This window comes from Thioclava sp. F36-7, from assembly GCF_002020075.1.
GTDB lineage: Bacteria > Pseudomonadota > Alphaproteobacteria > Rhodobacterales > Rhodobacteraceae > Thioclava > Thioclava sediminum.
Map to the genome: position 1 here is coordinate 555,908 of NZ_MPZR01000002.1, position 55,976 is coordinate 611,883.

Annotated in this window: 57 protein-coding genes and 1 tRNA gene (1 of these 58 cut by a window edge); 34 read left to right on the forward strand and 24 right to left on the reverse strand. The window is 65.0% G+C overall.

What is annotated here, in order from left to right; genetic code table 11:
• Positions 1–89: 89 nt before the first annotated feature.
• From BMI89_RS05510 to BMI89_RS05520, 3 genes are all read left to right on the forward strand, one after another.
• Positions 90–572, forward strand: a complete 483-nt coding sequence (locus tag BMI89_RS05510) for a winged helix DNA-binding protein (protein WP_093477043.1) — start codon at positions 90–92, stop codon at positions 570–572.
• A gap of 103 nt (positions 573–675) precedes the next feature.
• Entirely contained in the window at positions 676–1,848 is a 1,173-nt protein-coding gene (locus tag BMI89_RS05515) for a serine hydrolase (protein WP_143593825.1), read from the forward strand.
• Between the two features lie 16 nt (positions 1,849–1,864).
• Complete coding sequence (locus tag BMI89_RS05520) at positions 1,865–2,254, forward strand: DUF2237 domain-containing protein (RefSeq protein ID WP_078547997.1); 390 nt, start codon at positions 1,865–1,867, stop codon at positions 2,252–2,254.
• Between the two features lie 3 nt (positions 2,255–2,257).
• Here the strand turns inward: BMI89_RS05520 and epmA are convergent, their stop codons facing one another.
• Complete coding sequence (epmA, locus tag BMI89_RS05525) at positions 2,258–3,298, reverse strand: EF-P lysine aminoacylase EpmA (protein WP_078570125.1); 1,041 nt, start codon at positions 3,296–3,298, stop codon at positions 2,258–2,260.
• A gap of 99 nt (positions 3,299–3,397) precedes the next feature.
• Between epmA and efp the strand changes: the two genes are divergently transcribed.
• Entirely contained in the window at positions 3,398–3,967 is a 570-nt protein-coding gene (gene efp, locus BMI89_RS05530) for an elongation factor P (protein ID WP_078520244.1), read from the forward strand.
• Positions 3,968–4,034: 67 nt separating this feature from the next.
• Here the strand turns inward: efp and BMI89_RS05535 are convergent, their stop codons facing one another.
• Entirely contained in the window at positions 4,035–4,925 is an 891-nt protein-coding gene (locus BMI89_RS05535; protein ID WP_078570126.1) for a DMT family transporter, read from the reverse strand.
• Positions 4,922–5,746, reverse strand: a complete 825-nt coding sequence (locus BMI89_RS05540; RefSeq protein ID WP_078541831.1) for an alpha/beta hydrolase — start codon at positions 5,744–5,746, stop codon at positions 4,922–4,924. The genes BMI89_RS05535 and BMI89_RS05540 overlap by 4 nt, the downstream gene beginning before the upstream one ends.
• 63 nt (positions 5,747–5,809) lie before the next feature.
• On the opposite strand from BMI89_RS05540, the gene BMI89_RS05545 reads away from it, so the two are divergent.
• Entirely contained in the window at positions 5,810–6,400 is a 591-nt protein-coding gene (locus BMI89_RS05545) for a hypothetical protein (protein WP_078570127.1), read from the forward strand.
• A 7-nt stretch (positions 6,401–6,407) separates the two neighbouring features.
• Here the strand turns inward: BMI89_RS05545 and BMI89_RS05550 are convergent, their stop codons facing one another.
• The 5 genes from BMI89_RS05550 to fabA all read right to left on the reverse strand — a co-directional run bounded on the left by BMI89_RS05550 (position 6,408) and on the right by fabA (position 10,756).
• The gene (locus BMI89_RS05550) at positions 6,408–7,079 is read right to left on the reverse strand and encodes a haloacid dehalogenase type II (RefSeq protein WP_078570128.1); all 672 of its coding nucleotides are present in this window, start codon (positions 7,077–7,079) and stop codon (positions 6,408–6,410) included.
• Positions 7,080–7,130: 51 nt separating this feature from the next.
• Entirely contained in the window at positions 7,131–7,910 is a 780-nt protein-coding gene (locus BMI89_RS05555; RefSeq protein ID WP_078570129.1) for a pyrroline-5-carboxylate reductase dimerization domain-containing protein, read from the reverse strand.
• Positions 7,911–8,166: 256 nt separating this feature from the next.
• Complete coding sequence (locus tag BMI89_RS05560; RefSeq protein WP_075776916.1) at positions 8,167–8,955, reverse strand: SDR family oxidoreductase; 789 nt, start codon at positions 8,953–8,955, stop codon at positions 8,167–8,169.
• Between the two features lie 30 nt (positions 8,956–8,985).
• Positions 8,986–10,215 (reverse strand): beta-ketoacyl-ACP synthase I, encoded by a 1,230-nt coding sequence (gene fabB / locus BMI89_RS05565; RefSeq protein WP_078570130.1) that lies wholly within the window; start codon positions 10,213–10,215, stop codon positions 8,986–8,988.
• A gap of 31 nt (positions 10,216–10,246) precedes the next feature.
• A complete protein-coding gene (fabA, locus tag BMI89_RS05570; RefSeq protein WP_078520236.1) occupies positions 10,247–10,756 on the reverse strand; it encodes a bifunctional 3-hydroxydecanoyl-ACP dehydratase/trans-2-decenoyl-ACP isomerase in 510 nt (169 codons plus the stop codon).
• Between the two features lie 151 nt (positions 10,757–10,907).
• Here fabA and irrA point away from each other — a divergent pair, with 151 nt between their 5' ends.
• On the forward strand, positions 10,908–11,333 hold the full coding sequence (gene irrA / locus BMI89_RS05575; protein WP_078520235.1) for an iron response transcriptional regulator IrrA: 426 nt from the start codon (positions 10,908–10,910) through the stop codon (positions 11,331–11,333).
• Positions 11,334–11,454: 121 nt separating this feature from the next.
• Here the strand turns inward: irrA and BMI89_RS05580 are convergent, their stop codons facing one another.
• From BMI89_RS05580 to BMI89_RS05610, 7 genes are all read right to left on the reverse strand, one after another.
• The gene (locus BMI89_RS05580) at positions 11,455–12,402 is read right to left on the reverse strand and encodes an AEC family transporter (protein ID WP_078570131.1); all 948 of its coding nucleotides are present in this window, start codon (positions 12,400–12,402) and stop codon (positions 11,455–11,457) included.
• Positions 12,402–13,205, reverse strand: coding sequence for an MBL fold metallo-hydrolase (locus BMI89_RS05585; protein ID WP_078541825.1), 804 nt, complete (start codon positions 13,203–13,205; stop codon positions 12,402–12,404). The genes BMI89_RS05580 and BMI89_RS05585 overlap by 1 nt, the downstream gene beginning before the upstream one ends.
• Complete coding sequence (locus BMI89_RS05590) at positions 13,202–14,020, reverse strand: TatD family hydrolase (protein WP_078570132.1); 819 nt, start codon at positions 14,018–14,020, stop codon at positions 13,202–13,204. The genes BMI89_RS05585 and BMI89_RS05590 overlap by 4 nt, the downstream gene beginning before the upstream one ends.
• Positions 14,021–14,042: 22 nt before the next feature.
• A complete protein-coding gene (locus BMI89_RS05595) occupies positions 14,043–15,167 on the reverse strand; it encodes a DNA polymerase III subunit delta' (RefSeq protein WP_078570133.1) in 1,125 nt (374 codons plus the stop codon).
• A 227-nt stretch (positions 15,168–15,394) separates the two neighbouring features.
• A complete protein-coding gene (tmk, locus tag BMI89_RS05600) occupies positions 15,395–16,009 on the reverse strand; it encodes a dTMP kinase (protein ID WP_078570134.1) in 615 nt (204 codons plus the stop codon).
• A gap of 6 nt (positions 16,010–16,015) precedes the next feature.
• Positions 16,016–17,191 (reverse strand): D-alanyl-D-alanine carboxypeptidase family protein, encoded by a 1,176-nt coding sequence (locus BMI89_RS05605; RefSeq protein ID WP_078520229.1) that lies wholly within the window; start codon positions 17,189–17,191, stop codon positions 16,016–16,018.
• Between the two features lie 15 nt (positions 17,192–17,206).
• Complete coding sequence (locus BMI89_RS05610) at positions 17,207–18,172, reverse strand: SPOR domain-containing protein (protein WP_078570179.1); 966 nt, start codon at positions 18,170–18,172, stop codon at positions 17,207–17,209.
• Positions 18,173–18,354: 182 nt separating this feature from the next.
• Between BMI89_RS05610 and BMI89_RS05615 the strand changes: the two genes are divergently transcribed.
• From BMI89_RS05615 to BMI89_RS05665, 11 genes are all read left to right on the forward strand, one after another.
• Positions 18,355–18,444 (forward strand) — tRNA-Ser (locus tag BMI89_RS05615).
• Between the two features lie 372 nt (positions 18,445–18,816).
• Positions 18,817–19,977, forward strand: a complete 1,161-nt coding sequence (locus BMI89_RS05620; RefSeq protein ID WP_078570135.1) for a transporter substrate-binding domain-containing protein — start codon at positions 18,817–18,819, stop codon at positions 19,975–19,977.
• Positions 19,974–20,630: an ANTAR domain-containing protein gene (locus tag BMI89_RS05625; protein ID WP_078570136.1), complete on the forward strand. Its 657-nt coding sequence runs from the start codon at positions 19,974–19,976 to the stop codon at positions 20,628–20,630. The genes BMI89_RS05620 and BMI89_RS05625 overlap by 4 nt, the downstream gene beginning before the upstream one ends.
• A gap of 41 nt (positions 20,631–20,671) precedes the next feature.
• Positions 20,672–21,907, forward strand: coding sequence for an urea ABC transporter substrate-binding protein (locus BMI89_RS05630; protein ID WP_078520575.1), 1,236 nt, complete (start codon positions 20,672–20,674; stop codon positions 21,905–21,907).
• A gap of 105 nt (positions 21,908–22,012) precedes the next feature.
• Positions 22,013–22,885: a branched-chain amino acid ABC transporter permease gene (locus tag BMI89_RS05635; RefSeq protein WP_078520226.1), complete on the forward strand. Its 873-nt coding sequence runs from the start codon at positions 22,013–22,015 to the stop codon at positions 22,883–22,885.
• Position 22,886: 1 nt separating this feature from the next.
• Entirely contained in the window at positions 22,887–23,957 is a 1,071-nt protein-coding gene (locus tag BMI89_RS05640) for an ABC transporter permease (RefSeq protein WP_078570137.1), read from the forward strand.
• Positions 23,957–24,673 (forward strand): ABC transporter ATP-binding protein, encoded by a 717-nt coding sequence (locus tag BMI89_RS05645; RefSeq protein ID WP_078520224.1) that lies wholly within the window; start codon positions 23,957–23,959, stop codon positions 24,671–24,673. The genes BMI89_RS05640 and BMI89_RS05645 overlap by 1 nt, the downstream gene beginning before the upstream one ends.
• The gene (locus BMI89_RS05650) at positions 24,666–25,379 is read left to right on the forward strand and encodes an ABC transporter ATP-binding protein (protein ID WP_078570138.1); all 714 of its coding nucleotides are present in this window, start codon (positions 24,666–24,668) and stop codon (positions 25,377–25,379) included. The genes BMI89_RS05645 and BMI89_RS05650 overlap by 8 nt, the downstream gene beginning before the upstream one ends.
• Before the next feature lie 46 nt (positions 25,380–25,425).
• Positions 25,426–26,424 (forward strand): acetamidase/formamidase family protein, encoded by a 999-nt coding sequence (locus BMI89_RS05655; RefSeq protein WP_078570139.1) that lies wholly within the window; start codon positions 25,426–25,428, stop codon positions 26,422–26,424.
• 229 nt (positions 26,425–26,653) lie between these two features.
• Positions 26,654–28,192 (forward strand): amidase, encoded by a 1,539-nt coding sequence (locus BMI89_RS05660; protein WP_078570140.1) that lies wholly within the window; start codon positions 26,654–26,656, stop codon positions 28,190–28,192.
• A gap of 229 nt (positions 28,193–28,421) precedes the next feature.
• Entirely contained in the window at positions 28,422–28,727 is a 306-nt protein-coding gene (locus tag BMI89_RS05665; protein WP_078520220.1) for a DUF4342 domain-containing protein, read from the forward strand.
• Between the two features lie 75 nt (positions 28,728–28,802).
• Here BMI89_RS05665 and BMI89_RS05670 read toward each other — a convergent pair whose 3' ends face one another.
• The 5 genes from BMI89_RS05670 to BMI89_RS05690 form a co-directional block, all read right to left on the reverse strand.
• Positions 28,803–29,879, reverse strand: a complete 1,077-nt coding sequence (locus BMI89_RS05670; RefSeq protein WP_210402139.1) for an alcohol dehydrogenase family protein — start codon at positions 29,877–29,879, stop codon at positions 28,803–28,805.
• A gap of 107 nt (positions 29,880–29,986) precedes the next feature.
• Positions 29,987–32,281 (reverse strand): arginine/lysine/ornithine decarboxylase, encoded by a 2,295-nt coding sequence (locus tag BMI89_RS05675; protein WP_078520219.1) that lies wholly within the window; start codon positions 32,279–32,281, stop codon positions 29,987–29,989.
• A gap of 130 nt (positions 32,282–32,411) precedes the next feature.
• On the reverse strand, positions 32,412–33,143 hold the full coding sequence (locus tag BMI89_RS05680; protein WP_078570141.1) for an anti-sigma factor: 732 nt from the start codon (positions 33,141–33,143) through the stop codon (positions 32,412–32,414).
• The gene (locus tag BMI89_RS05685; protein ID WP_078520217.1) at positions 33,140–33,694 is read right to left on the reverse strand and encodes a sigma-70 family RNA polymerase sigma factor; all 555 of its coding nucleotides are present in this window, start codon (positions 33,692–33,694) and stop codon (positions 33,140–33,142) included. The genes BMI89_RS05680 and BMI89_RS05685 overlap by 4 nt, the downstream gene beginning before the upstream one ends.
• Positions 33,695–33,837: 143 nt before the next feature.
• On the reverse strand, positions 33,838–34,725 hold the full coding sequence (locus BMI89_RS05690) for a LysR family transcriptional regulator (protein ID WP_078570142.1): 888 nt from the start codon (positions 34,723–34,725) through the stop codon (positions 33,838–33,840).
• Between the two features lie 102 nt (positions 34,726–34,827).
• Here BMI89_RS05690 and BMI89_RS05695 point away from each other — a divergent pair, with 102 nt between their 5' ends.
• The 7 genes from BMI89_RS05695 (at position 34,828) to minE (ending at position 40,785) form a co-directional block, all read left to right on the forward strand.
• Entirely contained in the window at positions 34,828–35,325 is a 498-nt protein-coding gene (locus BMI89_RS05695; protein ID WP_078570143.1) for a lactoylglutathione lyase family protein, read from the forward strand.
• 179 nt (positions 35,326–35,504) lie between these two features.
• Positions 35,505–36,284 carry a DUF4394 domain-containing protein gene (locus BMI89_RS05700; RefSeq protein ID WP_143593826.1) on the forward strand — a complete coding sequence of 260 codons (780 nt, stop codon included), beginning with the start codon at positions 35,505–35,507 and terminating at the stop codon, positions 36,282–36,284.
• 220 nt (positions 36,285–36,504) lie between these two features.
• Positions 36,505–37,821: a hypothetical protein gene (locus BMI89_RS05705; RefSeq protein ID WP_078570145.1), complete on the forward strand. Its 1,317-nt coding sequence runs from the start codon at positions 36,505–36,507 to the stop codon at positions 37,819–37,821.
• A gap of 3 nt (positions 37,822–37,824) precedes the next feature.
• Positions 37,825–38,634 (forward strand): hypothetical protein, encoded by an 810-nt coding sequence (locus tag BMI89_RS05710; protein ID WP_078570146.1) that lies wholly within the window; start codon positions 37,825–37,827, stop codon positions 38,632–38,634.
• Positions 38,635–38,864: 230 nt separating this feature from the next.
• Positions 38,865–39,629 (forward strand): septum site-determining protein MinC, encoded by a 765-nt coding sequence (minC, locus tag BMI89_RS05715; protein ID WP_078570147.1) that lies wholly within the window; start codon positions 38,865–38,867, stop codon positions 39,627–39,629.
• Complete coding sequence (gene minD, locus BMI89_RS05720) at positions 39,626–40,468, forward strand: septum site-determining protein MinD (RefSeq protein WP_078520208.1); 843 nt, start codon at positions 39,626–39,628, stop codon at positions 40,466–40,468. The genes minC and minD overlap by 4 nt, the downstream gene beginning before the upstream one ends.
• Positions 40,465–40,785, forward strand: coding sequence for a cell division topological specificity factor MinE (gene minE, locus BMI89_RS05725; protein ID WP_210402140.1), 321 nt, complete (start codon positions 40,465–40,467; stop codon positions 40,783–40,785). The genes minD and minE overlap by 4 nt, the downstream gene beginning before the upstream one ends.
• A 6-nt stretch (positions 40,786–40,791) precedes the next feature.
• On the opposite strand, the gene BMI89_RS05730 is transcribed toward minE, so the two are convergent.
• From BMI89_RS05730 to BMI89_RS05740, 4 genes are all read right to left on the reverse strand, one after another.
• Positions 40,792–41,703, reverse strand: a complete 912-nt coding sequence (locus tag BMI89_RS05730; RefSeq protein ID WP_078570148.1) for a DMT family transporter — start codon at positions 41,701–41,703, stop codon at positions 40,792–40,794.
• Between the two features lie 134 nt (positions 41,704–41,837).
• Positions 41,838–42,002: a hypothetical protein gene (locus BMI89_RS20830; RefSeq protein ID WP_168173966.1), complete on the reverse strand. Its 165-nt coding sequence runs from the start codon at positions 42,000–42,002 to the stop codon at positions 41,838–41,840.
• Positions 41,999–43,129: a YeeE/YedE family protein gene (locus BMI89_RS05735; RefSeq protein WP_143593827.1), complete on the reverse strand. Its 1,131-nt coding sequence runs from the start codon at positions 43,127–43,129 to the stop codon at positions 41,999–42,001. Before BMI89_RS05735 ends, BMI89_RS20830 begins: the two co-directional genes overlap by 4 nt.
• 2 nt (positions 43,130–43,131) lie before the next feature.
• Complete coding sequence (locus tag BMI89_RS05740) at positions 43,132–44,073, reverse strand: rhodanese-like domain-containing protein (protein WP_078570149.1); 942 nt, start codon at positions 44,071–44,073, stop codon at positions 43,132–43,134.
• Positions 44,074–44,378: 305 nt separating this feature from the next.
• On the opposite strand from BMI89_RS05740, the gene BMI89_RS05745 reads away from it, so the two are divergent.
• The 10 genes from BMI89_RS05745 to BMI89_RS05790 form a co-directional block, all read left to right on the forward strand.
• A complete protein-coding gene (locus BMI89_RS05745; protein ID WP_210402141.1) occupies positions 44,379–46,052 on the forward strand; it encodes an FGGY-family carbohydrate kinase in 1,674 nt (557 codons plus the stop codon).
• A gap of 134 nt (positions 46,053–46,186) precedes the next feature.
• On the forward strand, positions 46,187–46,921 hold the full coding sequence (locus tag BMI89_RS05750; RefSeq protein ID WP_078570151.1) for a DeoR/GlpR family DNA-binding transcription regulator: 735 nt from the start codon (positions 46,187–46,189) through the stop codon (positions 46,919–46,921).
• Positions 46,922–47,053: 132 nt separating this feature from the next.
• Positions 47,054–48,109 (forward strand): autoinducer 2 ABC transporter substrate-binding protein, encoded by a 1,056-nt coding sequence (locus tag BMI89_RS05755; RefSeq protein ID WP_078570152.1) that lies wholly within the window; start codon positions 47,054–47,056, stop codon positions 48,107–48,109.
• Between the two features lie 76 nt (positions 48,110–48,185).
• Positions 48,186–49,700 (forward strand): sugar ABC transporter ATP-binding protein, encoded by a 1,515-nt coding sequence (locus BMI89_RS05760; protein ID WP_078570153.1) that lies wholly within the window; start codon positions 48,186–48,188, stop codon positions 49,698–49,700.
• Positions 49,697–50,674 carry an ABC transporter permease gene (locus tag BMI89_RS05765; protein WP_078570154.1) on the forward strand — a complete coding sequence of 326 codons (978 nt, stop codon included), beginning with the start codon at positions 49,697–49,699 and terminating at the stop codon, positions 50,672–50,674. The genes BMI89_RS05760 and BMI89_RS05765 overlap by 4 nt, the downstream gene beginning before the upstream one ends.
• Before the next feature lie 16 nt (positions 50,675–50,690).
• Positions 50,691–51,713 carry an ABC transporter permease gene (locus tag BMI89_RS05770; protein ID WP_078570183.1) on the forward strand — a complete coding sequence of 341 codons (1,023 nt, stop codon included), beginning with the start codon at positions 50,691–50,693 and terminating at the stop codon, positions 51,711–51,713.
• A 1-nt stretch (position 51,714) separates the two neighbouring features.
• Complete coding sequence (locus BMI89_RS05775; protein WP_078570155.1) at positions 51,715–52,809, forward strand: DUF4432 family protein; 1,095 nt, start codon at positions 51,715–51,717, stop codon at positions 52,807–52,809.
• On the forward strand, positions 52,802–53,734 hold the full coding sequence (rbsK, locus tag BMI89_RS05780) for a ribokinase (protein WP_078570156.1): 933 nt from the start codon (positions 52,802–52,804) through the stop codon (positions 53,732–53,734). Before BMI89_RS05775 ends, rbsK begins: the two co-directional genes overlap by 8 nt.
• A 182-nt stretch (positions 53,735–53,916) precedes the next feature.
• Positions 53,917–54,846, forward strand: a complete 930-nt coding sequence (gene deoC / locus BMI89_RS05785; protein WP_093477036.1) for a deoxyribose-phosphate aldolase — start codon at positions 53,917–53,919, stop codon at positions 54,844–54,846.
• Positions 54,847–54,858: 12 nt separating this feature from the next.
• A protein-coding gene (locus tag BMI89_RS05790; protein WP_210402142.1) for an aldehyde dehydrogenase family protein crosses the window boundary here: on the forward strand, positions 54,859–55,976 show its 5' portion. 1,243 nt of this gene lie beyond the right edge of the window; only the first 1,118 of its 2,361 coding nucleotides appear in the window; it begins with the start codon at positions 54,859–54,861; its stop codon lies off the right edge, out of view.

A 55,976-nucleotide genomic window follows, 5' to 3' on the forward strand; every position in this document is an offset into this window, starting at 1 on the left:
GTATCTTTGCCATTTCCCGCCACTGTCCTGCGTCAGGGGCAGCGAAACTGGCGGAGAATGCTATGACCGTGCAGAAATCTGCAAGCGACATGACGCCCGTCCCGGCGACGCCGGGGCTGATGGCGGGATACTTGGACAGCCTCTCGCTGCTGGAGCGGCTGCATCGCTTGCTGCTCGACGTCATCAAGGACGAGTTCGAGCGGCTGGGCATCCTCGAGATCAACCCGGTGCAGGCGCTTTTGCTGTTCAACGTGGGCGAGAACGAGGTGACCGCAGGGGAGCTGAAGACCCGCGGCTATTATCAGGGCTCGAACGTCTCCTACAATCTCAAGAAGCTGGTGGAGGCGGGCTACATGCACCATCAGCGCTGCGAGATAGATCGCCGCTCGGTGCGGGTGCGGCTGACCGCGAAGGGGCGCGAGCTGCGCGAGAACGTGGCGACCCTGTTCGAGCGGCACGCCTGCGGGATGGAGACGCGCGGCGTCATCACCTTCGACGCGATGGAGGAGATGAACCACACGCTGCGCCGGATGGAGCGCTACTGGACCGACCAGATCCGCTATATCTACTGACCCTTGCGCAGGTCGCGTTTGCGCGATGACGCCCGGTTCTCCTTGCCGCAGCGGCGTGGGGCGTGCTTCCTTGCCGTGACGATATGCGGCGAGGGGACGCGCGATGAAACAGCTTGGACAAAAGGCGATGCGGGGCGCGATCCGGGTCGGAATGGCAGCGGCGCTGCCGATCGCGGGGCTCGCATGGTGGAAGCGCGACGAGATCGCCCGGCTGCGCGCGGTGAACCGTCTGTTCGAGCCTGACCGGATCGTCGGCAATTTCTCCAACATGCCTGCCTTGTTCCATTCGCGCGAGATTGCGCGTGGCGACGGGCCGGTGTCGGACTTGGGCCGCGGCGCAGAGGATCCGCTGCCCGAGGGCGTCGAGGATTGGATCGAGCGGCGCTGGGTCACCGCGCTGGTGAAGATGCGCCACGGCCAGATCACCCATGAACGCTATTTCCGCGGCACCGCGCCCGAGGATCTGCGCATCTCCTGGTCGATGGCGAAGAGCTTCCTCTCTGCCACGCTGGGCATCCTGCACCATCAGGGCGTGATCCCCGATCTCGACGCGCCGCTGACCCGCTTTGCGCCGCAGCTGAAGGGCTCGGTCTATGAGGGCGTGTCGATCCGCGATGCGCTGGTGATGTCCTCGGGCGTGGCCTTCAACGAGGACTATCTGGATTTCCACTCTGATATCAACAAGATGGGCCGTGTTCTCGCGATGGGGCGGTCGATGGACGCTTTCGCCGCCTCGCTCAAGATCCGCGAGGCTGAGCCGGGCGCGCGGATGCTCTATGTCTCGATCGACACGCATGTTCTGGGCATGGTGATCGCCGGCGCGACCGGGGCCGATCCGGCGGAGGTGATGCGCGAATTGCTGATCGCACCGATGGGGCTGGAGGCCGCGCCGGTGATGCTGACCGACGGGTTGGGCGTCAGCTTCGTCCTTGGCGGGCTGAACCTGCGGACGCGGGACTATGCGCGTTTCGGCCAGATGTTCCTGCAAAAGGGCTTCTGGAACGGCCGCCAGATCGTGCCCGAGGACTGGGTTACGCAATCGACCGCGCTGCAGGCGCCGAAGGGCGAGGGATACGGCTACCAATGGTGGGTGCCCGTCGATACGGCGGATCACGGCGGCGATTATTTCGCGCGCGGCATCTATGGCCAGCACATCTATGTCAGCCCCGCGACCGACACGGTCATCGCGATCAACGCTGCCGACTGGCGTTTCAAGGAGGAGGGCGTCGAGGAGGAAAACCTTGCCATGCTGCGCCGCATCGCAGAGGTTTCCTGACAGGGAGGGCTGCGCGATGCAGATGTATGAGGCGATCAACGTGCTGGGGGGTACATTGCAGCCCTGTTCGCTCAAGCCCCGCACCGGGTTCTTCCGCGATGGCAGCTGCAACACCTGCTGGGAGGATAGCGGCTCGCATACGGTCTGCGCTGTGATGACGGCGGAGTTTCTCGCCTTCTCGAAATATCTCGGCAACGATCTGAGCACGCCGCGCCCGGAATATGATTTCCCGGGGCTGAAACCGGGCGACCAATGGTGCCTGTGCGCCTCGCGCTTTTTGCAGGCGGTGCAGGAGGGCTGCGCGCCCGAGGTGATGCTGGCTTCGACCCATCGCGATGCGCTGCGAGTGGTGCCGTTCAAGATGCTGGCCGATCATGCCGCCGAGAAGAAGGGCGGGAAAGGCTGAGGCTTAGCCCGTCGCGCCGCCCACCGGCACCCAGAGCACATCCTCGATTTTCGGCGCGCCGGTGGCGAGCATCACCAGCCGGTCGAAGCCAAGCGCAATCCCGGACGCCTCGGGCATGATCTCGAGGGCGGCGAGGAAGTCTTCGTCGATCGGGTAACGCTCGCCGTAGAGTTCTTCCTTCAGATCCATATCGCCCTCGAAGCGGCGGCGCTGTTCGGCCGGATCGGTCAGCTCGCCGAAGCCGTTCGCGAGTTCGACCCCGCAGGCGTAAAGCTCGAAGCGTTCGGCTACGCGGTCGTCATCCGGGGCAGGGCGGGCCAGCGCGGCCTCGGCCAGAGGATAGCGGTCCAGAATCGTCGCGCGGCCATGGCCCAGATGCGGCTCGACCTTCGCGACCAGCAGTTTCGAGACGATGTCCGACCAGCTATCCGCATCGGCCACCGCAAAGCCGATCGCCTGGCATTGCGCGCGCAGGGCTTCCGCGTCGGTCTTGGCGCCGTCGCAGGTGGCGAGCAGATCGATCCCGGCATGGCGCTGGAAGGCATCGGCGACCGACAGCCGCTCGGGTTCGGCGAAGGGGTCGCATTCGGCGGTGCCATAGCGCAGCACTGCCGATTCCGCGGCTTCCGCCGCCAGCCGCAGCATCGCCGCGCAATCGGCCATCAGCGCCGTGTAGTCTTTGCCCGCGCGATACCATTCCAGCATGGTGAATTCGGGCGAATGGCGCTTGCCCGCCTCGCGGTTGCGCCAGACATGGGCGAAGGCGGCGATGCGCGGCTCGCCCGCGGCCAACAGCTTCTTCATCGCGAATTCGGGCGAGGTGTGCAGATACATCCGCCGCGCCGCGCCGTCATTGCCGATCATGTCGGTGGCAAACGCATGCAGATGCGCCTCGTTGCCGGGCGAGACCTGCAGAGCACAGGGATCGACCTCGACGAAATCCTCTGCCGCCAGCCAGCCGCGGATCGCCGCCTTAATGCGGTTGCGCGCGAGAAGGGCGGGGCGGCGGTCGGCGTGGCGCTCGGGCGTCCAGAACGGGGGCATGGAAGGCCTTTCAGGCTGGAAATCGGGGCGCAAATGGTTTAGGCGCTCTGCAATCCGGGCGCCAGAGCCTGTTTTATCCGAATTCAAAGGGGTCCTTTCATGGCGAAAGTCATCGCTTCCTCTGTCCGCAAGGGCAACGTGCTTGAAATCGACGACAAGCTCTACGTCGTGATCACCGCGCAGAACATCCATCCCGGCAAGGGCACGCCTGTCACGCAGGTCGATATGCGCCGCATCTCGGACGGCACGAAGGTGTCCGAGCGTTGGCGCACGACCGAGCAGGTCGAGCGCGCCCATGTCGAAGAGCGCGAGTACGATTTCCTCTACGAGGATGGCGAAGGCTATCACTTCATGGACCCCGAGACCTATGAGCAGCTCGCGGTGCAGGATGACGTGATCGGCGACGCGAAGGTGTTCCTGCGCGACGGTATCCGCGTCCACCTCAAGACCTTCCAGGAGAACGCGATCGCGATCGACCTGCCGCAGAAAGTCACCGTCGAAGTCGAAGAGACCGAGCCGGTCGTGAAGGGTCAGACCGCCTCGTCGAGCTACAAGCCCTCGATCTGCACCGGCGGGATCCGCGTGATGGTGCCGCCGCATATCGGCGTGGGCACCCGCATCGTGATCAACACCGAAGACACCACCTACGTGGAGCGCGCGAAGGACTGATTCTCGCCGCGATTTTATGAAAAAGGCGCCCTGCGGGGCGCCTTTTTTTGTTTGCGGATTGGGCAGGTCAGGCGGGGCGTTGTGTAGGGCGCGCGGGCCAGACCTCCAGAAGCCCTGCGCCCAGCACGAGCGCGCCGCCTGCGATTTCCAGCGCGGCGAGCTGTTCGCCCGCGATCAGCGCGGCGGAGACCGCGCCGACGAGCACCTCGCTCATCAGCAATATCCCGATCCGCGCCGGTTCGAGCCGCACGGTCGCCCACATGAGCCCGGCCGTCGCTGCGCCCCACCAGAACACCCCGGCGGCACCGATCAGCCCAACCGACGCCGCCCAATCGACCCCGTTTGCGGGCAGCGGCGCAAGGAACGGTGCGAGGCAAAGTGCGGTAAGGGCCGCGCCTGCCGCGAAGACGAAGGTGGCGGGGACGGGCGAGAGCGTCGATCTGGTGCGCATCCCCGTGGTCGCGACCGACCAGATCACGCCGCCGACAAGCGTCATCCATTCGCCCAAGCTGCTGGGTAGGGGCAGGCCGCCGCTCGCGCCCAGCATCAGGCCGAGCCCCGCGAGGCCGATGACGATCGCGGCGAGTCGCAGCCGCGAGACCGGCCAGCCCAGCACGAACCGCCCGATCAGCACCGACCAGACCGGGGTGAGGAACCACAGCAGGATCACCAGCGCGACGCGGCCGTAGAGAAAGCCGATCGAATAGAGCGCGAAGGCCGCTCCGCCAAGCGCGACCGAGATCAGCGCGGCTGGCGTGGCGGCGGCGAGTTCATCGCGTTTAGCCCAAGCGACGGGCGCCATCGCCACGCAGGCGACCAGGGTGATCGCGACCGTGCCCCAGGCTCCCGCCAGACCATGCCCGTCCAGCGCGCGCACCGGGAGCCAGTATAGCCCCCAGAGCGCGCCCGTGATCAGCGTGATCGCGCTGGCGATGAGGGTGACACGGGCCTCGCTCACCCTTTGATCCGTTCGACCCACGCTTCGAGGGCCGCAAGCGACTCGGGTTCGTCGAGGAAGGGGATATGGGCGCGGTCGGCGACGCGCGCATAGATCATGTCCGGGCGGCGGCGCTGCATCTCGTCCACCGTGGCGTCGCTCAGCAGATCGGAATTCGCGCCGTGGGTCAGGACGATCGGCAGCCCCTCGGTGGCCTCGAAGAGCGGCCAGGCTGGCTCCACGCCGCCCTTGAATGCGCCGAGGAAGGCATCGCGCAGGGCCGGGTCGTAATTGATCTTCAACCCGTCATCGGTCTCGACGTAATGGTGGCGGACCTCCATCGCCCAGCGATTGGGCGGCACCTTGTCGAAACCGATCATCGCCTCGGGCAGCTTTTCGGCCATTTCTGCGTAGCTCTTCGCCGCCGGGTTGCGCCCGATATAGTCGAAGATCTTGTTCAGCCCCTTTTCGTCGAGGACAGGTCCGACATCGTTCAGCGCGAGCCCGGTCATGCGCTCTTTCGCGGTCAGCGCGAGATACATCCCCACGAGGCCCCCGCGCGACGTGCCAAGGATCGCGGCCTTCTCGATTCCCAGATGATCGAGCAGCTGCAGCGCATCCGCCGCTTCGCGCGGCACGGTATAGGTTTTCTCGCCGGTCCAGTCGCTCTCGCCACGGCCGCGATAATCCATGCAGATCAGCCGTACGTCCTTGAGATGCGGGGCGACGTAGTCGAAGTCGCGGGTGTTTCGCGTCAGCCCGGACAGGGCCAAGACCGGCACGCCGCTGCCACTGTCGCGATAGGCGATCTTCGCGCCATCATCCGCGGTAAAGAATTCCATTACGCCGCTCCTCTCTGGATTGCTGACCTGTCAGCGATCATAGTGCGTTAGAGGGAGATCGCCATGGCTGACACGCTGGAAAGATTACACGAAAGACTGAGTGCGCTCGAAGACGAAATCGAAGCGGAATGGGAGCGCAGGCGCGAGGCGATGGCGTTCCGGCTCGATCACAACCGGGTAGTGTTCGAGGCGGGAGTGCGCGATGCGCATCGGCAGGCGCGGGTGGGGCTTTTGCGCTTCCTGTCCTATGCGCGCCCGATGGTCATTCTGACCGCCCCGGTGATCTATTCGCTGATCGTGCCCTTCGTGCTGCTCGACCTCTTTGTGAGCCTCTATCAGGCGATCTGTTTTCCGATCTACCGCATCGCCAAGGTGAAGCGCTCCGATCATATCGTGGTCGACCGTCAGCATCTGGCCTATCTCAATGCGCTGCAGAAGCTGAACTGCGTTTATTGCGGCTATTGCAACGGGCTTCTGAGCTATGTGCGCGAGATCGCGGGCCGAACTGAGCAATTCTGGTGCCCGATAAAGCACGCGCATCGGGTGAAGGGGCCGCATCTGCGCTACCGCGACTTCGTGGAATACACGGATGCGGAAGGGTTTCAGGCGCAGACGATGCGGCTGCGGCGCGCGCTGCGCGAGATGGACGAGTGAGCGCTTCTCAGAGGTGGTCGGGCACCGCGCGCAGGTCCGTCAGGATCGCCGCGGGTTTATAGGGCAGCCGCTCGACCGGGGCGCCCGCGCGGTTGACCCAAAGGACGTGGAAGCCCGCCTTGGCCGCGCCCGCCGCGTCCCAGCCATTCGACGAGACGAAGCAGGTCTTCTCCGGCTCGACGCCCATCTTCTGCGCGATCATCTCATAGACGGCGGCGCGGGGCTTGTAATGGCCGATCTCGTGGATCGAGAGCACCTCGTCGAGCAGATGGCCCACGCCCGCCGCATAGACCGCAGCCCCGAGCATGTCGGGCGCGCCGTTCGACAGGATCGCACGCCCGACACCGCGATGGTGCAGCGCATCGAGCATCTCGGGCACTTCGGGGAAGGCGGGTAACTCGCGGTAAAGCGCCATCAGCCGCTCGGCCAGATCGGGATCGTCGAGATCCTGCGCCGCCATCGCCCAATCGAGCCCGTCGCGGGTCAGTTGCCAGAAATCGACGTAATCGCCCATCACCTCGCGCAGCCAGCTATATTCCAGCTGCTTGCGCCGCCAATCGGCAGCAAGGCGCGGCCAGATTTCGGTCAGGCGCGGCTCTTCGGCGGCCAGATTGCGCGCGGCGGCGTCGACGTCGAAGAGCGTGCCGTAGGCGTCGAAGACGCAAAGCTGAATGGACATGATATTTCCTCCCGAGCCACACCCTAGCGTTGGCGGGGCCGGGTGCAAGGGTCAGTAGATGTCGCGCGAGGCTTGCGTCGCGGCGGCGAGCCCTTCGGCCAGACGCTCGGCAAAGCCATTGTCGCGCAGCGTGATGAGGCCCTTGGCCGTCGTGCCCGCGTAGTCGATCATCTCCTGCACATGGGTCTGAGGCGTCGGGCCCTCGGCCATCATCTGCCCGGCCGAGAGGAACAGTTGCCGCACCGCGCGATCGGCGATCTCGGGCGGGACGCCCTGATCCTCGGCATGGCGCGCCATGGCGGCGGCGCAGGCGGCGACGAATCCCGGTACTGGGCCGGTCATCGCGGTGAAGAGGTCGATCTGGGCTTCGTCGTGCAGCTCGTCCGTTTGCCCGCAGGCCTCAAACATGGCCCGTGCGCGGGCGCGGTCTTGTTGGGTCACGGCATCGCTCGCGAACCATGGGCTATAGGCGAGGCCCTTTGCTGCCGCCGGGCTCGACATGGCGCGGATCACGCGGGGGCTGGCGCTGATGCGGGTGAGGTCGGCCAGTGGCACGCCTGCCATGACGGAGATCACCAGCTTGTCCTTCGCGTCGACAGTGAGGTCTCTCGCTGCGGCGGGCGGCACGCAGAGGATCACCACGTCGCAAGCCTCTGCCAGCGCCTGCGGATCGGTCAGGACGTTCTCCGGCGGGAAGCCGTCAATGTCAGGCCGCGCGCCGGAGCGGTTGGCCATCAGCAGCGACTTGGGCTCCGCGCGCCAGAGCGCCTCGGCAATCGCTGCGCCGAGCATGCCCGAACCGATGATGCCGATGGAGAAATCGAGTGCCATGCGCGCCTCCCTGCGTGTTCGGGGCAGCCTAGCGCGGGGCAGGGGATGGGGGGAAGGGAGGGAATGGGTAGCAGGGCGCGCGGCGGCCCGTGGGGTGGCGCACCATGACTTTGGGGCTGGGCACTTTGTCCCAGCCACATTCTTCGCTTGTTTGAGCAGTGTGCGCGGGTGTCAATGCGCCAACCCGTCGGGACGGGCCGACGCGCGCCCTGCGGCTTCGCCGCGTTCCGGGCGCGGATCGTCCGCGCGAGGCTTCTTACAGGTTCTCCGCCGCGGGCATGCCCATGACGTGATAGCCGCTATCGACCGAGATGATCTCGCCGGAGGTGCAGGCGCCATAGTCCGAGAGCAGGTAGACGGCCGTGCCGCCGATCGCTTCCAGCGTCGCGTTATGGCGCAGGGGCGAATTGTGCTCGGTGTGGCGGAAGGTCTTGCGCGCGCCGCCGATGGCGGCACCGGCCAGCGTCTTCATCGGGCCGGGCGAGATCGCGTTCACGCGGATGCCGTCGGGGCCCAGATCGGCTGCCAGATAGCGCACGGCCGATTCCAGCGCCGCTTTCGCCACGCCCATCACGTTGTAATAGGGCGTCACGCGCTGCGAGCCCATATAGGTCAGCGTGATCATCGAGCCGCCTTCGTTCATCAGTTCCGAGGCGCGCTTGGCCACGTCGATGAAGCTGTAGCAGGAGATCGTCAGCGAGTTCTTGAAGTTCTCGCGGGTGGTGTTGATGAACCGGCCCGCGAGTTCGGATTTGTCGGAATAGGCGATGGCGTGAACGACGAAATCGATCGAGCCCCATTCCTCTTTCAGCTTGGCGAAGGCGGCGTCCATCGAGGCGTCGTCATTCACGTCCACATCCAGCAGGAATTTCGAGCCCACGCTTTCGGCCAGCGGTTCGACTCGCTTGCCGAAGGCTTCGCCCTGATAGGAGAACGCAAGCTCTGCGCCTTGCTCGGCCAGTGCCTTTGCGATCCCCCAAGCGATTGAGCGCTCGTTGGCGACCCCCATTACGAGGCCGCGCTTACCCTTCATCAGTTCCGCCATTCCCGTCCCTGCCGCCGTTTGTTCTTGCCGTTAGTCTCGATACTTGCTCATCACGAGCGACGCGTTGGTGCCGCCGAAACCGAAGCTGTTCGACAGGACCGAGTCGAACTCGACATTGTCGATCCGCTCCATCGCGATCTCTTCGGGTTTGATCGCCGGGTCCAGCTCGGTGATGTTAGCCGAGGCCGTGATGAAGTTGTTTTCCATCATCAGCAGCGAATAGATCGCCTCATGCACGCCGGTCGCGCCGAGCGAGTGCCCGGTGAGCGATTTGGTCGAAGAGATTTTCGGCACGTTTTCCTCGCCGAAGACGCGGCGCACGGCCTGCACTTCGGTCACGTCGCCTGCGGGCGTCGAGGTGCCATGCGCATTGATGTAGGAGATCTTGCGGCCTTCGGGCAGGGTGCCGACCGCGAGCTTCATCGAGCGCTCGCCGCCTTCGCCCGAGGGGGCCACCATGTCGTGGCCGTCCGAGGTCGCGCCGTAGCCGGTGACTTCCGCGTAGATCTTCGCGCCGCGCGCCTTGGCGTGCTCGAGCTCTTCCAGCACGACGACACCGCCGCCGCCTGCGATGACGAACCCGTCGCGGGTCGCGTCGAAGGCGCGCGAGGCCAGCTCGGGCGTGTCGTTATATTTCGACGACATCGCGCCCATCGCGTCGAACAGACAGCTCAGCGTCCAGTCCAGTTCCTCGCCGCCACCGGCGAAGACGATGTCCTGCTTGCCCATCTGGATCAGCTCGGTACCGTTGCCGATGCAATGCGCCGAGGTCGAGCAGGCCGAGGTGATCGAGTAGTTCACGCCCTTGATCTTGAACGGCGTGGCCAGACAGGCCGAGTTCGTCGAGCTCATGCAGCGGGTGACCATAAACGGCCCCATCCGCTTGGGCGAGCCCTTCTCCATGACGATGCGATGCGCCTCGAAGAAGTTCGAGGTGGACGGACCGCCCGAGCCCATGATCAGGCCGCTGCGCGGGTTCGAGATGTCGCTCTCTTCGAGACCGCTATCGGCCAGCGCCTGCTCCATCGCGATGAAGTTGTAGGCGGCACCCGGACCCATGAAGCGCAGGTTGCGCTTGTCGATATGGTCCTCGAGCGTGATCTTCGGCTGGCCTTTGACCTGGCTGCGGAAGCCGCGCTCGGCGTAATCCTCGGCGAATACGATGCCGGATTTGCCGGCCTTCAGGCTGGCGGTGACTTCTTCGGCATTGTTGCCGATGGGCGAGACGATGCCCAAACCGGTGATGACGACGCGGCGCATGCGGGCCTCCTGTCTTGTCTGTCTTTGGGGGTCAGCTCTCGGAGAGCGCGACCTTCATGTCCTTGACCTCGTAGATCACATCGCCATCGGCCTCGACGATCCCGTCGGCGACACCCATGGTCAGGCGACGGGTCTGAATGGCCTTGGTGAAATCGACCTTGTAGGTCAGCATTTTGCGATCCGGGCGGACCATGCCGGTGAGCTTAACCTCGCCCACGCCAAGTGCATAGCCGCGACCCTGCCAGCCACGCCAGCCCAGGTTGAAGCCGGTCAGCTGCCACAACCCGTCGAGGCCGAGGCAGCCCGGCATGATCGGATTGCCGGGGAAATGGCATTCGAAGAACCACAGGTCGGGGGTGATGTCGAACTCGGCGACCACATGGCCCTTGCCGTGCTTGCCGCCATCGCCCGAGATGTCGGTGATGCGATCCATCATCAGCATCGGCGGCGCCGGAAGCTGCGCATTGCCGGGGCCAAACAGCTCCCCACGTGCGCATTTCAGAAGATCTTCTTTCCCGAAGCTCGTCGGAAACCCAGCCATCGGCGCTCCTTCCCGGTTTTGGCGTGCTTTTGCATCCCTCTATCACCGCGTGGCCGCGTGGCGCAAGGGCGACGGTGACAGGCCGCGCCCCTGCGCGGTTGCATTGAAACCTGAGTGGAAAAGTCTCATATAGGTACCGAGGAGACATGACATGGCTGTGACGAATTCGACCGAACAGCGCCGCGGGCAGGACTGGCTGAGCCGTGGCGGGCTGCGCCCCACCCGTCAGCGACTGGCGCTGGCCACATTGCTCGTGGGCGATGGGGAAAATCGTCATGTCACGGCCGAAAGCCTCTACGCGGCCGCCTGCGATGCGGGCGAGAAGGTCTCGCTCGCCACCGTCTACAACACGCTCAAGGCGTTCTGCGATGCCGGGCTGATGCATGAGATCACGGTGGATGGCGCGCGCAGCTATTTCGACACGCGCATGGACGACCACCCGCATTTCTTCTGGGAAGACGACAACCGCCTGTCGGATGCCCCGGCCGAGGAACTGAAACTCGCCTCGATCCCGCAGGCCCCCGAAGGCGCCGAGATCACCCGCGTCGACGTCGTGATCCGCGTCCGCAAGGCCTGATTGCCGCTTCCTCTTGGCGAAAATATCCCGGGGTGAATGGCCGCAGGCCAGAGGGGCAGAGCCCGTCGACACGTCAGTCTTGTCGCCCTCCGGCGACGGGGGGGGCAGAGCCTCTAAAACCTCACGGCAGGATCGCGAGCCAGCCCCAGATCGTCAGAATCGATAGCGCCGTCGCGATCAGCACGGCCGAGGCTGCGACCCTGCGCGCCACCCCGTAGATATTCGCGAAGAGATAGGCGTTGACCCCCGGCGCCATCGCCGCCGTCAGCGTAGCCGAACGCAGCGCGGTCGTGTCCACCTTGAAGGCGAAATGCGCGAGCCCGTAAGTGATCGCCGGATGCAGTATCAGCGACAGGCCGGTGACCATCGCGATCGCTTTCGCATCGCCTTCGGGACGATAGCGATAGAGCACGCCACCCAGCCCGAACAGGGCCGCAGGCAGTGCTGCGCGCGCCATCATATCCATCCCCTCGCGGATCGGATGGGGCAGGGGCTGGCCGGTCAGCGTGGTGAGGATTTTGATCGCGAAGCCGGTCAGGATGCCGATCACCAGTGGCGTCCGCAGCACGCCGATCAGCGCGTTGAGCCCGACGCGCCCGAGCGACGTGCCGGTGCCCGACGAGCGCACCATCTCCATCGCGAGGATGCCGATCGTATAAAGGAAGGGCGAGTGCACCGAGATGATCGCGAAGTTACCCGACAGCGCATCGGTACCATAGGCGCGCTCGGTGATCGGCACGCCGAGCAGTAGCGAATTCGAGAACAGGCAGGCAAAGCCGATGGCGACGCTCTCCGGGCCGTTGCGGCCTATCATGCGCGCACCAGTGATGCCGATCGCGAAAGAGATCAGCGCGCCAGCGTAGAAAGCCGCCATCATCGCCCAGTTATAGCTCTGCGTCAGGTCGAGATTGGCAATCGAGCGCGCCAGCAGCACCGGCACCGCGAAATTCTGCGCGAACCGCATCAGCCCGTCGATCGCGCCCTCGGAGAACAGCCCGCGCCAGGCCACGACGTAGCCGAAGCCGATCACCAGAAAGACCGGCAGGATGACGTCGATCAGAACGCTCATCAGAGACCGAAATCCAGAACCATCCCGTCATGGGCAGGGCGAATGTGATCCGGCGTTTCCTCGGCGACCGTGTCGTGGTCGAGGTCGATATGCATGTTGGTCAGCACCGCGCTCGCGGGCTGCGCACGTTCTATCCATTCCAGCGCGCGGGCCAGATGCGCATGGGTGGGGTGCGGCGTGCGGCGCAGCGCGTCGAGCACCCAGCAATCGAGGCCTTCGAGATAGGCCCATGCCTCTTCGGGAATGTCCGAGACGTCCGGCAGATAGGCCAGCCCGCCGATCCGGAAGCCGAGCGCGTCGATATTGCCGTGCTCGACGCGGAAGGGCTGAAACTCGATCGAGCCGCCCGCACCGGTAATCTGGAAGGGCCGCTCGCGATGGATCGATTTCAGCTCGCAGATCGGTTTGTAATTGCTGTCCGAGGGCTGGACGAAGGCATAGGCGAAACGGTCGAGCAGCGCGGCCTCGGTATCGGCATCGGCCCAGACGGGCAGGCGGGTGCGCATGTTGAAGACGATCTGGCGCAGATCGTCGAGCCCGTGGACGTGATCGGCGTGGCTGTGGGTGTAGACCACCGCATCCAGCTCGCCCACGCCCGCGGTCAGCAGCTGCTGGCGCATGTCGGGCGTGGTGTCGATCAGCACCCGCGTGGTGCCCGACTGGGCGACCCGCTCGACCAGCATCGAACAGCGCAGCCGGTGGTTCTTCGGGTTCGCCGGGTCGCAGTCGCCCCAATTGTTGCCGATGCGCGGCACGCCCCCCGAGGAGCCGCAGCCAAGGATCGTGAAGCGCATCCGACTCATGCAGCGATGCTCCCCCGCTCGCCATGCTCGGCGGCTTTCCAGAACAGGCGGTCGAAATTGGCCTGCGTCGCGGCGGCGAATTCCTCGAGCGGCAAGCCGAAGACATCGGCGCCGACCTTGGCGGTGTGGGCGGTATACGCGGGCTCGTTGCGCTTGCCGCGATAGGGCGGCGGCGCAAGATAGGGGCTGTCGGTTTCCACGAGGATCCGGTCGAGCGGCGCGGCGGCGAAGATGTCGCGCACTTCCTGACTTTTCGGGAAGGTCGCGATGCCGGACATCGACAGGTAAAAGCCTAGATCGACCGAGACCTGCGCGAGACGCGGCCCCGACGAATAGCAATGCATGACGCAGGTATAGGGCTTGGCCTTCATCCCCTCGGTCAGGATCGCTTCCATGTCCTCGTCGGCATCGCGCGAATGGATGATCAGCGGCAGGCCGGTTTCCTGCGCGGCCTCGATATGCAGGCGCAACGAGGTTTTCTGCACCTCGGCGCTCTCGGCGGTGTAGTGATAATCGAGCCCGGTCTCCCCGATGCCCACGAATTTCGGGTGTTTCGCCAGCGCCACCAGTTCGTCCACCGTGGCCATCGGCTCTTCGGCGACGCTCATCGGGTGGGTGCCCGCGGCGTAGAAGACGCCGCGATGCGCCTCGGCGATGGCTCGCACGGAGGGCTCGTTCTTCAGCTTGGTGCAGATCGTCACCATCCGCGTCACTCCGGCGGTGTTCGCACGGGCGATGATGTCGTCGCGCTCACCGTCGAAATCGGGGAAATCGAGATGGCAATGGCTGTCTGTGATCTCGGGCGGGAGGGTCAAAATCGGCTCCTTTCGCGCCGCATCAGGAGGCGGCGGCTGTGATCTCCAAGACGATATCCATCACGAGCGCGGCAGGGTCAAGGTTGACCGCCCGACCGTGGGCGGCGCGTGCCCCCATGCTCTGATGGAGGGCAGCCCATTTCATCGCTGCCTGATCGTCAGGCGATAATCGTGCGAGAAGCTGCGCCTCGCCGGGCGCGGCTTCGGGATACGCCGGGCCCATCACGCCCGCGCGCGCGGCGCGCGAGAGAAAGAGGTCGATCAGGTTGAGCACGAGGATGAAGCGGTTCTCGTTCGCCTTGCCCACGCAGCTTTCGGCCAGCGCCAGCGCGCCCAGCCGGTCGAGCCGGGGCAGGGTGCCCATCAGATCGACGAGCTTGGCATAGGTCGTCATGCCGTCCTGATTGATCAGGCGGATCGCGGCACCGACGGAGCCACCCGACAGCGCGGCCAGCGCGTGGTGATCAAGATCCGGCGGCTCGCCTTCCTCTTCGGCGGCGGCGATGGCAGCTTCCATCTGATCGGGTGTGAGCGTGCCCAGCCGCAATTCGCGGCAGCGCGAACGGATCGTCGGCAAGAGCCGCGCGGGCTGATGCGCGATCAGCAGGAAGGTGACGCGCGGCGGCGGCTCTTCGAGCAGTTTCAGCACCGCGTTGGCGGCTTGGGTGTTCATCTCGTCGGCTGCGTCAATGATCACCACGCGCCGCCCGCCCTCGGCGGCAGACAGATGCAGGAAGGAGCGCAGCTTGCGCACCTCATCGACGCGAATGTCCTGCGACAGCGCGGATTCGGTGGCGTTCGCGCCACGCTTGAGCACGAAGATGCCCGGCTCCGATCCGGCGTGGATACGGCTGAGCGCCGGGTGGTTCGGATCGGGATCGAGGCTGGTGGGCTGTTCCGGCTCGCCGAAGAGGCCCGGGCCATTGTCCTCCGGCTGGGTCATCAGGAAGCGCGTGATCCGCCAAGCGAGCGTCGCCTTGCCCACACCGCGCGGCCCGGTCAGCAGCCAGCCGTGATGCAGCCGCCCCATGTTGAACGCGTCGAGGAAGTCCTCCTCGGCCCGCGTCTGACCGACCAGACGCAGCGTGTCGCGCGGGTGTCGCGCACCGGGCGCAAGGGTCGGATCGGGAAGGTCGGCGAGGCTCATGGCGGCACTCTAGTTGCGCGCGCGGGCGGTTTCCAGCGGGGTTTTTGCGGAAGGCTGTTGGCGCGGAGATTGGTGCGGGGCGACCAGCCCCGGGCCGCGCCCGACCCTCCCACCGGGAGGGCGCATTGGCGATGACATCGCGGGCACGCGGGTTCTCCTGGGCTTTAGAGATAAAACGCCAAGCCACCAACGAAGCGAAGCGCCCACCCGAGGGTCTGGCGCCGCCCTTAGCTCTGCAGTTCCGCCTGCACTGCGCTCAGCACATCGGCGGCAATCGTATCGGCTTCGCGCGTGCCGTCGATTACCCGGAAGCGGGGTGCGAATTCCTCGGCTAAGGACAGGAACCCCGCGCGCATCTTTTCCTGCAGCCCGACGCCGAAATCCTCGAACCGCTCCTCGGTGCCCTGCCGCCCCTTGGCGCGCGACAGCCCCACAGCCGGGTCGATGTCGATCAGCACGGTCAGGTCCGGTTCGCGCCCGATCATCAGGGCGTGGAGCTGATCGACCACCGCGCGCAGATCGCCGCGCGAGAGGCCCTGATACATCCGGGTCGAATCCGCGAAACGGTCGCAGATCACCACCTTGCCAGCCGCAAGAGCCGGTTCGATCACGCGCTCCAGATGGTCGCGGCGGGCGGCGGTGAACAGAAGGATCTCGGTCTCGGCCGACCAGCGGTCGGGATCGCCCTCAAGCACCAGACGGCGGATTTCTTCGGCTCCCGGGGAGCCGCCGGGTTCGCGCGTCAGAACGACCTCGCACCCCGCGTCCCGCAGGGTTTCGGCCAGCATCCGCGCCTGTGTGGATTTACCCGATCCGTCGATCCCCTCGAAGCTGATGAACATGCGCGCTTAGCTGTTCACCCGTTCCATCGCCGCCTCGAACGCCTTGCCCGACAGCCGCGCCAGCGCCGCTTTCACGCGCACGACAAAGCCGCCTTTCTTGACGTCCTCGGTGGCGACGAGCGGCACTTCGTTGGCATTGTCGAGACCCGGCACGGTGATCACCAGCTTGCCGACTTCCTGGCCCTGCTTGATCGGTGCCTGCAGCGGACCTTTGAACACGGCCTCGGCAGTCACCTTGTCCTTCGAACCCGCGGGGACCAGCAGCGACAGGTCGGTTTTCGGCGCAAGGCCGACGGTGGATTTGCCGCCCAGCCAGACCGGCGCTTCGGCGAGCTGGGTGCCCGCCTTCGCCACGTCCTTCATCACGAACTGACGGAAGGCCCAGTTCGCGACCGCTTCGCCTTCCGACCGGCGCGACTGCTCGGAGGGCATGCCTGCCAGCACGAAGACGATGCGGCGCTCGCCCATCACGGCGGAGCCCACGAGGCCGTAGCCGGCTTCCTGCGTGTGGCCGGTTTTCATGCCATCGGCCTTCCAGTCGGCGGCGCGAATGTCGAGCAGAGGATTGCGGTTCTCGGCATTGGCCGGGGCGCGGTCCTTGTAGTTGAAATGGGTCTCGCTGAAGAAGTGATAATATTGCGGGAAATGGGTGATGATCCGGCTCGCGACGATGCCGAGATCATGGACCGACATGCGCTGGCCGGGGTCGGGCCAGCCGTTCGAGTTGGCGAACATCGAGTTCTTCATGCCCAGCTCATGCGCGCGCTCGGTCATCAGGTCGGCGAAGGAGGACTCCGAGCCCGCCAGCCCCTCGGCCACCACGACGCAGGCGTCGTTGCCCGAGTTGATGATGATGCCCTGGATCAGATCCCGCACGGTAGGCCGGTCGGTCGTGTTGAGGAACATCGTCGAACCGCCCATCGACTGCGCATGCTCGGACACCGGGAAGGTTGTATCCATCGTGACCCGGCCATCTTCCAGCGCCTCGAACAGCAGATCGAGCGTCATCAGCTTCGACATGGACGCCGGGGGCAGCGGGATGTCCGCGTTCTTCGCCATCAGGACGGTCTTGGTCGACAGGTCATAGACCCAAGCCGCATGGGCCTTGGTGTCGAAGGCGGCGGCGGGCAGGGCGAACAGGCAGGCTGCAAGCGTGGCGGCGATCAGGCGAATGAAGGTCATATCTTCTGCGTAGTCCTATTTCGAGACGGGGTAGGCGTCGGGATAGCCCAGCCCGTGAATTTTGGTCTTGAGCGCGTCGAGGTCGGATTTCGTGGGCGCAGGGCCCGCGATCACGCGCCAGAAGGTCTTGGAGTGGCTCTGTTCCTTCTTGATCTCGGCGATGACGCCCGCCTTGGCCATCTGGCTCTGGGCGCGTTTCGCATTCGCCTCGACGGAGAAGATGCCGATCTGGATATAGCCTGCGCCGGTGCTCATTTTCGGCGTGCTCGGCTGCGGAGTTGCTGCAGCTACCGGGGCTGCGGGGGCGGGTGCCGGGGCAGGGGCCGCGCCGATTGCGGGCTTGACCGGTTTCGCCGTGGGTTTCGGCGTGCCTTGCGCCTTGGCGATGCCGGCCGCTGCGGTCGAGGTTACCTCGTCGAGCGACTTCTGCTCCACCTCTTCAGGGGCCGCGATCACCGGCTTGTCGACGAGCGGCGCGGGCTTGTCTTCCTTGACCGGAACCGTCTCGCGGCGCAGCGCCACGACGGAGAGCTCGGTCGGCGCGCCCGCCAGCAGCCCCAGCGCATCGGCCGCGTCCGAGCTGACCTGCAGTTTCGGGCCGGGATTGTCGGTCTCGCGCTTGAACAGCGCACCGATCACGAATTTGCCGTTCGACGGGTTGCGGATGATCACCCGCTCGGGGTCTTTCACGTTCGGATGCGCGACCCAGACGCCGCCCAGCGAGGGGCGCCCGTCCCACAGGCCCTTTTCGTCGACAGAGAAGACCTGCGGCGCTTCGACGTCGCGCTCGATCATCTTCTGGCCGTTTTCGGTGACGGTTTCGGCGTCGCCGGGGCTTGCGGTCTCGTCCGCGGGCTTCTTCTTGAACATCCCGAACGGGGAGCCGCCGCTTTCCTGACAGCCTGCCAGCGCGATCCCCGCGCCCAGCATCAGGGCAAAGCCCGTCACCCGCTTGCGCGTCATCTTATCCTGCTCAGTCATCCTGTGCCCCTTTTCGCGCGGTTTGCCCGCCTCTTGCCTGCGCGTATGCACCGCTTGCGCCATGCGTTACGCGCGATCCTAGCGATTTGCAGAGCCCGTGAAAAGCTGCCCCAACGCCCACGCGCGGAAATCGGCGCGCGAGACTTTCAGAATCGCGTGAAGCGGTCTAAGCGAAGCCGGTCGGAGGAGTGGCAGAGTGGTTTAATGCACCGGTCTTGAAAACCGACGTAGGTGAAAGCCTACCGTGGGTTCGAATCCCACCTCCTCCGCCAGCGCGTCGCTTACATGCCCAAGAACGACCCCGTCGCGCGCCGGCGAAGCCTCCGTCCCTGCGCAATGACCGCTCCTTCTCCGGCCATCGCAGCTTCAGGGAAGGCGAGACCTGCCTGAGCGTCCGGGTTGCGCTCAATTTGCAGGCAGTCCGCTTTGGGAACAGCTTCAATAACGTGCATATGTCGGCTTGGGAGAGGGGCGGCCACTGCGAAGTAACATGTCTATTGACACCTTCGTGATCGATTCCCTAGCTTGAGGTAAGCGCCGAGCAAATGTGCTCGTCATGGCGCGTTGAACCCTCAGATATGTCGGCAATTCCGCCTCCAAAGCAGTTTCTGCTTCTGGGGGTTTTTGTCGTTGGAAGATCGAAAATGACACGTCTCGACCTACAGATCGGCCTGCTTTTCTCGACCACCGGCGCATACGGTAGAGTCGCGCATACGCAGCTCAACGGCGCGCAGCTTGCCTGTGATGAGATCAACGCGGATCCGAGCGCGGCGGTCACGTTCCATCCCATCCATATCGACCCCGAGAGTGATCTGCACAAATACGCGCCGGCGGTGCAGAGCATGTTCGATCGCGGCATCCGCCATATCTGCGGGTGCTACACCTCGTCGAGCCGCAAGGAAGTGATCCCGCTCTTCGAGAAGCATGACGCGCTGCTGTGGTATCCGACGCATTACGAAGGCTTCGAGAGCTCGACCAACGTCATCTACACCGGTGCGGCCCCGAACCATCACATGTCGCCGCTCATCGATTTCCTCTGCGCCCGCTTCGGTCGCCGCGCCTATTGCATCGGCTCGAACTATATCTGGGGCTGGGAAAGCAACCGGGTGATGCGCGAAGAGCTGCAGCGGCGTCGCGGCGAAGTGGTGGCGGAGCGGTATCTGCCGGTCGGCGAGACCGATATGGCCGCCATCATCGAGGAGATCCTCGAGACCAAGCCCGATTTCGTGTTCAACGCGCTGATCGGCGAGTCCTCTTACGCGTTCTTCCGGGCGTTCCGGGAGACCTGCGAGGCGCGCGGCATCGAGCAGACCACGCGCTTCCCCATCGCGAGCTGTAACCTGTCGGAGCCCGAACTTCGCGCGATCGGCCCGGTCGGGGCCGATGGGCAGATCAGCTCCAGCGTCTATTTCTCGTCCCTCGCGGGCGAGCGCAACAAGCGCTTCGTCGAGGCCTATGGCAAAGCCTTCCCCGAGGGACCTGTCGTTTCCGCCGAAGCCGAAGCCGCTTATGTCGCCATTCATATGCTCGCGAAATCCATCGCCGATGCGGGCACCGCGTCGGTGGGGGCGGTTCTCGAAGCGGCTGCGGGTCAGGTGTTCGACGCGCCGCAAGGCCGGGTCACGATCGATCCCGAAACCTACCACGCCTCGCTCACGCCCCGCATCGGGCTGTCGCGCGCGGATTTTGAGTTCGACATCCTGCTCGAAGCGCCCGAACCCATCGCGGCCGACCCGTATCTTGTCTCCTCGACGACGACCTTCGAGCCGGCGGAGCGGCGCAGGAACGTGAGGGTGGTTCAATGAAGACACCCCGGATCGCGCAAAACTTCCGCGGCCGCAGGGCCGTCATCTTCACCACCGAGGGCCGCTCGCTGGGCATTCTCGAAACGACATTGCGTCGGCTGGGGCTGGAGCCGGATACCCGTCCCGTCTCGCCGCGCCAGGTTTTCGAACTGCCCGAAGACCTGAGCCCGGAGTCCGACCTCGTCATCATCGACGGCGACCTGAACCTGCCGCAGGCCTGGCCCGACAGCTACAACCTGTCGCCCCAGCATGCGCCGTGTCCGACGGTGGGGCTGGTCGGAACGGAAGCGCCGAGCCGTCTCAAGGCGATGCTCCAACTCGGGGCCGCGTCCTTCCTGCAAAAACCGATCCATAGCGGCGCCGTCTATTCCGCTCTCTATCTGGGCGTGAACGCGTTCGAGCAAATCGACGGCCTCAAGGCGAGCCTCGACGATATGGGCGAACGCCGCCGCAAACGGATTTACGTCATCAAGGCTGTCGCTGCGCTCATGCGCCAGCGCGGGCTTAACGAAGATGCCGCATATGACCTTCTGAGAAAGGAGAGCATGCGCGCGCGCGTCAGCGTCGAGGACTACTGCGAGTCCCTGATGCTGGCAAACCCGGACAGCGATCTCGATCGCGGTGAAACGAAAAAGAGGTGTCAGGCGCACTAGCCCAGCAAGGCACCCGGAAAAACCTCAACAAGGAGTTGAAAATGACCAGGAAACTGATCAGCACCGCTTCGGTGCTCGCTACCCTATTGTCTTTTGCAGGGCCCGTGATGGCTCAGGACGCCGAGCCTATCAAGATCGGTGTGCTCGAAGACCAGTCGGGGGATTTCGCCCTCGCGACCATCGGCAAGGTGCATGGCATCCAGCTGGCCACCAAGGAAATCAACGACGCGGGCGGGATCGCCGGTCGTCCGATCGAGCTGGTGACCTACGACACCCAGTCGGACAACACGCGCTATCAGGAATTCATGCGCCGCGTGCTGCAGCGCGACAAGGTGGACGTGGTCTTCGCGGGCTTCTCCTCGGCCTCGCGTGAAGCCTATCGCCCGATCGTCAACCAGTTCGACGGGCTGGCCTTCTACAACAACCAGTATGAAGGCGGCGTCTGCGACGCGAACATGATCGTCACCGGCGCGGTGCCGGAGCAGCAGTTCTCGACGCTGATCCCCTACATGATGGAGAAGTACGGCAAGAACGTCTACACCATCGCCGCCGACTACAACTTCGGTCAGATCTCGGCCGAATGGGTGCGCAACATCGTCAAGGACAATGGCGGCGAGATGGTGGGCGAAGAGTTCATCCCGCTCGGCGTGTCGCAGTTCTCGCAGACCATCCAGAACATTCAGGCCGCCAAGCCCGACTTCGTGGTGACGCTGCTGGTGGGCACGGCGCAGTCGTCCTATTACGAGCAGGCCGGTTCGGCGAATGTCGACCTGCCGATGGCGTCCTCGGTGAACGTGGGTCAGGGCTACGAGCATAAGCGCTTCACGCCCCCGAGCCTGAAGGACATGTATGCGACGGTGAACTATGTCGAGGAAATCGACACGCCGGAAAGCAAGGCCTTCGTCGAGAAGTTCCACGCGATGTTCCCCGATGAGCCCTACATCAACCAGGAAGCCGAGAACTCCTACGCGGCGGTCTATCTCTACAAGGAGATGGTCGAGAAAGCCGGCGGCTCCACCGCTCTGGAAGATGTGCGCGCTACGCTCGCCGATGGCAACCTGTGCTACGACGCGCCCGAGGGCGAGATGTGCATCGATCCGAAGAGCCAGCACACCTCGCACACGATCTATCTGGCCCATGTGCTCGAAGATCACTCGATCGAGTTCCCGAAAAAATGGGATGACATCAAGCCCTACTGGCTGGGCGATGTCGGCTGCGATCTGACCCAGAACGACCCGAGCGACCAGTACACCCCGTCGCACCTGCCGACGGAGTAATCCGACGCATCGCGGATGCGGGGCCGCGTGGCTCCGCATCCGTCCCCTCCCGGATTTTCCTGCCCGGATTTCCCTGAACGACGGCCACCAAGAAAGGGACGGTCTATGGAGTTCCTCTACTCTCTTTTCAGCTTCTTCTATCAGTTCGGAGACGCGTTCGCCTTCCTCGTGCTCAGCGCCTGCGGCCTCGCGGTGATCTTCGGCATGATGGGCGTGATCAACCTCGCGCATGGCGAGTTCATCCTCTGCGGCGCCTATGTCTCGACGAGCGCCACCCATATGGGCGTGCCCCTTCCGATCGCGATCGCGCTGGGCTCTCTGGCCGCCGGTATTGCCGGGATGATCGTCGAGGTCGTGGTGATCCGACCGCTCTACAAACGTCCCCTCGATACGATCGTGGCCACCTGGGGGATCTCGATGATCGTCACCCAAGGCACGCTGATCGTGCTGGGCACGACGATGGCGGGCAGCGGCACGCCCTTCGGCAGCTTCACCGTCGGCGACTATTCCTATTCGATCTACCGCATCGTGCTCGTGGTGATGGCGCTCGCGACGCTGGCCGCCTTGTGGCTGATGTTCACCAAGACGCGCTTCGGTATCCTTGCCCGCGCCACGATCCAGGTGCCGCATGTGGCCGAGGCGCTCGGGGTCAATACCAACCTGATCTACAGCCTGACCTTCGGTCTGGGCGCGGCGCTCGCGGGGCTTGCCGGTGGGCTTTACGCGCCGACGATGACGCTCGTGCCGACGATGGGGGCCGCCTTCATGGTCGAGGCTTTCGTGACCGTCGTCGTGGGCGGCGCAGACATCTTCCTCGGGACGGCGCCTGCCGCGGTCGTGCTTGGCTTCATCAAAGCGTCGCTGACCTCCTGGCAGGGCCAGCTTGCCGGTCAGATCGGCATGCTCATCGCCGTCATCATCGTGATCCGCATCCTGCCGCGCGGCATCAGCGGCAAGATCCTGAAAGAAAGGGCCTGACGTGAGCAGCGCATCCCGTTTCACTTCCATTCTGAAGCTCATCGAGGGGCCGCAAACCCTCGGCAAGGGACCGAAATTCTGGTCGGGCTTCAGCGTCGTCCTGCTGGCCGCCTGCGCCTATCCGGCCTTCGCGGACAGCTACGACGTCGGCAATAACGTCTACTTCTTCAACTGGCTCTTCATGGCGATGGGGCTGAGCCTGATCTGGGGCTATGGCGGGGCGCTGAGCTTCGGCCAGACCGCCTTCTTCGGGGTCGCGGGCTACGCCTACGGGGTCCTGACGATCAACCTCGGCGACGCCTACGGCCTGACGCTGCTCTCGCTGGTGCTGGCGGTTGGCCTGAGCGCACTTTTCGCGGCGATCCTTGGCTACTTCCTGTTCTTCGGGCGCATCAGCGGCGTGTTCCTCGGCATCGTGACGCTTTCGGTGACGCTGGTGCTCGAGCGCTTCATGGCGCAGACGGCGGGGCCCGAATGGGCGATCGGCAAGGCGCGTCTGAACGGGTTCAACGGTATGGGCGCGATGCCCTCGCTGACGATCCCGTGGCCGGGCGGCAATATCGTGCTCTATCCGGATGTGACCCTCTACTACGTCACGCTGGCGCTGCTGCTGGTCTGCTATCTCGGCCTGCGCATCCTCGTGAATTCGCGCTTTGGCAATGTCATCGTGGCGATCCGCGAGAACCCGATGCGCGCCGAGATGCTGGGCTATGACGTGCGCAAGTATCAGCTGGCGACCTTCGTGATCGGCTCCGCGCTCGCCGGGCTGTCGGGGGTGCTCTACACCTCCTGGGGCAATTACATCACGCCCGCCTCGATGGGGATGACGGCGGCCTCGCTGCCCATCGTCTGGGTCGCGGTCGGTGGGCGCACGGACCTCACGACCACGATCATCGGCACGCTCGCGGTGCTAATGGTGTTCCAGTCGCTCACGATCTACGGCAGCCAATACGCGCTGATCGTGATGGGGACGCTCTTGGTGATCACCGTGCTGATCGCCCCGCGTGGCATCGTCATCGCGCTGCTCTCGCCCTTCATGCGCCGGAAATCCAAACTGGAAGGAGAGCGGTGATGGCCATTCTCGAAACACGCCAGCTCAACAAGCATTTCGGCGGGCTCCACGTCACGGGCAATGTCGATTTCGCGCTTCAGCCCGGAGAGATGCACTGCCTGATCGGTCCCAACGGGGCGGGCAAGAGCACCTTCTTCAAGCTGATCCTGGGCGAGCATCTGCCCGATAGCGGCGCGATCCTCTACGACGGCGAGGAGATCACGCGCGCGAAGCCGTTCGAGCGCATCCGCAAGGGGATCAGCGTGAAGTTTCAGGTGCCCGGCATCTTCAAGGAACTGAGCGTCCAGCAGAACCTGACGATCGCGCTTCAGCACCATGTCGCGCCCGAGATCCTGCAAGAGGAGATCGACCGGCTGCTGGAGTTCCTCAAACTCTCGCAGGACCGCAAGCAGCTCGCGGGCAATCTCAGCCACGGTCAGAAACAGTGGCTTGAGATTGGCATGGCGGTGGCGCTGAAACCGCGTCTGCTGCTGCTGGACGAGCCGACCGCCGGGATGACGCCCGACGAGACTTTCGCCACCGGCGAGATGCTTCAGGAGCTCAACCGCGAGGGCATGACCCTGCTGGCGGTGGAGCATGACATGGCCTTCGTGCGCCAGATCGCCCACCAGGTCACCGTGCTCCATTTCGGCAAGATTTTCGCGCAGGGCACCATCGACGAGATCACCGCCGATGAACGTGTCGCCGCCATTTATCTGGGAGAAGTCGATGCGTAAGGAAGTCCTTCTCGACGTGATCGAACTCAATGCGGGCTACGGCGGCAAGCCGGTGCTGCAGGGCGTCGATTTTCAGGTCCGCGAGGGCGAGATCGTCGCCGTGATCGGGCGCAACGGGGTCGGCAAATCGACCCTGATGAAAACGCTGATCGGGCTGTTGTCGACCGACAAGGGGTCGATCAACCTAGACGGCGCGTCGATCGATCTGCTCTCGGCGCATAAACGGGCGCGCAAGGGCATCGGCTATGTGCCGCAGGGCCGCGATGTCTTCCCGCGCATGACCGTGCTGGAAAACCTGCTCGTCGGCGAAAGCATCGCGGGCAAATCCACCCCCGGCAAGGTCGAAGAGATCTTCCGCTATTTCCCGATCCTCAAGGAGCGCGCAGATCAGCGCGCGGGCACGATGTCGGGCGGCCAGCAGCAGCAGCTCGCCATCGGGCGCGTGCTGATGGGCGATCCGTCGATGATCCTGCTCGATGAGCCCTCCGAGGGGATCCAGCCGAACATCGTGCAGGACATCGCGCGCATCATGGTCGAGCTGAACCGCGAGACCGGCGTGACCGTCGTCTTCGTGGAGCAGAATGTCGACATGATCCGGGCGATGGCGCAGCGCTGCTACGTCATGGACAAGGGCCGGATCGTCGCCGAGCTCGACCGCGAGATGCTGCAGGACCGCGACACGATCCGACGATACCTGTCGGTCTGATCTCCCCCGGAACAATCATGGAATTTGCAAGTAAAAGGAGCAACTTATGAGCTGGTTTGAAGAATCCATCATGGCGCGCAAGGGCGTGGCGAAAGGTCAGACCCTCGAGAAGCGCACGATCACCGAGGAAGAGCAGGGAAGCTATCCCTACATCTACACCGCAGGGATCGAGCCGGTCCTGACCGTCGATCCGGGCACCGTCGTCAGCGCCGAGACCCATGACGCGTTCGAAGGCGCGATCAAGTCGGAGACCGACAAGCCGACCGAGATCCTGAACTTCCCGTTCCTGAACCCGCAAAACGGCCCGATCTACGTCAACGGCGCCGAGAAGGGCGACACGATCGCGGTCTATATCGAGAGCATCGTGCCGCGCGGGCCGCAGCCGCGGGGCACCACGGTGATCATGCCCGAATTCGGCGGCCTGGTTCCCACCTTCGAGACGGCGCTTTTGACCGCGCCGCTGCCCGAGGTGGTGCGCAAGCTCGACATCACCGTCGAGGAGGGCACGAAGTGGAACGACAAGATCAGCCTGCCTTACGAGCCCTTCATCGGCACGATCGGCACGGCCCCGATTGCCGAGGCGATCTCCTCGCTGGTGCCGGATTATTACGGCGGCAACATGGACCTTCCCGATGTCGCACCGGGCGCGGTCGTCTATCTGCCGGTGCAGACCGAGGGCGGGTATCTGTTCCTCGGGGACTGTCATGCCGCGCAGGGCGACGGTGAACTTTGCGGCGTCGCGGTCGAGCACCCGACCGTGACCACCGTGCGCATCGACCTGATCAAGAACTGGACGATCAGCACGCCGCGTCTGGAGAACGAAGAGTTCTACATGACGGTCGGCTCGGCACGCCCGATGGAAGACGCCGCGCGCGGCGCTTACCGCGAACTGATCCGCTGGATGGCCGCCGATTTCGGCTTCGACGAGATCGACGCCTACATGCTGCTGACCCAATGCGGCCGCGTGCGCCTCGGCAACATGGTCGACCCGAAATACACGGTCGGGGCTTCGGTCCTGAAGTCGATCGTCGGCATCGCCGAATGAGCTTAGGGCCGCGCCCCTATCCCTTGTTGCGCGGCCTTTAACCTTGTCGCCTCTGCCTTGGAGGGCAGCTTCTTGGGTGGGGGCGACCTTTTTCTTCCCGGCTTCGACCGTCCCTGCAGCCTCATCGGTGCGCGCCACGGGTCGAGCTTCGTCACTTTCGATCCACCCCGCCCGGCTCCGGCTCGGGCGATGGCGGCACCATGCCCGCCAAACGGAAAAGGAGTCTCTCATGTCCGCTCAAACGAAACCCGATCTGCCCGATCTCGGAACGCTCACCGTCGCCGCCGTTCAGGAGGGGCTGGCCTCGGGTAAGTTCACCGCAGAGGCGCTGACGGAAGCCTGCATGGCTCAGGTCAAGGCGCTGAACGGCAAATACAACGCGATCATCTTCGAGAATGACGCAGCCCTCGAGACCGCCCGCGACATCGACCGGCGGCGCGCGGCGGGCGAGGCGCTCGGGCCGCTGGCCGGGGTGCCGATCGTCGTGAAGGATCCGATGGACATGGCGGGCATCCCCACCACGGCGGGCTGGCGGCTGCTCTATTCCGGGACGGGCGGCATCGACCTGATGCCCGAACGCGACAGTCCGGTCGTGGCCCGGATACGTGCGGCCGACGCGGTGATCCTCGGCAAGACCAACGTGCCGATCCTCAGCTGGACCGGAACGCATGCCAATGACAGCTGGGCCGGCCCCACGATCAACCCCGCGATCGAGGACCGCGCGCCGGGCGGGTCGAGCGCAGGCACGGCGGCCGCCGTCGCCACCCATATGTGCGTCATGGGGCTGGCCGAAGAAACCGGCGGTTCGATCCAGAACCCGGCCTCGGCGCAGGGGCTGGTGGGCATCAAGCCGACGATCGGGCTGGTGCCGAATGCCGGGGTCGTGCCGCTCTCGGGCAATCGCGACGTGGTCGGGCCGATTGCCCGCACTGTCACGGATGCCGCCCTCGGCCTCAATGTGCTGGCGGGGTTCACCACCGAAGATCCCAAGACGCTGGCTTGCGTCGACAAGATCCCCGAAGGCGGCTACGCCTCGGGCCTGTCGAAGGACGGCCTAAAGGGCAAGCGGCTCGGGCTTTACGGGCCGGGCTGGCGGAAGAACGAACTCTCCCACGAGGCGTCGGATCTCTACGATCGTGCGAAAAGTGAGCTCGAAGACCTCGGCGCGGTTCTGGTCGAGGACCCCTTCGCAGGCACCGATTTCGCAAGCTACCGGGAGATCACCCCGGGCACGCCTTTCTTCGACGGTCGGGGACTGGAATCCATCCCCTATGACATGACGAAATATCTCGAACGGCTGGGCCCGAATGCGGCGATCAAGACCTGGGAGGAATTCGTCGAGGCCACGAAGGAGGAAAACGTGCTCGCGAAAGGGGCGATCCTCGGCTTCCTCAACGAGCTGCCCGATTTCGTCGAGGCGGTGAAATCCCCGACTACGCCGCCCGCGCTGCCCGCGTTCACGGCCTTGAAGCGGACCTATCTGCTGCTGATGGAGGAAGTTTTCGCACGTCACGAACTGGATGCGCTCGTCTATCCTCAGATGCTGTGCGAACTGCCGGGCCTGCATTCGGGCGACGCGATCCTCGAGACCACCGTCGGGGAACTGAACATCGCGGGCATTCCGGGCGTCACCGTGCCCGCGGGCTACTACGCCTCCGGCGCGCCGTTCGAGCTGATCTTCCTCGGCCAGCAGTGGAGCGAGCACGCCTTGATCCAATGCGCCTATGCCTACGAGCAGGGCACGCTGCACCGCAAACCTGCGGTCTGATCGGGACCAATCGGCGTCACAGCACCTTCTGGCCGTTGCGGTGTGAACTCGGCTTTTGCCCGAGCGCGCGCCGCAGCGGCCCTTTTCCCCGCGCCTGACGAAGATCAAGGCGCAGGCTGTGGAATCGTGTTTCTTTCCATCTGCGCAGCGAATGGCGCGCTAGCGGTGTGCGGCACGCGCGCTGCGACAACACCTCCGTGTTTACCCACAATTCGAGAGGAAGAGTTCGATGGAAGACGACAAGAAGCCCGAGCGCACCGTTTGGGAAGAAATCGAGGTCGCTGGCAACCAACTCGTCGATCGCGTCAAGGAATTGGCGCAGGAGGGGAGCGTGCGCCAGCTGCGTATCAGCTCCGCCGGCGGGGACCCCTTCGTCGAGGCGCCCCTCAATCTCAGCCTCGTCGTCAGCGGGGTCGTGGTGCTCGCCGCGCCTTGGCTGGCCGTCCTCGGCGTGATCGCCGGATTGGCCACCCGCGTGAAGGTCGAAATCGAGCGGGTCGAGGAACCCGGCGACGACGATAAGAAGGACGAGTAGGCCCCGGGCCGGGCGGAGCGGGAGCGCCATCAGCGTGGGGCTTGCGCTCCCACCCGGATATCCGGATCCAACGCCTCAGGACGCCGGGATCAGCACGATCTTCCCGGCGTGGTGTTTTTCCTGAAACACTTTCTGCGCCTCGGCGATCTGATCGAGCGGGTAGGTGGCGGCCAGCAGGGGCCGGATTTCGCCCTTCTCGACATAGGAGATCAGGTTGCCGAAGATGGGCTCGTCCCATGCGGTGCAGCCGATCAGGGTGATGTCCTTGAGATACAGGTCGCGCATGTCCAGTTCCACGACCGGTCCGGCAATCGCGCCCGATGAGGCATAGCGCCCGCCGCGTCGGAGCAGTTTCAGCATCGTGCCGAATCCCGGCCCGGCGACGTTGTCGATCACCACGTCCACGCTGTTCTCGCCGATCGCCGCGATCGGATCGTCCTCGCGGCAGAGCACTTGGTCCGCGCCGATCTCCAGCACCCTCTCGCGCTTGGCGGCGCCGGTGATGGCAACGACTTCCGCGCCGCGCCGTTTGAGGAGCTGGATCAGCGCCGAGCCCACGCCGCCCGAGGCGCCCGGAACCAGCACGCGCTCGCCGTCCGTGACGCCTGCGCGGTGGATCATGTTCTCGGCGGTGCCGTAAGCGCAGGGCAGGGTGGCGAGTTCGGCGTCGCTCCAATCGCTGTCGATGGCGAAGATCTCGCCTGCGGGCACTTTCACATATTGCGCGAAGGCCCCGTCGAAATTGGAACCGAGCCAGACCGTGTCCATCGACGAAAAATCCGTCTCGCGCATGCAGGACCGCACCAGAACGCGGGTGCCGATCAAGGCCGCATCGCCGCCGTCGCCCACCGCGACGACCCGGCCGCAGCAATCGGTGCCTTGGATCAGCGGGAAGGGTGTGGCCCCGCTCCAGCCGCCATCGGCATGCTCGGCGTCTTCGCGCGAGCCCTGCGTGCCGGATTTGACGTCAGAAGAATACCAGCCCAGCCGCGTGTTGATGTCGGTATTGTTGATGCCCGCCGCGAGCACCTGCAGCAGCACCTCGCCGGGCTCCGGTTCGGGCATCGCGACCTCGCGGTAGTCGAGCCGCTCGTAGCCGCCCGTGCCGGTCGTCACCACGGCCATCATCGTGCCCTTCGGCGTGTTGCTCATGCTGCTTTCCTCTCGAAACCGATCCGTCTGAGGAATGAGTTAGGGCGCGGTCGGAATAAACCGAGCCGCGCCCTGATATTGAGCCACGGAGCTTGATCGGGCCCGCCTTAGCGCGCCACGCAATCCGCGAAGTAATACGTCTGGCCGTCCTCGCCCGTCTCCGTCACGAGCCCGTGGATATCGGTCTCGAAGCCGGGGCATTCGCGGGCGAATTCGCGGTTGAAGCGCAGGTAATCCACGATCTTCGCGTTGAAGACCTCACCCGGGATCAGCAGCGGAATGCCCGGCGGGTAGGGGGTCACGAGGCTCGTCGTGATCCGGCCCTCCAGCTCGTCGATCGAGACCCGCTCGGTCTTGCGCCGCGCGATATGCGAGAAGGCCTCCGACGGGGTCATCTCGGGGTGATGGTCGGTCAGGTAGATCTCGGTCGAGAGCCGCGCGACGTCGTATTTCGCGTAAAGCGAATGGACGTGCTGGCTGAGATCCTTCAGCCCCATGCGCTCGTAGCGCGGGAACTTCGCCGAGAATTCCGGCATCACGCGCCATAGCGGCTGGTTCTTGTCGTAATGGTCCTTGAACTGCTGCAGCGCCGCCAGCAGCGTGTTCCAGCGGCCCTTGGTGATGCCGATCGTGAACAGGATGAAGAAGCTGTAAAGCCCGGTCTTCTCGACCACGACGCCATGCTCGGCGAGGTATTTCGACACGATCGACGCGGGGATGCCGCTGTCGTCGAAACGCCCCTCGATATCGAGGCCGGGGGTGATGATCGTGGCCTTGATCGGGTCGAGCATGTTGAAGCCCGGCGCCATGTCGCCAAAGCCGTGCCAGCTATCCGAGCCGGTGGTCTCGACGCCCTCGGCATCAGTCTTCTTGAGAACCCAGTCGCGGGTCGCGGCCATCCCGTCGCCATCGGCGCGGAAGTCGGTCGGGCCCCAGACCTGGAACCACCAATCCTCGGGGCCGTATTCCTCTTCGACCTTCACCATCGCGCGGCGGAAATCGAGCGCCTCGACAATGCTTTCCTCCACCAGCGCGGTGCCGCCCGGAGGCTCCATCATCGCCGCCGCCACATCGCAGCTTGCGATGATCGAGTATTGCGGGCTCGTGGAGGTGTGCATCAGGTAGCTCTCGTTGAAGAGATGCCGGTCGAGCTTCTCTTCCTTGCTGTCCTGCACGAGCACATGGCTCGCCTGCGAAATCCCGGCGAGCAGCTTGTGCACCGATTGCGTCGCATAGGTGATCGACTTGGCCGTGCGCTCGCGCTTGCGGCCCATCGCGTGATACTGGCCGTAGAACGGGTGGAAGGCGGCATGGGGGATCCACGCCTCGTCGAAATGCAGGTTGTCGACCCAGCCGTCGAGCATCCCCTTGATGACTTCGGTATTGTAAAGCACGCCGTCATAGGTCGACTGCGTCAGCGTCATGATGCGCGGCTGGACATTGTCGGTGTCGTAATCGGCCAGTAGCGGGTTCGCCTTCATCTTGGCACGGATCGCCTCGGGCTCGAATTCCGAGCGCTGGATCGGGCCGATGATGCCCCAATGGTTGCGCGTGGGCTTGAGGAAGACCGGGATCGCACCGGTCATGATGATCGCGTGCAGGATCGATTTGTGGCAATTGCGGTCGACCACGACCACGTCGCCCGGCGCGACCGTGTGGTGCCAGACCATCTTGTTCGAGGTCGAGGTGCCATTGGTCACGAAGAAGCAGTGATCGGAGTTGAAGATCCGCGCGGCATTGCGCTCGGAGGCGCCGATTGCGCCGTTATGATCGAGCAGTTGGCCCAGTTCCTCGACCGCGTTGCAGACATCGGCGCGCAGCATGTTTTCACCGTAGAACTGGTGATACATCTGCCCGATCGGCGATTTCAGGAAGGCGACGCCGCCCGAATGGCCCGGGCAGTGCCACGAGTAGGAGCCGTCCTCGGCATAGTCGAGAAGCTGCTTGAAGAAGGGCGGCTGGATGCTCTCGAGATAGCTTTTCGCCTCGCGGATGATGTGCTTGGCGACGAATTCCGGCGTATCCTCGAACATGTGGATGAAGCCGTGCAGCTCGCGCAGGATGTCGTTGGGCAGGTGGCGCGAGGTCTTGGTCTCGCCATGCAGGAAGATCGGCACATCGGCGTTTTTCCAGCGCACTTCCTCTATGAAGGCGCGCAGCTTCTCGACCGCCGGGTCCAGTTCGGGACCGGAGGAGAATTCCTCGTCGTCGATCGCCAGCACGAAGGCCGAGGCGCGGCTTTGCTGCTGGGCGAATTGCGACAGGTCGCCGTAGCTGGTGACGCCGAGCACTTCGAACCCGTCGGCCTCGATGGCTTGCGCGAGTGCCCGGATGCCGAGACCGGAGGTATTCTCGGAGCGAAAATCCTCGTCGATGATGACAATCGGGAAGCGAAATTTCATCAGGGGGGTCCTCTCTCGGGCCTATCGGGGTCGGGCGAATGGGGCGCGTGCGCCGCGCCCTGTTCATTTCAGCCGAATATAGGCAAGGTCAAGCCCGTGCGGGAGACCCTCCCGCACGGGCAGGGCCCGATCAGCTCTGGATATGGGCGAAGCCCTTGCCGAGGATCGGGCCGGTCGGGCGCCCTGTGGGCGAGCCGCCCGCGGGTTCCAGCGTGATCTCGTAGAGCTGCTGCGGTGCGGGAGCGGGCAGGTCTGGGCCGGTCAACACCGCAGGCGCCACCCTGTCGAGCGTGCCGAGCGACACCGGGCCCGTTTCCGGCGACGGAAGCGTCCAGGCCTGGATCGTTTTGCCCGAGGGCAGCGTCACATCGGCCACGAAGCGGATCTTGGCGTCGCGATTGCCGTAATCCTCGATCACGGCCTGCGGCTCGCCGGACGCGTTCATCAGAACGGCGACCACGCGCGGCTCTGGCGTCGGGCGCAGCGAGCCGGTGCCCAGCCCTACCGCGAGGCCGATGATCCCCGCCGCGATCAACCAGCGCCGCTTTGTGCGCGGGGCTTGCGGCAGGTTGTCGGCTTGCGGTGTGACCGGCGTGATCGTCACCCCCCGTGGGGCCGCGTCTTCGCGTGCAGGTTCCGCCGCGATGCGTTCGCGCAGGCGATCCATGAAATCATCCGGCAGGTCGACCTTGGGCGCGGAGAGGTCGAGCGGGAGCAACCCGTCGCGCAGCGCCGCCACGCGGGCCTCCAGCGCAGGGTCGCGCGCCAGCAGTTCCTCGAACAACTCGGCTTCGGTTTCCCCGAGCAGGCCAAGGACGTAATCATCTGCGATGGCGTTGAGGTCGGTCCGGTTCAGGCTCATGACAGGCACTCCCTCAGGCTGGCCAATCCGCGCCGGATCCAGCTTTTCGCCGTGCCCAACGGCACCGATTGGCGCGCGGCAATCTCGCCATGGCTGAACCCGCCGACATGGGCGAGCAGGATCGAATGGCGGCTGGCGGGGTCGAGCGCCTCCAGGCAGTCGCGCAGGCGGCTGGAGCCTGCGAGCATCTGCCAGCCCTCTTCGGGCACGCTTTGCTCGCGCGCATCCTGCAACGCGCCCAATTCCTCGGGCGAGAGCAGGCTCAGCCGTTTGCCGTCGCGCAGAATGTTCAGGCAGCGACTGCGCAGGACGGTATATACCCAGCCCTTGGCCGAGCCGGGATTGCCGCTGAATTGCCCGGCTTTGCGCCAGATGCGCACAAGCGCCTCCTGCAAGGCTTCCTCGGCCAGATCGGTGCGGCCCAGGATGCGCTTGGCCACGCCCAGCATGCGTCCGCCTTCCAACGCCACCAGCCGCTCAAGCGCGCCCGCATCGCCCTCGGCGCAATCGTGCAGCGCCTGCGCCACGGGGCAGCTTTCCGCTTTCGTCATAAACGCTCCCATGTTCCGCCTGCCGCGCGGCGGTCTCTCCCGGACCAAGTTCTTCACGATTTTCTCCCGTTTCCAAGCTCTAGACCCGCGAAACAGTCGATTGGATGAAAATAATCTCGGATTTCGGTCGAAAAGCGTGGCGCTCAGCGCAATTGCCGCGCGGCTTGGACGATCATCTCTTGCGTATGGAGCACCCGCGCCGGGGCGCTGCGCCCGCGCCGGGAGGCCAGCCACAGTTCGTGCCAGCGACGCTTCGGCAACGGGGTGACGGAGAGCTGCGCCTTGTCCGCAAAGGCCTCGACCCCACTGCGCGGCAGGAGGGTGTAGCCGATCCCCCGGGCAACCGGGGCAGGGATCTGCCCGATCTGGTTGACCGAGCCGCGCAGGCGCAGCCGGTCAGCGCCGGGATAGTCCTCGGGGAAGTTCAGTTTCAGCAGGTCGTCGGCATAGGCGTAGCCGTCTGGATGGGCGATGAAGCCGTGCGCGTCGAGATCGGCGAAGGTGGCGGGCGGCGTGGCCCCGGCGGGCAGCAGGAGGCACAGCTCTTCGCGCCCGATATGCTGCGCCTCGAGCCGCGCGTGATCCGGGTCCGTGCCGAGCACGCCGAGGTCGAACCGTCCCTCCAGCAGTCCCGCCAGAATATCCGCCTGTGGTGCGGCCTGCAGATGGACGCTCAGCGCGGGCGCGCTTTGCATCCACTCCAGCAGGATCGGGTAGAGCAGCATCGCGAAACTGCCTGAGCAGGCGATATGCACCGGCCCCGCATCCCGGTCATCGATCTCGATCGCATCGCGCAGGCGTTTCTCTTCGGCCCGCCGCGACAGGCCGAGCGAGAAAACCGCCTCGCCCGCCGGGGTCAGCGTGAAGCTTTTGCCCTGCCACGTGATCAGCTTTTGTCCGACCTGAGCTTCTAGCTTCTTGAGGTGCTGGCTCACGCCCGGCTGGGTCATATGCAACCGCTCCGCGGCGCGGGTGAAATGCCCCACCTCGCATAGCGCGGTGAAGGTTTCGAGCCAGGTTGCGTTCAGCATGAGGGATAACAGATCGTTATTGTTCAGATGAAATATGATAATTTCACATGAGGGGTATGACAATCCATATCGCTGTCATCGCAACCTGAAAGGAGCCTTGAGATGGCAACCACCCCGCGCACCTTCTCGCATATCGGCCTGTCGGTTCCCGACCTCGAGGCCGCCGTGACGTTCTATTCCGAGGTTCTCGGGTTCTACGTCGTGATGGAGCCCTCCGAGGCCGTCGAGGATGACAGCGCCATTGGCGTGATGTGCACCGATGTGTTCGGGCCCGGCTGGGGTTCGCTGCGGATCGCGCATCTGTCGACCGCCGATGGCATCGGTATCGAAATCTTCGAGTTCCCCGGTAATTACGCGCCCGAGGACAAGCTGGAACACAAGCGCCACGGCACCTTCCATTTCGCCGTGCAGGACCCGGATGTGGAAGGGTTGACCCAGCGCATCGTCGACGCCGGCGGGCGGCAGCGGATGCCGATCCGGGAATACTTCCCCGGCTCCAAGCCCTACCGCATGGTCTATGTCGAAGACCCGTTCGGCATCGTCTTCGAGATCTACAGCCACAGCTATGATCTGACCTATTCGGCAGGCGCCTACGCCTGATCTCTTACACCGGTCCCGTCACTCATGGGGCCGGTGTTTCCTGTGCCTCGCTGGGGGTGTCGCACGGTTTGACAGAAAAAATTTCGATTTCCTGCATCCGATCCGCATTTGGCCGGGTCTAGGGGGCATGGACGGCGCGAAAGGCGCTTGCCGCGAACAGGGAAACGAAAGGAATTACCATGCTGAAACTGACCCTCTCGACCGCTCTCGTCACCGCAATGGGCGCAAGCAGCGCACTGGCGGCCTCGGCCATCGGCCTCGTGGACGACAAGACGCTCGTGATGTTCGATACCGACACGCTCGAAGTCACCGGCACGATGGATGTCACCGGCACCGCGAAGCTGCACGGGATCGATCTGCGCCCGTCGAACAAGACGCTGGTCGCGGTGGATGCCGATCAGGCGCTCTACACGATCGACATGGAAAGCGGTGCCGCGACGAAAGTCTCGCAGATGGACACGATGCTGCCCGTGGACGGGCCGGTTATCGTCGATTTCAACCCGAAGGCCGACAAGCTGCGCTTCATGTCGGGCACCACCAATCACCGCGTCAATGTCGAGACCGGCGAAGTGACCGTCGATGGCAGCCTCGCTTATGAGGAAAAGGACATGCATGCGGGCGAGGCCCCGGCGATCGCAGCCGCCGCCTATGCCAACAGCTACGGGATGCCCGACAGCACTGCGATGTATGACGTGGATTCCACCATCGTCGCGCTGATCCAGCAGACCTCGCCCAATGACGGCACGCTCGCCGCCATCGGCAAATTCGGGATCGACATGCCGGGCGAGGGCTATGCGTTCGACATCCAGACCACCGAAGACATGAAAAACACGGCGTGGCTCGCCACCGGGAACATGCTCTACACCGTCGACCTCGAGAGTGGTGAGGCGATGGGCAAGGGCATGGTCGAAGGGGCCGGCGGCGACATCCGTGACTTGACGATCCTGCCGGCGATGTAAGTGGGGCGCCGGTTGTGGCCGGTTCGTCAAGACGAGGCCACCCGGAGTCCCCCGGGTGGCCTCACCAATTCGGGTGCAGATCACGCGCGAAACCGCCGCAAGCGGGCGCGCGCAGGCGCAGGCTGAAGTAAACTATTCTTTCCAAACCCTTAAAATTCACCGTGCCGTGCCCCAATTGTGATCAATTCCCGATCCCAATTTCGAGAAGGGCGAGCCCCAGATGACCGAACCCACCAAGAGACTGAGCGCGGCCGAGACCAAGGGTCTGCGCACCGCGAAGGAGTTGGAGGGCCATCTGGCCTGGCTCGACACGATCACGCCGGCGGCGCTGGGCGTGCTGGCGATCGCCTCGGGGATCTATACCTATCTCGGCGTGTCCTCGATCCTCGAGGATAACGGCGCGATGAGCTTCTTCGCGGCACTGGCCTATTCCATCGCCGTCTCGGTCGGGATTTTCGTCTTCTGGAGCTACATGCTGCGGCTTTTGCCCGCGATGCGCACGGCGAGCGGCTTTGTCGGGCTGACGGTGTCGACCATCGTCGGCTCGCTCGCCATCGTCGCCATGTCGAGCTGGCTCAATGCGGCGGCGCTGGCGGGCTCGGCGGCGGTCGAGCAGCATCTGGACACCACCGTGCGCGACTACCAGTCCGCGCTGGAGCAGGCCCATGACATCGCGCTTTCGGCGCAGGCGCTGGGCCGCGAGGTCGAACGTGCGCGGGCGGCTTTCGAGGCGCTGGCGGATCAGGAACAATCGGGCCAGCTTTCGGGCACGGCAGGGCGGGGTGCGGTGTTCCGCGTGCTGACCCAGAAGACCGAGGAGCTTGCCAATCTCGAAGAGCAGATCCGCGCGCAGCAGCCGCTGATCGACGACTCCTTCGAGACCGGCAACCAGATCCTCGGGCGGATGCGCGCGCTGATCGTGGCGCCCGGTCCGGTGGAGAAACGCTCGGTCGAATTCGCCGAGCAGAGCGTGCGGCTGGCGGGCGTGATCGCGCGGCTCGATCAGCTGTCTGTCGCGCCGCTGGTGGCGCGGGCAGCGCAGGATCTGCCGGCGTCCGTGGTGCTGCCGGAACTGGACGGGCGCACGACGAATGTCCGCGATGCGCAGTCTTCGACCATCGACTCGGTGCTGGAAGCGCTCGACCAACGGGGGCGCACGCTCGAGCGCGCCGCCGATGAGGTTCTGGCCCGCGATCCGCCGATCCAGACCGCCTATAACCCGATCACCAGCGCCGAGGCCGTGATCCGTTACGCGGGCAGTTTCGTGCCTTCCTGGGCCGGGGCAATTGCGATCGACCTGCTGCCCGCCGTGCTGGTCTTCGTGCTGGCGGTGACGCAGGCCGCGATCCGTTCGGGCCGCGACGGGCTGCCGATCGAGGAGACGCTGACGCTGGCCGATCTGAAAGCCGCGCTGAACGCGATGCGCGATGTCGAGCAGACGATGGGGGGCGCCGATGCCGAGATGCTCAAGCGGGTGTCCGAGAAGGTCGACCCGCCTGCGCCCGCGGATGCGCCGCCGCGCCCTGCGGAAAGCTGAGCGATGCGCCTGTCGCTTCCGCGCTTTGACCGGTTCGACGTGCGCCGATGGCTGCGCGTCGTGTTGCTGGTGCAGGTCGGCATCGCCGTGGTGATGATCGGCGGCGACTGGCTGGGGCGCTATCGCCCGCAGCCGCCCTCCGCCGTGCCCGAGATGACCGAGCCGGTCGCGCCGGGCGATCAGCGCCGCCGCTTCGATCCCGCGCGCCCGACGCCGCGCCGCGATGCGCCTGCGCTGCCGCCGGGGATCGAACTGCCGTCGAACTATCCCGACCGGCTGACCTTCGAGCGCGAAGAGGTCGAGGGCATCGGCTCGGTGCTGCTGCTGAACGGCGCCATCGCGCCGGGCGATGCGGATCGGCTGGAAACCTATCTCGAGCGCTTTGCCGAAGGCGACGCGACCGAGGAACCCCCGACGACAGTCGCGCTCAGCAGTCCGGGCGGTGAAGTCACCGAGGCACTGGCAATTGGCCGCGTGCTGCGCGAGGCCGAGAAGAACACCGTGATCCTGCCCGGCATGGCCTGCATGTCGGCCTGTCCCTATGTCCTCGCGGCAGGTCAGGAACGTCGTGTCTCGCCCGACGGCTATGTCGGGATGCACCAGCATTACTACGACGAGAACCTCTACATGCCCGCCTATTTCGCGGTCGAGGAAATCCAGCGCGGGCAGGGGCGGACGATGGAATATCTGATCGACATGGGCGTCGATCCGGGGGTGATGATCTATTCGCTGACGACCCCGCCGGAAGATATCTACATCCTGCTGCCCGAAGAGCTTCTCGACAGCCAGCTCGCGACGGCGATGCTCGAGTGATCCGGCGCGGCGACACGGCCTGACGACGTTGGCTCAACCCGCGATCCCGGCCTGCCTCTGCGCCTGAACACGAAAACTTCGTCTACTTCCGGTTGACGGCAGGATTTAGCCGAGTAGAGAGGCCATCGCGATTTTGTGCTGGCGTTTGCAGTGCGTGATCCGACACAACAAAGAAAAACAACGTGGGTGCACGATGCGCCCCGACTCCTGAGCAGAAGCGAGCTATCCTCGTGTCAGATACCCTATCTCCGACCGGGCAGAAGCCTGCGCCGGTCTCGGTTCAACCTTTCCAGTTCCGCGGTCTGTTCCTGACCGCCATCGCGCTACGGCTCGAGACAGACGCGCCTGATGACGTGTTCTATGCCGCGCTCGATGCGCAGCTTGCGAAGACGCCGCATCTGTTGGCCGGAGCGCCGATGGTGCTCGATTTCGCGCAGGTGCCGGAGTTCTCGAAACCGGCCGATGTGCGCGACATGATCGACAACCTTTTCGCGCGCGATCTGCAGATATTCGGGGCGCAAAACGCCACCGAGGCGCAGCTAAACGCCGTAAAAGGCTACGGAATTATCCCGATCAAGGTGGGCCGCGAGACCGCGATGCCCGAGCCGAAGCCGCCAAAACCGCAAAAGCCGCAGCCCGCGGCGAAGCGGGCGGCCCCGCCTGTCCCGCGCAACAAGGTCGTGCAAACGCCGGTGCGTTCGGGCCAGATGATCGTGGCCGAACATGGCGATCTCACGGTGGTCGGATCGGTCGCCTCGGGCGCGGAACTGGTCGCGGCGGGCAACATCCATGTCTACGGCACGCTGCGTGGACGGGCGATGGCAGGCGCACATGGCGATGAGAGCGCGCGCATCTTCTGCCGCCAGCTCGACGCTGAATTGCTCGCGATCGCGGGCCTTTACAAAACGAGCGAAACCATCCCCGCGGAGCTTCGTCGCAAGCCCGTGCAGGTTTTCCTCGACGATGACAAACTCTGTGTGGAGGCGTTCGAATGACGCAACTCAAGGACGATTCGCCGCTCGGCAAGGTGATCGTGATCACCTCGGGCAAGGGGGGCGTGGGCAAAACCACTTCCGCCGCCGCAATCTCTGCCGGTCTCGCCAAGCGCGGCCATAAGACCGTCGTGATCGATTTCGACGTGGGCCTGCGCAACCTCGACATGATCATGGGCTGCGAGCGCCGCGTGGTGTTCGACTTCATCAACGTCATTCAGGGCGATGCGCGGCTCAAGCAGGCGCTGATCAAGGACAAGCGGGTCGAGACGCTCTCGATCCTGCCGACCTCGCAGACGCGCGACAAGGATGCGCTGACGCAAGAGGGCGTCGAGAAGGTGCTCGACGAACTGCGTCAGGAATTCGATTACATCATCTGCGACAGCCCCGCCGGGATCGAGCGTGGCGCGCAGCTGGCGATGTTCTTCGCCGACGAGGCGGTCGTCGTGACCAACCCCGAAGTCTCCTCGGTACGCGACAGCGACCGGGTGCTCGGTCTTCTGTCCTCGAAGACCCGCCGGGCCGAAAGCGATGGCGAGCCGGTCAAGGCGCAGGTGCTGCTGACCCGTCACGACCAGTCGCGGATCGACAAGGGCGAGATGATGACGGTCGAGGACGTGCTGGAGCTTCTGGCGGTCCCGCTGATCGGCATCGTGCCCGAAAGCACCGCCGTTCTGCGTGCGTCGAACACCGGTATGCCGGTCGTGCTCGACGAGCCGTCGAGCGCCTCGGCTGCCTATGATGACGCGGTCTCGCGCCTGCTGGGCGAGGATATTCCGATGCGCATTCCGGGCGAGAAGCGTCCCGGCTTCATCGGTCGTCTCTTCGGGCGGTCCGCATGAGCCTGTTCGGTTTCTCGCTCAAACCCCGCCGCGCGAAATCGGCGCAGACGGCCAAGGACCGTTTGCAGATCCTGCTCGCGCATGAACGCGGAAGCGGGTCGGCGCAGGCCGACTACCTTCCCGATCTGCAACGCGACATCCTCGCGGTGATCCGCAAATACATGCAGATCGAAGAGGATGGCGTCGATATCCGGATGGAGCGCAACGACGATATCTCGAGCCTCGAGATCAATATCGAGATGCCCTCGGATTCGGAGAAAACCGCCAAATCCGCTAAGCCCGCGAAACCGGCTGCGAAGTCGGCTGCCCGGAAGTAAGCGTTTCTAGAGATGCTCCGGCGCGGCGGATTGGCTGCGCCGGAGAACGCTTTGCCGATGGCCCGCGTGCCAGAGATAGAGCGCCAAGCTCCCGATCACGATCGCCCCGCCGATCAGCATCGCGCGGCTCGGAGCCTCACCCGTTCCCCACCAGACCCAGATCGGCCCGAGGATCGTCTCGAGCAGCATAAGCAGGCTGACGTTCGAGGCCGAGGTGTAGCGCGAGGCGAAGGACAGGGACATGAACGAGATCGGCAGCACCACGCCGCCCGCCAGTGCGATCGCCCAGACCTGACCGCCCGACACGGCCGCGCCTCCCGTCCAGAGCAGCGCTGAAAGTCCGGCCAGCCCGGCCCCGGAGCCGACGGCGAGCAGGATCGGCAGATGCGGATTGCGCCGGATCGTGACGAAAGTCGTCGACAGGCTCAACGCGACCCCAAGCCCCGCAAGCGCGCCGTAGATCGGATTGCCGCCCACGCTCGCCGGGGCAGGGCCGAAGACGGCCAGCCCGATTCCGCTGAGAACGGCGGCGATGGCGAGCCATGTCGACCAGTGGGTGTTCTCGCGCAGGAGCAGGCGGGACAGCAGCGCCGCGAAGACCGGCACGGTCGAGACGCTGAACAGCACGACAGAGACAGGGGCCGCGGCGATCCCCACGGCAAACAGCGTCATGTTCGAGAAATGGCAGGCGACCAGCACGAGCCCCGCGCCGCTGGCGAGCGCGCGCAAGTCGCGCTTCAGGTGACGTCTGCGCAGGACGATCGAGGTCAGCCACATCGCGCCGCCCATCAGCAGGCCGCGCCACATCACCATCTGCGCGCCGCTCATCTCCGACCAGCGCATCAGCAGCGTGTCGGGCGAGATCGCCAGCGCGCCGAACAGCGCGAGGAAAATCCCGAACATCGGATGTCTGGTCATGATGGGGCTCCCTGCGCGCGAATGGCGCGTCTGGCGATCTCTACCGGGCTACGCGCGCGGTTCCAAGGCCGGGCAAGAGAACACCGGCCCGAGGGAAGCGGGCCGGTGTCCCAGATCGCAAGGATTTTGGGAGATCAGTTCGGCAAGGCTCCGCAGAACCCGCCGCTTGCGACCTGACCGGATCCGAAGGCAAAGGCCGGAGGGGCTTGGTAGGGATTGAGCGGCGCCCCGATCAGATCGGCGCCGATCAGAAGAAGCAGCCCCGCGAGGGCGGTGAAGGCAGTCGCTTTCCGGGTCATGCGCGCGCCTCCAGTCCAAGGAGGGGCCGCAGGCGGATGCCGACGAAGGCGCCCGCGAAGGCGGAGGCGAACCAGACCCAGCCATGCAGGCTGCCCGTCGAAATCCCCGAGAAGAACGCACCCACGTTGCAGCCGAAAGCCAGCCGCGAGGAGTAGCCCAGCAGGAAGCCTGCGATAATCGTCGCGACCCAGGCGCGTGCCGGATAGCTCGGCAGTTTCTGCGACAGCCCGCCCTGACGCCATGCGGCGACGCCGAACGCGCCCGCGATCAGGCCGATATCGGTGAGCGAGGTGTAGTCGGTCAGCAGGCTCTCCTTCACGCGGGTGATCGAGCCGGGGGCTGCGTAGAAGGCCGATTGCGTCAGGTCGAAGCCCATCCCGTTGACGCCCTTGGCGACCCAGAGGCCGAGCCCGTAGACCACGCCCCAAGGCTGCCCGGCGACCAGAAGGTTCGCGATGGCGAGCGCTGCGAGGACGAGGGCCGCAATGACATAGCGCCGCGGCAGGCTCCGCGAGCCACGCTTGCCGAGGAAGAAGACCGTGGCCGCGACCAGCCCGAGGAGAACCAGCGTCACGGCAAGTCCGCTCGTGCCGCGCAGGGTCAGGATCGGCAGCGCGCCGAGATTGGTCCACCAGATCAGCCCATAGGCGCCGAAGAAGCTGCCGATGGCGAAGAACGGAAGCGCGAGCAGTCCGATCGGGTTGCCCGAGCCTGCGTTCACAAGCGTGCCCGAGCCGCAGCCCATCACAACCTGCATCGCCGCACCGAAGACAAACGCGCCGCCGACCATGGCAAAGCCGATCGGGGCCTGCGCGCCGGTCAGCTCGCCCGGATGGCTCGAGATCGCCGGGATCGCGACGATGGAAACCAGCGCGATCGCCAGAAGCTGCGCGAGGATGCCCGCCGGTTCGCGCCGCACGATCATCGCGCGCCACGGGCCCGCAAAGCCGAAGCGCAGTCCTTCGAGCGCGATGCCGAAGCCCAGCCCGATCGCCAGCATGAAGCCGTAGCGCGCGCCGCCGAACAGTGCGAGCGCACCGATCGCCACGAGAGCGGCGACTATCAAAGCACTACGCCGGGCGATACCGCCCGACGCTGCCTGCCGTTCAAGAATGGCAGAATTCATCATCAGCCTCCGGTGAGCTGGTTGAGCAGGTTGCGCAACAGGCCGGGCGTGTTCGCCATCTCACCGTCGGTCTTGGAATATTCCACCATCGAACCGGGGTAGAGCTTCACGTTCTCGATGCCTGCGAGCTCGGACATGGCGAACCAGTCGGTCGCCGCCCAGTGCCCGGTATTGCAGAAGGACACGACCTCTTCGCCGTCCTTGATGCCCAGCTGCTCTTTCAGAGCGGCCGCATCGGTTTTCGCGTCGATGACCGTCGCGCCCGAGCGGAAGAACTTGGTGTAGGGCAGGTTCTCGGCGCCGGGCAGGGTGCCGGGACGCGAAGCGGCGGAGTGCGCTTTCTTGCCCTCGAAGAAGGCGGGCGGACGCGCATCGACGAGCACAGCCTTGCCCTTGCCGTTGACGACATCGCTCACGGCGGGCGTTTCCGCCGTCCAGCGGTCGTTCCACGTCAGATCGAGATCGGTGGGCATCAGGTTCTCGGTCACGTCCGACATCGGCAGGCCAGCGTTGGCCCAGGCGGTCGTGCCACCATTGAGGATCGACAGCTCGGTGAAGCCCGTGCTTTTCAGCGTCCAGTAGACGCGCGCGGCTGCGCCGAAGTCAGTGTCGGTATCGCCCTGCGCGATGATCACGATGGGGCGGTCGGGCTCGAGGCCGATCTGCTCGAAGGACGCCTGCAGCTTCGTGATCGGCGGCACTTGGCCGGGATTGTTATCCGGGCCGCGGAACAGCGAATAGGGCGCATAGACGGCTCCGTCGATATGGCCTTTTTCATAGCTGCCGGTGCGGATGTCGAGCAGCACCGGATCGAGCGTGTCGATCTCGGCGTTCAGCTCGCTCGGGGTGACGAGCGGGCCGAGATCGCTGGCCATCGCAGAGCTGGCGGCGAAGAGAGCAGCGCCGGTCGCGGCGGCTGCGGAAATACGTGCGAGACGGGTCATGGGAAACCTCGCTGGTTAGGGATTTTGTCCCAAATTGTTCAGGATTTTTGCGATGGCAAGCTTAAGCGGTTCACTGCTTCTATTGCGCGGAAGGAAAATATTCCGGTATCGGCGTGGTTCGCGAGATTTGCGTCCCGTTCCGGAGGGCAGGTTGGACGCGCGGTCTGTCGCGGTGCTGAAGGGCGCGACCGCGTTTTTATTCGCAGCGGCACGTCTTTCGGCCTCGATATCGGGGTTCCGGCGGCGCGGCTGCTCTGTGTTGCGAGAATCGCCTGCCGCGCCCCCGGGTTGGCAGTCCCCGCCCGATGTCGTTAAGGATTGGGCAAGATGCGCGTCTGGGGAGGATCAACGTGAGCAAGTTATTCGTCGGTGTCGATGTCGGAACCGGTTCGGCGCGCGCCGGGATTTTCGATCGGGAGGGCACGCTTCTCGGCGTCGGCAAGCACCCGTTGGAGATGTGGCAGGACGATCATGGCCATGTCGAGCAATCGAGCGCCCAGATCTGGCAGGCGGTTTGCGATGCGGTGAAAGGGGCCCTCGCCGCGTCGGGGGCCGACCCGCGCGATGTCGCGGGGATCGGGTTCGACGCGACCTGTTCGCTCGCCGTGATGGGCCCGGAGGGCGGGCTGCCCGTGGGCGATCCTGATGCGCCCGAGCGCGATGTCATCGTCTGGATGGATCACCGCGCCCGCGATCAGGCGGCGCGGATCAATGCGGGCGATCATGACGTGCTGCGCTATGTGGGCGGCCGGATTTCGCCGGAGATGCAGACGCCGAAACTGATGTGGCTGCGCGAGGAGCGCCCCGAGATCTACGCGCAGGCGGTGCAGTTCTTCGATCTTGCCGATTTCCTGACATGGAAGGCGAGCGGCGCGCTGGAGCGCTCCGCCTGCACGGTCACCTGCAAATGGACCTATCTCGCGCATGAGGGCCGCTGGGATCCCGAGTATTTCCACGCGATCGGCCTTGGCGATCTGGCCGAGGGCGGCTTCGAACGGATCGGTGCGCGTATCGTCGATCCGGGCACGCCGCTTGGGGCAGGGCTGACCGAGGCAGCCGCCGCGCAGATGGGCCTGACGCCCGGAACGCCGGTCGCGGCCGGTCTGATCGACGCCCATGCTGGCGGGATCGGCACCGTGGCGGCGCAGGGCGGGTCGGGCGATCCGGCGCACTGTCTGGGCTATGTCTTCGGCACGTCCTCCTGCACCATGACCTCGACGCGCGAGCCCGCTTTTGTGCCGGGCGTTTGGGGGCCGTATTTCTCGGCGATGATCCCGGGGATGTGGCTCAATGAGGGCGGCCAATCGGGCGCCGGGGCGGCGATCGCGCAGCTCGTGCAATTGCATCCGGCAGCAGCGGAGGCGCGTGACCGGGCGCAGGCCGCGGGCAAATCCGTGCCCGAATTCCTTGCCGATCTCGCGCTCGAGGCGGCGGGTTCGCCCTCGGAGGTCGCAATGCTCGCCGACGGACTTCACGTTGTGCCGGAGTTCCTCGGCAACCGCGCGCCCTTCGCCGATCTCGATGCGCGGGCGGTGATCGTGGGGCAGGGGATGGAGACCGGGCTGGACTCGCTCGTGGCGCTCTATGTCGCGGGGGTGTGCGGGCTGGCCTACGGACTGCGCCAGATTATCGAAGTGCAGGCCGAACATGGCGCGCCGATCTCGGAGATTTCGATCTCGGGCGGGGCAGGGGCGCATCCCGTCACCCGCCAGATCATCGCGGATGCGACCGGGCGCGACGTCGTGGTCACGCGCTGCGAGGAACCGGTCCTGCTGGGGGCGGCGATGCTTGGCGCGGTCGCGGCGGAGGGGTTCGACGACCTGCAGGCCGCGATGGGCGCGATGTCGCAGGTCGCATCCCGGTTTGCGCCCGCAGGCGGCGCGGTGGAGCGTTTGCATGCGGCGCGGTTCGAGGCGTTCCTGACGCTGCAATCGACGGCGCGATCGGTGCGCGAGAGCATGGCCAAGGCAGCCGAGTGACGGGGCTCGCTGACAAGGTGTGACGCTGCGGCGCAGTGCGGTTTGGAACGCAGTGCTTGCTTTCGCAGGTCCGGTTTCGGACACTCTGCGGATTATAGAATGCGTTTCGAAACCCAAGTCTTGAAAGCCAAATCGTGACCAGACCCAGCCGCCAACAAGAGCGGATCGACCAGATAACCGCCTTGCTCGATGTCTCGCCCGCCCTGCGTTTGCGCGACCTGTCCGAGCAGATGGGCGTGACCGAGATGACCCTGCGGCGCGACGCGGCGCAGCCCGAAGCGGGGTTTGCCTGCCGGGGCGGCTATATCGTCACCACCCGCACGACCGAGCATTACGACTTCGACGCGCAGATGAACCGCGCCATCGACGCCAAGCGCGCGGCTGCGGGCCATGCGCTGAATCTGGTGCCCGGGGGCGCGGTCGTGTTCCTCGATACCGGCACCACGCTGCCCCATCTCGCGCGGCTCCTCGCACAGGGCAAAGCGCGGCGAATCATCACCCATTGTCTGACCACCGCGGAGATCCTGCAGGGGCGCAGCAGCGTCCCGGTCGAGTTTTTAGGCGGCGAAATCAAGTCGAGTACGCGCTCCTGCCATGCGGGAAATCCGCACGACCGATTGGCGCCTTTGAACATCGATGTAGCGTTCCTGTCCGCGGGCGGGCTCGATTCCGACGGGGCGCTGAGCTGTTCGCACGACTATGAAGTCCCCTTGAAACGTGCGGCGGTAGAGCTTTCAAAACAGTGTTTTGTCGTCATGGATGCCAGCAAAATCGGCCAGCGAAAGCCGGTCGTTTTCGCGATGCTCGACGAGGTTTCCGGCGTCGTCACCGAGGCCGGACTTCTCGCTGCAGCGCAGCTTAAGATGTAGTTGACACTTCCCTTCATCCCCTAGATGGTCCCGAGTTATGTTGCGATCGTAACATTACTTGGAGGGCCGGTTTCGGCATGCGCCTTAACCGGGAAACGCGGACGAGGAGGTCCGCTTGAAGGGAGAATTATCATGAAGCTCGGATTCATTCCGGTCGCTGCATTCGCGGTCGCCATGGCCACTCCGGCACTGGCGCAGCAGGTTGTCGACACGAGCAATGTCGACAAGGAAATGCTCAGCTCCGACAAGACCTATCACATCGCGACCGTTGTGAAGGTGGACGGCATCGCGTGGTTCGACCGGATGCGTGACGGCGTGAAGCAATTCGGCGACGACACCGGCAGCGACACCTGGATGGTCGGCCCCTCGCAGGCGGATGCGGCCGCGCAGGTGCAGCTGATCGAGAACCTGATCGCGCAGGGCGTGGACGCGATCGCCGTCGTGCCGTTCTCGGTGGAAGCGGTCGAGCCGGTGCTCAAGAAAGCCCGTGATCGCGGTATCGTCGTGGTCAGCCACGAAGCCTCGAACATCAAGAATGTCGATTACGACATCGAAGCCTTCGACAACAAAGCCTATGGCGCGGAGTTGATGGACCACCTCGCCAAGCAGATGGGCGAGAAGGGCAAATACGTCGCCACCGTCGGCTCGCTGACCTCGAAGTCGCAAAACGAGTGGATCGACGGCGCGATCGAGCGTCAGAAGCAAGCCTATCCGGACATGTCGCTCGCGACCGATCGTCTGGAGACCTATGACGACGCCAACACCGACTACAACAAGCTGAAAGAGGCGCTGACCGCGCATCCCGACATCTCCGGTGTCGTGGGTGGTCCGATGCCGACCTCGGCGGGCGCTGGTCGTCTGATCGCGGAAGGCGGTCTGCAGGGCAAGCTGCACTTCGCGGGCACCGGTCTTCCGTCGGTCGCGGGGCAGTACATCTCGCAGGGCGATATCAACTACATCCAGTTCTGGGATCCGGCGGTCGCAGGCTACGCGATGAACATGATCGCACTGGCCGAGCTGAAAGCACGTGATGCGGGCAAGGACCATGCCGACATCAAGGCGGGCACCAACCTCGGTCTCGAAGGCTATACCAACCTCAAGGAAGCCGATAGCGCGGACGCGAAAGTGCTCTACGGGGCCGGCTGGGTCGGCGTGACCAAGGACAACATGGATCAATACGACTTCTGATCCCTGACGGTTCTCAAGCTCGGGTGGCGCGCGCGATCGCGCCACCCGTTGCCGACCTGCCTGCGAGGAGACCCCCATGGCCACCGCTCCCCTGATCGAGCTGCGCAACATCTCGAAGCGCTTCGGCGGCGTGCGCGCGCTCGATGATGTGTCGCTCACTCTCGACGCTGCCCGCATCCACTGCCTCGCCGGCGAGAACGGCTCGGGCAAATCCACCCTCATCAAGATCGTCTCAGGCGTCTATCAGCCCGACGAGGGCGAGATCCTGATCGACGGCAAACCGGTCGGTAAGCTCGACCCCGCGACCTCGATCGCCCATGGCGTGCAGGTCATCTACCAGGATTTCTCTCTGTTCCCGACACTGACAGTGGTCGAGAACCTCGCGCTCAACACCTTCCTGCGCGACGGCAAGACCCGGATCGACTGGACCCGGGCGCGCAAGATGGCGCGCGACGTGCTGGCGCGGCTCGATGTGACGCTCGACCTCGATGCGACCGTCGAGACGCTGCCCGCCGCAGGCCGCCAGATCGTGGCGATTGCGCGCGCGATGCTCGCCGATGCGCGGCTGATCATCATGGACGAACCCACGACGACGCTCACGGGGCGCGAAGTCGAACGCCTCTTCCGCATCGTGCGGGATTTGCAGGCCGACGGCATCGCGACGCTCTTCGTCAGCCACAAGATGCGCGAGATGCTGGAAATCTCCGAGCGTCTCACCGTCTTCCGCAATGGCAAGAAGGTCACCGAGGGCCCGATCTCGGATTATGACGAACGCTCGATCACCCGCGCGATGACCGGGCGCGACCTGCATCAGGGACATTTCATAGCCCCCGATGTCAGCGGGCGCGAGCCGCGTCTGGAGCTGCGCAACGTTAACGTCGGTGACAAGGCACAGGGCATCAACCTGACGCTGATGCCGGGCGAGATCGTCGGCATGTCCGGCCTGATCGGCGCGGGACGCAAGGCCATCGCGCAGGCGATCTTCGGTCTGCGCAGCGATATGTCCGGCGAGATGCTGGTCGACGGGAAACCCGTGATGCCGAAGAACGTCCCCGAAGCGATCGCGGCGGGCATCGCCTATGTGCCCGAGGATCGCCTGTCGGAGGGGCTCTTCCTGACCCGCTCGATCCGCGACAACGCCATCGTCTCCTCGCTGAGCCGCTTCGCGCCGCATCTGTGGCTCGATGCCGAGAAGGCGGGGGAGGAGACCCACAAGATGTTCGGCGAGATGGCGATTTCCGCGCCGGGGATCGACGTGCCGGTGGGCACGCTCTCGGGCGGGAACGCGCAGCGCGTCATGATCGGTCGCTGGCTTATGACCGATGCGCGCGTGCTGATCCTGAACGGCCCGACCGTGGGCGTCGATGTCGGCTCGAAAGAGCAGATCCACGGCATCATTCAGGACCTGACCCGCAACAATGATCTGGCGGTGCTGATGATCTCGGACGACCTGCCGGAGCTGGCTGCGAACTGCAACCGCGTGCTGTGCATGACCGAGGGCCGCATCACCGGAGAACTCGCGGGCGACGCGCTGACCGAAGAGGCGCTCGACGCGGCGCTGTCCAATGAAAAACAAGGAGAGCCCGCATGAGATTCCTGCGCAGCTCCGACGCGATCATTCTGGCGATCCTTGCGGTCGCGATGATCTTCATCGGGTTGGTGAACCCGGCCTTCTGGCAAATGTCCAACCTGTTCAGCCTGCTCAAGGAAAACGTCGTCATCGGCATCATGGCCTTGGGCGTGCTGCTGGTGATGATCTCGGGCGGGATCGACGTGTCTTTCACCGCCTTCGCGGTCGCGGGGATGTATCTCGTGGTCCGCTCGATGGTGGCGCTCGACTATAACGGGCTGGTGCTGCCCTTCGCCTCGGCGATCATAATCGGCGGGCTTCTGGGCCTGATGAATGCGGGCATCATCCACAAGTTCAAGATGATCCCTCTGATCGTGACACTCGGCACCGCGTCCGTGGTGCGCGGGCTGGTCCTTGGCCTCGTCGGCACCTCGAACGTGAACATCAACAAGATGCCCGAGGCATTGGTGAATTTCGGCAAGACCGATCTCTTCGTGCTCGAGCGTGCGAACGGCTCGACCTACGGGCTGACCGCGATGATCGTGATCTATCTGGGCCTCGCCGTCGCGCTGCATCTGGTGCTGAAGCACACGATGATCGGGCGGTCGGTCTATGCCTATGGCGCGGACCCGGAAGCGGCGAAACGCGTGGGCTTCTCGACCGGCAAGACGATGATCTTCGTCTATGTCACGGCAGGTGCTCTGGCGGGCTTTGCGGGGCTGTTGCACAGCTCGATGATCTGGCTCGCCAATCCGCGCGACTTCGTGGGGCTGGAGCTCGACGTGATCGCGGCGGTGGTGCTGGGCGGCGCGTCGATCTTCGGCGGGCGCGGCACAGTGCTGGGTACGGTGCTGGGCGTGTTCATCCTCGTGATGATCCAGAATTCGCTGATCCTGATGGGGATCGATACGACATGGCAGCGGGTCGTCGTGGGCGCGATGCTGGTTGCGGCTGTGACCGTGACGGCGCTGCGCGACCGTCGGGCTTTGGTGTGAGGCAGGGGAGATGATGATGAGCGAGACCAAGACCAACGCCACCTCCCGGCCCGGCCTGCGCGGCTGGCTCAAGGGTGAGGCGGCACAGACCAATGTCATGCTGGCCGTATCCTGTGTGCTGGTGCTGATCGCGATGACGGCGCTGCGGCCTTCGATGTTCCTGTCGTCTTACAACTTCGAGTCGATGGCCTTCTTCATGCCGGAGCTCGGTATCCTGTCGATCGCGATGATGATCGCGATGCTGACCGGGGGGATCGACCTCTCGATCGTGGGCGTCGCGAACCTTGCGGGCATCACTGCGGGCACGCTGTTCGGCGCGATGGCGGGCGATGGCGGCTCGGGAGCATTGGGCCTCGGCCCGGTGACGCTGGGCGTGAGCGCGGCCCTGATCGTGGGGCTGCTGGCGGGGCTGCTGAACGGCTTCCTGATTTCGGTGCTGAAGATTACGCCGATCCTTGCGACGCTGGGTACCGGCCAGGTCTTCATCGGGATGTGCCTCGTGCTGACGGGCGGGCCTGCGATCGTCGGCTTCCCGCCGGGCTGGAACGCGATCGGCAACGGCAAACTGCTGGGCATCCCGGTGCCGCTGGTGATCTTCGTGCTGGTCTGCATCGCGCTGTCGCTGCTGCTCGCGCGGACCTCCTTCGGGCTGCGGCTCAAGCTGATCGGGACCAACCCGAAAGCGGCGGTCTATGCGGGGGTGAAGCGCGGCCAGATGATCCTCTATTCCTACATGCTGACGGGGATGCTGGCCGCGATGGCGGGTATCCTGCTGTCGGCGCGGACCAACGCGGCGAAATCCGATTACGGCGCGTCTTACCTGCTGCAGGCGGTGCTGATCGCGGTGCTGGGGGGGACCAACCCGGCAGGCGGTCGCGGCAATGTGCTGGGCGTGGCCCTTGCACTGATCTCGCTGACGCTGTTGTCCTCGGGCTTCCAGATGATGCGGGTCTCGAACCACCTGATCGATTTCGTCTGGGGCGCCTTCCTGATCGGGGTCATCGCCCTCAACTCGTGGCGCCGCCGGAAAGGAGCGTAAGATGAGCGTGATCATTCCTCTTCCGCGTGAGCGGTTCGGGCCGGCTCCGAGCGTGCTCGCCAAGACCGACAGCTTCACCGTCACTGGCTGGCGCACCGCGCTTGGCATCGAGATGATCGGCGTGGAGACCCCGCGCGGCCGGGTCGAGATGCTGCCTTACATGGGCCAGATGCTCTGGGACGCGGTGTTCGACGGCGTGCGCCTGACGATGGACAGCGCCTTCGCCGAGCCGCGTCCGGCGCAGGTGATCGTCGAGACCTATGGCTGTCTCGCCTATCACTCCGGTCTGCTGCGCAACGGTTGCCCCGGTCCGCAGGATGACCATCCGCTGCATGGCGAGATGGCCTGCGCCACGATGGACGCGGCCTATCTGGAGATCGGCGAGGACGGGCAGGGGGCGTTCCTGCGCCTTGGCGGTCACGTCGATTACATCCGTGGCTTCGGCCCGCATTACCGCGCGATGCCCTCGATCACGGTGCGGGAAAACACGCTGATCGAGATGGCGATGGCGGTCGAGAACCGCTCCGCCCTGCCGATGGACCTGATGTATATGTGCCATGTGAACTTCGCCTTCGTCGAAGACGGGCGCATCCATCAGGCGGCCCCCTTCACGCCCGAGCGCACCCGTGTGCGGCGCGACGTGCCCGCCCATGTCCAGCCGACGAGAGCCTATACCGATTTCATCGAACGGCTCGCCGAGGTGCCCGAAGACAGCGCCACGCTGGACGCGCCCGAGAAATGGAACCCCGAGCAGGTTCTCTATATCGAGCGCCCTGCAGCCGATGCATCCGGCGAAAGCCATGCGCTTCTGGAGCGGCCCGCGGGCGACGGGTTTTCGATGAGCTGGCGGCCCGATCAATTCGACCACCTCGCACGCTGGATCCTGAACGGCGAGGATGCCTCGGTCGCGGCCTTCGCGCTGCCCTCCACCTGCGAGCCCGAGGGCTACACGGCGGAGAAGGCGAAGGGCCATGTCCGCAGCTTGCCGCCCGGAGAGACCGCGCATTTCGCGACCCGCTTCGGCTATACTGACAAGGCCGAGACCACCGCGCTCGCCAAGACGATTTCCGACCTGACGGAGAAAGAGAATGCCTGAGAAGATAGCCGTCGTCGGCTCGAACATGATGGATCTGGTGACCTATATCGACCGGATGCCGGGACGCGGCGAGACGCTGGAAGCCCCCGATTTCGCGATGGGGTTCGGGGGCAAGGGCGCGAATCAGGCGGTTGCCGCCGCGCGTCTGGGCTCGGATGTGGCGATGGTCACCTGCGTGGGCGATGACGGCTTCGGCCCGCAGGTCCGCGCGAATCTGGAGAAAAATGGGATCGACACGACCCATGTGCGCACCGTCGAAGGCTCGGCCTCGGGCGTGGCGCCGATCTTCGTCGAGCGCGATGGCGAGAATGCGATCCTGATCGTGAAAGGGGCCAATGCGGCGCTGGCCCCTTCGGATGTCGATGCGGCGGCCGAGACGTTGCGCGCAGCCTCCGCGATCCTGATGCAGCTCGAGGTCGATCTGGAAACCGTCTATCACACCGTGGCTTTCGGGGCGCGCGAAGGGGTGACGACGATCCTCAACCCCGCGCCTGCGCATCCCGATCTGGATATCGCGCGGCTCGACGGGCTCGACTGGTTCTGCCCGAACGAGAGCGAGCTGGCGATGCTTTCGGGTCTGCCCACCGGCACCGATGACGAGGTGATCGCCGCCGCGCGTAGCCTGATCGAACGCGGCATCCACAACGTCGTCGTGACGCTCGGCGGGCGCGGTGCACGCCGGATCACTGCGGACACCGTCGAAGAGATCGCCCCGGTCTCGGTAAGCCCGGTCGATACCACCGGCGCGGGCGACGCTTTCATCGGCAGCTTCGCGCATTTCCTCGGCCAAGGAATGGAGCCCACCGCGGCGCTGACCCGCGCCGCGCGCTATGCCGCATTGTCGATCACCCGTCGCGGCACGCAAACAAGCTACGCGACGCCCGCCGAATTCGACGACTTTCTTTCCGAGCATGGGCTCGGCTGACTTATGCTGATCTTGTCCCGATCGCGCAGGCCCGGAGAAATCCCCGGATGTGGCGGCGTGGGTGTGACGAGTCCCGATTTAGGAGACACGCAATGAAAACCGAAATGAAGACCGAGACGCGTGCGGAAGGGGCTTTGGTGCCCACCGCCGCGGCCGCAGGGGAGCATGCGCGCAACCCCGGCATGGCGCTCGATGTGGGCATGTTCGAAGGCCACCGGGTGAACCGCGCCGCCGCCGAGCGCCGCTGCGCGACGCTCACCACCCGGCGCAGCGTGAAGAAGGCGCATCAGGCGGCGTGGCTGGTCAACGCGGTGCGCTGCGTCGATCTGACGACGCTTGCGGGCGACGATACCGAGGGCCGGGTGAAACGCCTCTGCGCGAAGGCGCGCAAGCCCTTGGCTTCGCATATCGAAGCTGGGTTGGGCCTGAGCGCGGGCGAGCTGACCGTGGGCGCGGTCTGCGTCTATCCGACGATGGTGCCCCATGCCGTCAAGGCGTTGGAAGGGTCGAATATCCCCGTGGCCTCGGTCGCGACAGGCTTTCCGGCAGGTCTGATGCCGCTGCATTTGCGGCTCGAGGAAATCCGCTGGGCGGTGGCGCAGGGCGCGGCAGAGATCGACATCGTGATCAACCGCGAACTGGCGCTCACCCGAAACTGGCAGGGTCTGCATGACGAGATCGCGGCGATGCGCGAGGCCTGCGGCGACGCGCATATGAAGGCGATCCTGGCCACCGGCGAGCTGGAGACGCTCAACAACGTCTATTCGGCCTCGATGGTGGCGATGCAGGCGGGGGCCGATTTCATCAAGACCTCCACCGGCAAGGAGAGCGTCAACGCGACGCTGCCCGTCAGCCTGACCATGCTGCGCGCGCTGCGCGATTACGGGATGGCGACCGGCCACCGCATCGGCTTCAAGCCCGCAGGCGGAATGAAGCAGGCGAAAGAGGCGCTGGCCTGGCAGATCCTGATGAAAGAAGAGCTGGGCCGCGATTGGCTCAACCCCGACCTGTTCCGCTTCGGCGCAAGCTCGATGCTGGGCGATATCGAGCGCCAGCTGGAGCATTACGTCACCGGCCGTTACGCCGATAGCAGCCGTCACGCGCTGGCCTGAGGAGAGAGAAAAATGAGCATTCAGAACATCCTCGAAACGATGGAGTACGGCGTGGCCCCCGAAGACGACAGCCAGGCGCGCAAATGGCTCGCCAAGCATGAGGGCGGCTTCGGCCATTTCATCGACGGCGCGATGACCAAGCCGGGCGATCTGTTCGAGGTCCGCGATCCGGCGAGCGACACGGTGCTGGCGAAGGTCACGCAAGGCACGGCATCGGACGTGGATGCCGCCGTCTCCGCCGCGCGCAAGGCGCAAAGCGGTTGGGCGAAGCTGTCGGGCCATCAGCGTGCGAAGCACCTTTATGCTTTGGCCCGCCACATTCAGCAGCACTCGCGCCTGCTCGCGGTGCTGGAGACGCTCGACAGCGGCAAGCCGATCCGCGAGAGCCGCGACATCGACATCCCGCTGGTCGCGCGCCATTTCTATCACCATGCGGGCTGGGCCGAGATCCTCGAAGACGAACTGCCGGGTCACACCGCGCAGGGCGTTTGCGGCCAGATCATCCCGTGGAACTTCCCGCTTCTGATGCTGTCGTGGAAGGTCGCGCCGGCGCTGGCCGCTGGCAATACGGTCGTGCTGAAGCCCGCCGAATACACGCCGCTGACCGCGCTGGCCTTCGCCGAGATCGCGCAGGAATGCGGCATTCCGAAAGGCGTGATCAACATCGTCACCGGCGACGGCGAGACCGGAGCCGCGATCGTCGGCCATGAGGGGATCGACAAGCTGGCCTTCACTGGCTCGACCGATGTGGGCCGCATCCTGCGCGAACGCACCGCCGGGTCCGGCAAGGCGCTGACGCTGGAACTGGGCGGCAAATCTCCCTTCGTTGTCTTCGAGGATGCCGATCTGGACGCCGCCGTCGAAGGCGTGGTGGATGCGATCTGGTTCAATCAGGGTCAGGTCTGCTGCGCAGGCTCGCGCATCCTCGTGGCTGAGGCGGTGGCCGAGCGGTTCGAGACGCTGCTGCGCGCCCGGATGAAGACGCTGCGCACCGGCGATCCGATGGACAAGAGCACCGATATCGGCGCGATCGTGCATCCCTCGCAACTCGCGCGCATCCGCGATCTGGTCGAAAAGGGCGCAAGCGAAGGGGCGACACTGACCCAAGGCTCCGCCCCGCAGGGTTGCTT

Coding starts and splice junctions, on each gene's coding strand:
- BMI89_RS05510 (WP_093477043.1), top strand. CDS start 90: ATGACGCCCGTCCCGGCGACGCCGGGGCTGATGGCGGGATACTTGGAC.
- BMI89_RS05515 (WP_143593825.1), top strand. CDS start 676: ATGAAACAGCTTGGACAAAAGGCGATGCGGGGCGCGATCCGGGTCGGA.
- BMI89_RS05520 (WP_078547997.1), top strand. CDS start 1,865: ATGCAGATGTATGAGGCGATCAACGTGCTGGGGGGTACATTGCAGCCC.
- epmA (WP_078570125.1), bottom strand. CDS start 3,298: ATGCCCCCGTTCTGGACGCCCGAGCGCCACGCCGACCGCCGCCCCGCC.
- efp (WP_078520244.1), top strand. CDS start 3,398: ATGGCGAAAGTCATCGCTTCCTCTGTCCGCAAGGGCAACGTGCTTGAA.
- BMI89_RS05540 (WP_078541831.1), bottom strand. CDS start 5,746: ATGGAATTCTTTACCGCGGATGATGGCGCGAAGATCGCCTATCGCGAC.
- BMI89_RS05545 (WP_078570127.1), top strand. CDS start 5,810: ATGGCTGACACGCTGGAAAGATTACACGAAAGACTGAGTGCGCTCGAA.
- BMI89_RS05550 (WP_078570128.1), bottom strand. CDS start 7,079: ATGTCCATTCAGCTTTGCGTCTTCGACGCCTACGGCACGCTCTTCGAC.
- BMI89_RS05555 (WP_078570129.1), bottom strand. CDS start 7,910: ATGGCACTCGATTTCTCCATCGGCATCATCGGTTCGGGCATGCTCGGC.
- BMI89_RS05560 (WP_075776916.1), bottom strand. CDS start 8,955: ATGGCGGAACTGATGAAGGGTAAGCGCGGCCTCGTAATGGGGGTCGCC.
- fabB (WP_078570130.1), bottom strand. CDS start 10,215: ATGCGCCGCGTCGTCATCACCGGTTTGGGCATCGTCTCGCCCATCGGC.
- fabA (WP_078520236.1), bottom strand. CDS start 10,756: ATGGCTGGGTTTCCGACGAGCTTCGGGAAAGAAGATCTTCTGAAATGC.
- irrA (WP_078520235.1), top strand. CDS start 10,908: ATGGCTGTGACGAATTCGACCGAACAGCGCCGCGGGCAGGACTGGCTG.
- BMI89_RS05580 (WP_078570131.1), bottom strand. CDS start 12,402: ATGAGCGTTCTGATCGACGTCATCCTGCCGGTCTTTCTGGTGATCGGC.
- BMI89_RS05585 (WP_078541825.1), bottom strand. CDS start 13,205: ATGAGTCGGATGCGCTTCACGATCCTTGGCTGCGGCTCCTCGGGGGGC.
- BMI89_RS05595 (WP_078570133.1), bottom strand. CDS start 15,167: ATGAGCCTCGCCGACCTTCCCGATCCGACCCTTGCGCCCGGTGCGCGA.
- tmk (WP_078570134.1), bottom strand. CDS start 16,009: ATGTTCATCAGCTTCGAGGGGATCGACGGATCGGGTAAATCCACACAG.
- BMI89_RS05605 (WP_078520229.1), bottom strand. CDS start 17,191: ATGACCTTCATTCGCCTGATCGCCGCCACGCTTGCAGCCTGCCTGTTC.
- BMI89_RS05610 (WP_078570179.1), bottom strand. CDS start 18,172: ATGACTGAGCAGGATAAGATGACGCGCAAGCGGGTGACGGGCTTTGCC.
- BMI89_RS05620 (WP_078570135.1), top strand. CDS start 18,817: ATGACACGTCTCGACCTACAGATCGGCCTGCTTTTCTCGACCACCGGC.
- BMI89_RS05625 (WP_078570136.1), top strand. CDS start 19,974: ATGAAGACACCCCGGATCGCGCAAAACTTCCGCGGCCGCAGGGCCGTC.
- BMI89_RS05630 (WP_078520575.1), top strand. CDS start 20,672: ATGACCAGGAAACTGATCAGCACCGCTTCGGTGCTCGCTACCCTATTG.
- BMI89_RS05635 (WP_078520226.1), top strand. CDS start 22,013: ATGGAGTTCCTCTACTCTCTTTTCAGCTTCTTCTATCAGTTCGGAGAC.
- BMI89_RS05645 (WP_078520224.1), top strand. CDS start 23,957: ATGGCCATTCTCGAAACACGCCAGCTCAACAAGCATTTCGGCGGGCTC.
- BMI89_RS05650 (WP_078570138.1), top strand. CDS start 24,666: ATGCGTAAGGAAGTCCTTCTCGACGTGATCGAACTCAATGCGGGCTAC.
- BMI89_RS05655 (WP_078570139.1), top strand. CDS start 25,426: ATGAGCTGGTTTGAAGAATCCATCATGGCGCGCAAGGGCGTGGCGAAA.
- BMI89_RS05660 (WP_078570140.1), top strand. CDS start 26,654: ATGTCCGCTCAAACGAAACCCGATCTGCCCGATCTCGGAACGCTCACC.
- BMI89_RS05665 (WP_078520220.1), top strand. CDS start 28,422: ATGGAAGACGACAAGAAGCCCGAGCGCACCGTTTGGGAAGAAATCGAG.
- BMI89_RS05670 (WP_210402139.1), bottom strand. CDS start 29,879: ATGAGCAACACGCCGAAGGGCACGATGATGGCCGTGGTGACGACCGGC.
- BMI89_RS05675 (WP_078520219.1), bottom strand. CDS start 32,281: ATGAAATTTCGCTTCCCGATTGTCATCATCGACGAGGATTTTCGCTCC.
- BMI89_RS05680 (WP_078570141.1), bottom strand. CDS start 33,143: ATGAGCCTGAACCGGACCGACCTCAACGCCATCGCAGATGATTACGTC.
- BMI89_RS05685 (WP_078520217.1), bottom strand. CDS start 33,694: ATGACGAAAGCGGAAAGCTGCCCCGTGGCGCAGGCGCTGCACGATTGC.
- BMI89_RS05690 (WP_078570142.1), bottom strand. CDS start 34,725: ATGCTGAACGCAACCTGGCTCGAAACCTTCACCGCGCTATGCGAGGTG.
- BMI89_RS05695 (WP_078570143.1), top strand. CDS start 34,828: ATGGCAACCACCCCGCGCACCTTCTCGCATATCGGCCTGTCGGTTCCC.
- BMI89_RS05700 (WP_143593826.1), top strand. CDS start 35,505: ATGCTGAAACTGACCCTCTCGACCGCTCTCGTCACCGCAATGGGCGCA.
- BMI89_RS05705 (WP_078570145.1), top strand. CDS start 36,505: ATGACCGAACCCACCAAGAGACTGAGCGCGGCCGAGACCAAGGGTCTG.
- BMI89_RS05710 (WP_078570146.1), top strand. CDS start 37,825: ATGCGCCTGTCGCTTCCGCGCTTTGACCGGTTCGACGTGCGCCGATGG.
- minD (WP_078520208.1), top strand. CDS start 39,626: ATGACGCAACTCAAGGACGATTCGCCGCTCGGCAAGGTGATCGTGATC.
- minE (WP_210402140.1), top strand. CDS start 40,465: ATGAGCCTGTTCGGTTTCTCGCTCAAACCCCGCCGCGCGAAATCGGCG.
- BMI89_RS05730 (WP_078570148.1), bottom strand. CDS start 41,703: ATGACCAGACATCCGATGTTCGGGATTTTCCTCGCGCTGTTCGGCGCG.
- BMI89_RS20830 (WP_168173966.1), bottom strand. CDS start 42,002: ATGACCCGGAAAGCGACTGCCTTCACCGCCCTCGCGGGGCTGCTTCTT.
- BMI89_RS05735 (WP_143593827.1), bottom strand. CDS start 43,129: ATGAATTCTGCCATTCTTGAACGGCAGGCAGCGTCGGGCGGTATCGCC.
- BMI89_RS05740 (WP_078570149.1), bottom strand. CDS start 44,073: ATGACCCGTCTCGCACGTATTTCCGCAGCCGCCGCGACCGGCGCTGCT.
- BMI89_RS05745 (WP_210402141.1), top strand. CDS start 44,379: ATGTCGTTAAGGATTGGGCAAGATGCGCGTCTGGGGAGGATCAACGTG.
- BMI89_RS05755 (WP_078570152.1), top strand. CDS start 47,054: ATGAAGCTCGGATTCATTCCGGTCGCTGCATTCGCGGTCGCCATGGCC.
- BMI89_RS05760 (WP_078570153.1), top strand. CDS start 48,186: ATGGCCACCGCTCCCCTGATCGAGCTGCGCAACATCTCGAAGCGCTTC.
- BMI89_RS05765 (WP_078570154.1), top strand. CDS start 49,697: ATGAGATTCCTGCGCAGCTCCGACGCGATCATTCTGGCGATCCTTGCG.
- BMI89_RS05770 (WP_078570183.1), top strand. CDS start 50,691: ATGAGCGAGACCAAGACCAACGCCACCTCCCGGCCCGGCCTGCGCGGC.
- BMI89_RS05775 (WP_078570155.1), top strand. CDS start 51,715: ATGAGCGTGATCATTCCTCTTCCGCGTGAGCGGTTCGGGCCGGCTCCG.
- rbsK (WP_078570156.1), top strand. CDS start 52,802: ATGCCTGAGAAGATAGCCGTCGTCGGCTCGAACATGATGGATCTGGTG.
- deoC (WP_093477036.1), top strand. CDS start 53,917: ATGGCGCTCGATGTGGGCATGTTCGAAGGCCACCGGGTGAACCGCGCC.